The following is a 57671-nucleotide window of genomic DNA, read 5'->3' as shown; positions in this document are numbered from 1 at the left end:
TTACTCTTGTATAAGTGTTAATAAAGAAGCCGCTCACGGAATACCATCAGAGAAAAAAATATTGAAAGAAGGAGATTTAATTAATATTGATGTATCCGCAGAACTAAATGGTTTTTGGTCTGATAATGGAGGTTCTTTTGTACTTGGAAAAGACATTCATCATTACCAACCACTTGTAGATGCTTCTAAAAACATTTTACGCAAAGCAATAAACAATATCAAAGGCGGAGTAAAAATTTCTGAAATTGGATATTTAATAGAAACAGAAGCTAAAAAATCTGGATTTAAAGTCATAAAAAATTTGGCTGGTCACGGAGTTGGTGGAAGTTTACACGAAGAGCCTGAAAATATTTTGAACTATAGGGTAAGAAGTAACAGAGAACGATTTAAGAAAAATACAACTGTAGCAATAGAGACTTTTATTTCAACACACTCCACTGTTGCTGTAGAATTGAATGATGGTTGGACTTTAGTAGGAAACAAAGGTGGATATGTAACCCAACACGAACAGACCATACTAGTAACCGATAACTATCCGATCATTTTAACAGAATCCAATGAAATTTGGAATTAAATAACTGGCTACAACAATGCCTATAAGTAACCTTCCCGCCTGTATAACAAAGTTGGGCAGGTACCGTGCAGTACCCCTACCCTACGCTTAGTTAACCGTTATGGTAAATCAACATAAGGAGAAATAAATATATTTAGAATGAAGAATATTTTATTACTGGTAGCAATAGCTGCAATATCGTTAGTCGGTTGTCATCAGAAAGGCAACTCATTAAACAAGGTGGTACCTCAGGAAGAAATGGAAAAAATTTTCAATGAGATTAAAACTCCTTATAAATATGGTGTTGTTGTTAAACATCCTGATACCACAAAAATGGTTGACAGTCCAACCATCTTTCGGAAAAACGATATCTGGTATATGACTTATATTGTTTTTGATGGTCAAGGATATGAAACTTGGTTATCGGAAAGTGACGATTTGCTAAATTGGAAATCGAAAGGAAAAATATTGTCGTTTACAGAAAACACATGGGATGCCAACCAAAAAGCTGGCTACGTATCACTTGTTAAAACCGATTGGGGTGGTGATTATACCGTAGAGAAATATCAAGATAAATACTGGATGACCTACTTGGGTGGAAATACAGCCGGATACGAATCAGGCACATTAAAAATTGGCTTGGCAAATTCCACCACAATAACAGAAGCTGAGGAATGGAATACGAATAATTCTCCTCTTTTGTCGCCTGAAAATGAAGATGCTCGTTGGTTTGATGATAAAACTATCTACAAAAGTTTGGTCATTCGTGATAGTAACAAGCACACAGGGCATCCCTTTGTTATGTATTATAACGCCAAGGGAGATACTGCTAATTATGAAAGTATTGCCATGGCTGTATCTGATGACATGCATACCTGGAAACGATATGGAGAAAATCCTGTTATTACAAGAGGAAAAGGCATTTGTGGCGATGCACAGATTGCAAAAATCGGTGATATTTACGTAATGTTCTATTTTGGAGCATTCTGGAAACCTGGAGCTTTTGAAAGGTTTGCCTGCTCTTACGATTTAATAAATTGGACAGATTGGGGAGGAGAAGACTTGTTAGCTTCTTCAGAAGATTATGATAAAAAGTATGCCCATAAACCCTGGGTAATAAAATGGAATGGCGTTGTTTACCACTTTTACAATGCCGTAGGTACCAGTGGTAGAGTTATTGCATTAGCGACATCAAAGGATTTAGCAATATAACTTGCCATAATACAGTGCACAAAACATGGCTAATAAAGGCTAAACTTAAACTTGTGTAAACTATGTGCCATAGCGAACATATGTAGTAACGAATTTAATATTTATATGAAAATATGGGCAGGCTTTTTCTTTTCTTGTTTTTAGCAACTTTTACCACTTTGTCTCTACAGGCACAAAACAACATTTGGGATAGGCATGTGATTGATTCTACATTGAGCGGGGCTGACGGAGTACGATTAGCCGACGTAAATAATGATAACTTGATGGATATTACTACTGGCTGGGAAGAAGGTGGTTATACTAAGGTTTATGTTCATCCAGGATACAATTTGGTAAAGGAAAAATGGCCATCAGTTATTGTAGGTAAGACTCCTGATGTTGAAGATGCCGTTTTTGTTGACCTTGACAATGATGGAAGAACTGATGTGGTCAGTAGCACAGAAGGGGGAAATAGAAAAATTTATTTCAGCTGGGCTCCTACTAATCCTCATGACTATCTGGATTCCTCAAAATGGAATACCCAGACTCTCCCTGCGTCTGATGGTCTCATGCAATGGATGTTTGCAATCCCTGCTCAAATAGATGGAAAAAATGGAACTGATTTAGTGGTTGGTTCTAAAAACAAAGCAGCAAAAATCGGTTGGTTTCAAGCACCAAAAAATACTAGAAATCTTTCTGACTGGAAATGGTATCCGATTGGTTCCGCAACATGGACTATGTCCATTCTTATAAGAGATATGGATAATGACGGGGATATGGATGTAGTTACCTCCGATCGCAAACCTGGTGTAACCAATGGGGTTCGATGGTTGGAGAATCCTGGCAAAATCGAAAATCAAAAACAAGAGTGGCATGATCATTTTATTGGAGGTAAGGATTTAGAAGTTATGTTCATGGACATGGCCGATATTGACGGAGACGGACTTGAAGATGCCATTGTTACGGAATATACCAACCAAAAGATTGTTTATATGAAGCGGTTGAACAAAAATGGTTTAAAATGGAAGAGTTATCATATTGATATTCCAAAAATCACAGGAAGAGCAAAGGCAGTCAAAGTTGGAGATATTGATGGGGATGGAAAGCTTGATCTTGTGCACACCACAAATACATTGAAGAATCCTAATAAATCAGGAATATATTGGATATCGTATAGGGATAATCCAAGTGATCCTATGTGGGATTGGCATAAACTCAGTGGCCCAAAGGGTATTAAATTTGATAGGATCGAACTACTGGATTTAGATGGCGATGGTGACTTGGATGTTCTCACTTGTGAGGAAAACTATGGAGCGGAGAGTCAAGGTTTAGGAGTAATTTGGTACGAAAATCCATTTAATAAAGTAACTGTCAATAGGTAAGACGCATTTTATCAAGATCGATGGCCACAATTTGAAAAACCCTATAATATGAATAAAAAAATAGGTTTAATAGAAGCTATTTCAATCGGAATTGGAGGAATGGTCGGTGGTGGAATTTTTGCAGTCCTTGGGCTTGCTGTATCACTGGCCAAAGGCGGAACACCAATAGCCTTTTTATTCGCTGGTATTTTAGCATTGATTACTTCTTACAGTTATATAAAGCTATCAAAAAAGTATCCTGACAGAGGCGGAACCGTTAAATTCATCAATCAAGGTTTCGGAAAAACTATCTTTAGTGGCGGAATTAATAATCTGTTGTGGATAAGCTATATTATTATGCTTTCACTTTATGCTTCGGCATTTGGGTCTTATGCCCCAAACTTATTAGAATTAATGCACGACAAAATAATTGATTCACACATTTATGCAAGTGCAATTATTGTTTTAGCTACCGCTATTAATTATTATAGTATTGCTGTTGTTGGCAAAATAGAATCTTACGCAGTAATTATTAAATTGGTGATTCTAATTTCCTTTGTTTTTATTGGTGCCTATGGTCTAATTGGTAATCCAAATATAGCTCAACTTGCAGTCACAAATTGGGAAGCACCAATCAAGTTATTTGCTGGCGGAATGGTTATTTTCGTTGCCTACGAAGGATTTGAACTAATTGCAAACGCAGCACCTGATATAGTTAATCCTGAAAAGAATATTCCAAGAGCGTATTACTATTCTGTAATTTTCGTAATTGTGCTATATATCATTATTGCTTTGGTAACTGTAGGATCACTTCCTTTTGGGGAAATTGCCACTGCGCAAGACTATGTTTTGGCAGAAGCGGCAAAACCTATGTTAGGGAAAATTGGTTTTTCTATAATTACAATTGCTGCCTTAATTTCAACTTTTTCCGCAATTAACGCATCTCTTTATGGAGGCAGTAAAGTAAATTATGAAATTGCTGAGGACGATGAACTACCACATCACTTTTTAGCAAAACTTTGGAATAAACCCATAGGATTAATGGTTACAGCAGTAGCTACATTAATTTTAGTAAACATACTTCAATTAGAAAGCATATCAACCGCAGGAAGTGTTGGCTTTTTACTCATTTTTGGTGTAGTCAATCTTGTTGGATATCGATTATCCAAGGAAACAGATAGTAATAGGATAATTCCATTGTTAGGTTTTGTTTTATGTATCATTGCCTCAGTAATCTTAATTAATCAACAATACACTTCAAATGCTATTGGTGTTATTATTGCACTGGCAATTATTGTATTTTGCTTTACAGTAGAGTGGATTTATAAAAAGACGGAAAAGAAATAAATGGATAATATAATAACGTTTTCAATTACTGTTTTTACTGGCTTTTTTGCAATTATGAATCCTATTTCAAATATGCCAATATTCATAACATTGGTTGAAGGAGCAGATAAAAAAACAAAACAAAGAATAAACTTAAAAGCAGTAATAATTGCTTTCATTATTGTTTCCGTATTTGTCATTTTAGGGAAATTTATCTTTGAATTATTCGGAATAACAATACCTGCATTTAAAATAACTGGAGGTATTTTAATATTCTTTGTAGGTTTTGAAATGTTACAATCAAAAAAATCAAACGTTAAACACTTAGAGAAAGTCAACATTGATGAAAACATAGCAGTCTCGCCTTTAGCGATTCCGATATTAGCTGGCCCAGGAACTATTGTTACGGCAATGAATTTTGTTTCCCATGCCTCATATGTACACATAGCTTTAGTAATACTTGTTTTCGGAATTATGTGTTTGTTAACCTACATAACCTTTAGCTTAAGCGATTTAATTGCTAAAAAAATAGGAGAAAATGTAATTTCTGTAATTGGTAAATTAATGGGATTGATAATTGCAATTATCGGAACAAATATGATTATAGAAGGAATCAAAATATCATTTGACTTGGTAAAATAAAAAGGCAACAAACGCGATATAAAAATATGCCCAACAACCTGTATAAAACATAGTACTAGCCATTGCCAACACTAAGGTTCGATAATTTTTGAGAGGTCATCAAATTTTTTAAATTTGGCTAATTGAGAAAAAAAGATTCTTAGTGAAATCTAATAATTGGGCTTGTGTTTATCCAAAACGAAACTGCCTGTTTTCTGCACTACGTTTCACAACCGGGACCGTTGGCATGCATTTTATAAAAATGGGAAAGGCCTAAAGGTGATTACCTTTATAGCTTTAATTATCTGCAGCTAAAGATTTACCTACCTATTATCATGGCTTTTAATGACCAAAGGATTTCAAGTACATCTTTTTTAGTTTGGGCATTTTTTCCATGTTTATCAAGTACCATGAAAATATCATCCATCGTTTCCATATATTCTGCAGCACTTATGTTCATTCCCCTGTGGGTTGTTTCCATATCCCTACCGGTATAAACCTGCGGTCCACCACTTCCTGTTGTAAAGAAATTGACAGTATGCGTTTTAATCTTTGCCAAATTTTCTGGCTGCTCTAAATAGGGAGTAAACCGGGCGGAAATTACTGGATTGTTCATGTGTGCCTCAACCACATCATCTACAATTTTTACAATACCTTTTTCTGCACCTAATCGTTCAAATAATGACTCTGACATAATTTTGGATTTATTTAATAATTTCAATAACACCAAAAGTATCTTTTACCTTAAAGCCATACTAGTGCTATTAATCCAAAAGAATGTAAATTTTGACCAAAATAGCATTTTGCCAGTGCTGGTTTTTATGAGTGAAAGGCGGTCATGTATTCTTTGGGAGATATTCCATACATTTTGCGAAAACACTTTGAAAAATAGGAGGAGCTGGAAAAGCCACATAAAAAACCCGTTTCGGATACGGTGTTCATCCCACTATTCAGTTTATCCAATGATTTTTCCAACCTATACTTATTCAAGTATGCGTTTGGTGAAAGTCCTAACAAACCCAAACTATTTCTATAAGCTTGAGACCTACTGTATCCAAGGCTGGAGGCAAATGCATCAATTCTCAATTCAGAGCGTGAAAAATTGGACTCCAGAAAATCAAAGAGCTTATTAAAGAAAACCATCTCAACGGCACTAATCTTGACCATTTGTATTGAATTGAGATCGGTATCCGATTGCTCGTTCTTATACATTTCCTGAACCATAGGTGAAACAGAAAATCCTCTTCCCATTTCACATAACCTCCTTGAGGTCTGTATGGTATCTTCAAATATAGATTTGTTGCCCTCCACAGGTTGTCCAGCATCCAAACCTATACTCAAACTGAGTTGAGGATATACCTTTCCCAATTTCTCTTGAAGTGCTAAACCACAATGAACAGCATGTTGGACAGTTGTTAATGAGATTAGTAGGTTGCGGCTATCTTGCCGTACAAGTGTTCCTTGCATAGCCTTGACCACTTTGATGATCTTATGCGTATAGTCACTTATGGACGATGCTAAACCACTATCTAGATTATTGTTTAACCGCCCGATTTGTATTCGAACAGATAGTAAAAAACGAAATGCGGATTCGCCAATGACGTTCAGTTCTGCCCCAGGCTTAACATCAGGATCTTCCATTCTTCCAAGAAACGATTCAACAAGACTTGCATCTACCTCAATAATTGAATGAGATAACTCACCGTGTGCATGATTGTGCATTTTGTTTACAGATTCTGCATTGGGAGCTTCCACTAAACAGAATGCGGTTTTTCGTTTATTATCAAACCAATATGTTAATCCTCGGCAATTGTACTTATGTTGAACCTTTAGGTCTTCCAAATGTAACCGTGCAACACTTTCAGCAGTTACTTCTTTAGATACATCATGACGATCCATGTAAATGGGCATAGGTATTTATTTTAATGAACAATATAAGTATATTAGGTTTGTTTTTATTTGATTATCCTGTAAAATAGAATAAATTGAAAAAACGATATGAAAACACTGTGTATAACTAACCCGCCCCCACCCTAATCGTTACCTGCACAATTTTGTTATTAAGGCCGGTGGACGGGTTGCTTTTTTTTCGCCTTCTTGGAAAATCCTCCACTCCCAAAAGCGTAACAGGAAGGGTTTTCCGCAGATTCGTTTTCTTTTGCTAACTTAGTTATTGCCAAGGCAAATAGCCATAAACGAACATGTTGTTGGTAATTAAAACAGAATGGAAATAACAACTAAAACTGATATAACCTGGTTTCCTAATTCCTGGATTCGATTGCGGATCAACAAAAAAGTAATCTATTTTGACCCCGCCTATTTAAAGACGTATTTTTCAAAATATCCCGATAAAACAGAGTACTCAAAATGGCCTGACCCAATTGACGGAATGCCGAACGGACTTGAGAAAGCGGATTTTATATTTATAACTCATCACCACAAAGACCACTGCAAAAGAGTAACGGTAGACCGACTGATAAAACAGGATACGAAAATTTTTGCCCCTAAAAGTTGTTTTAAGGAACTTGGAGATAGAATCAACCTTGTGAAGCCAAATGGCACCCTCCAAATTAATGTCGGCATCTCCGTAACCGTTTTGAATGCCTATAATACCCAACATGGAACTTCAACAATAAAACAACATAAAAAGGGACAAGGTGTTGGCTATATTTTTAGAATTAACGGATTATCCTTTTATCATTTGGGCGACACGGACTTTTTAGTAGAAATGGAATTATTGAAAGACATTGACGTGGCATTTATTCCAATTGGCGGTAAATTCACTATGAACATTGACGAGGCAGTAAAGACAGCCATAACGATTAATCCGAAAATTGTTGTCCCTATCCATAATCTTGGTAAAAGTTTTAGCGAATTTGAAAATAAGCTGAAAGTCAAAGGGGTAAATATCAAGTGTATCATTCCGACAATTGGACAAGTAATCAAAATATGAAAGACAAACTTTGAATGGCAATAATTCATAACTGCCTCACCTTTCCCTGAACCCTCTTATGCCTAAGGTCTATTAGGGCAAGATTTAAGACGTTGGATTTTATAGACAAGCACAGCGGAATGGCTCTATGTAAAATACGGATTTACAAAACTACCTAAACCAGAAATCTATATGGAAAAATATAATCCCAATGTCTACCTAAATAAAGAGAAACCTTAAACCAACAATGAATAACCGCAATTTATTGCACTGTTCTCTTAACTCGGAACGGCCGATTAAACTTTCCTTCAACTACACTCAGGCAGTTAGGAACTCGGAATTGGTAACGTCAGTCCCAACCAATAATTATTGCATATTAACCGGCAAATAATGGTTATTCGAGACCGTTATCTTTTAACTGATCAAAAATTTAACCAATACAAACATCTTTTTTTAATCAAAAAGAATAATATTTATTTTACTGCGGTCTAAAAAACAGGGTATAAAGTGTACCTGTACCACCAGCTCCACCTCCAAAATTTATCGCAACTGAACCATCACCCTTTAAATCTCCAACACAAGAGATTGAACGTGAAAATCGTTCCTCTGAATCCAAAGTTAAATTAAAACCGCCCTCAGTATTATTAATTCTTGAGAATGATTTAACTGTCTTGTCCGCATTCAAATACAGTACATAAGCCCAACCTTCATTTTGTTGATTCGCTCCTGTGATCAAGTCCATAATGCCATCTCCATCGATATCTACTGAAGCACACATGGCGTGTCCAAAATTTGCGCCATAAGTTCCATTAGGGTTCAGTTCATCAGTAAGTTCATCGGTAAACCCATTCAAACCTTCGGCAATTTTAATTTTGGATTCTACATTAAAAGTTGATGCGTTTAATGAAAGTATCCAAATTGCTCCCTTACCCCCGTCGGACATAAAAGCACCTACAGCCAATTCTTTATTTCCATCATTATCGATATCACCAAGCATGGCCACTTCCCTACCTCCAAATTGGTCGCCATCTTCAAGTCCGACTCCGAAACCTCCTTGCGTTGAACTTATGGTAACCGTATTTGCATACATTACTTGTGATGCTGTATTTAAAAATAAGATATCAATTGCACCTCTTTGTGTTCCACCATCATCAGACCCAGGATTACAGGCTACTAAATCTATACGATTATCTCCATTAATATCTCCAATAGCTGTTAAACCATTTGCGATTATGTTCTGATTTTTTACATAATCTTTAACTGTGCCATCAGCATTAAGATGAATAATATATAGTGCATTATTTGGTGGTACAGGAGAGGAGACGGCAATATCAGGGATCCCGTCTGCATCGTAATCACCTATACCCGCAACACCATAACCAAAAAAGTTTCCTGCATTTAGGGTTTCATTAAAACCACCTTCAAGCATCGATATTTTTTGATTGTTTTGAACAGTTCCATCACTATTCATAAATAAAATATAAACGGCTCCTGCATCAACGCCTCCATCATCGTCTGAACGTGCACCAACTACAATATCGATTACACCATCTCCATTAACATCTCCAATTTTATCGTGGTCTCTACCAAATCTATCCCCACTTTCCAAACTTGCAATTAAACCGCCCGAACCATTTTCAATTTTCACCAAACCTTCCGCTTCATAGGGTAAAATTGGAGTGTTCATAATTTCGTCGTCTATGCCATCCGCTGACTTATTACTACAACTATAAAGTATTGATAATATTAAATGGATTCCTACAAGCAGTTTGAGGTTTTTTAAATGCATTTTCATTAATTAAATGGTGACTAATTTTAAATTGGACTTTTATTAATATGAAAGGTTTAGTTTGGGGCCATTATAAACTGAAAACTTATTACTTAATCAAAAAATCCACCCACACCCAAAGACATGGCAATTAGGGCCTCCAGGCCAAAATCATAGCCTTGACAATGACTACAATAGGAAAATGCGTAACTTGTTATATTATATTTGTAAAAGTAAAAGTACCTTGTCCAAAAAGGACAAGTATTAATTTCACGACAACTATCAACGCTATTGATTTAGGAACAATATGAAAAACAATAATAAATTAACCGGAAAAAATGTTCTCATCACTGCTGGAGCTCAAGGAATTGGCGAATCAATCTCCAGACACTTTATTGATAGTGGAGCCAATGTTGCCATCCACTATTTTTCCAGTGCCGATACCGCGGACCAATTAACGGAATATGCAATTGGTAAAGGACAAAAGGCGGTTGCTATAAGTGGTGACCTAACAAAGGAGGCCGATGCGAATGCATTGGTGGAAAAAACAGTAAAAGCGTTTGGTGGTCTGGACATACTGATCAATAATGCAGGTTCACTTGTTGCCCGTAAAATGCTGAGCGAAATGGAGGCCGAATTCTGGCACAAAGTAATGGACATAAACCTTACCTCTATGATGTTCGTGACACGAGCTGCGGCTCCTTTTCTAGCCAAAAATGACAATAGTAGTATTGTTAATTTGGCCTCACTTGCCGGGCGTAAAGGAGGTCACCCGGGATCATTGGCTTATTCTACCAGCAAAGGTGCTATCCTTACATTTACGCGGGCACTCTCAGCCGAATTGGGACCTCAAGGTACTCGGGCCAACGCGGTGGCTCCAGGTCTTATCCTTGGTACTTCATTTCACAACACTCATACGACAAAAGAATCAGCGGCTGCAACAACGGCAGGTATTCCAATCCAACGAGCCGGTAACGCAGATGACGTGGCGCGGGCAGTATTATTTCTGGCCTCCGAATACGACGGCTTTATTACCGGTGCTACCCTGGACATCAATGGCGGCGTCTACAATATGTAGTTCCTCCTTGATTTGACTAGACTAAACACTAAACCAAATGCACCTAATCGCTAAAAAACAGAAAATACTGGGAGCCAAATAACACCCAGTGTTTTAATATTAATTTTTTTTCAAGGATAAGTTTATGTTAAAGACTCCGGTAATACATCCTACAATCATGGAAGTGCTTGCGCGATCAGGGCATTTTGCACAAGTTGTTATTGCAGACGGAAATTTACCGGTCGGTGCCATGACAGGTCCAAACTCCACCACTGTACACCTCAACTTTCGCCCAGGACTATTGGATGCGCTCACGGTGCTTGAAGGTATTCTGGAAGTCTGCCCTGTTCAAGGTGCTATCGTCATGGAAAAGCCTGCAGAAGCAAGCGCCGAAATACACGATGCTTATAAAAAAATATTGGGTGATGTAAGTTGGGAAAGCATGGAACGCTGGGCTTTCTACGATAAAATCAGGGAACCTGCCACCACATTGATTATTCAAACAGGGGAACAACGCCGCTTTGCCAATTTGATCCTTATTGTTGGTGTCGTAAAAATGGCAGAGGAAAACAACTTTTAGTAAATTAAAGGTCATTATAATTGAGCATCTAGGTACTTCATTTAATGGAAAAGGAATTAAATCATTTAAATAAAGTACCGGGTAGCCAATTTGAATAAAATATTATGAAAATTGAATATCTAAATAGCGTAAGGAAGCAATTTGAATATTATAAATCCCTTGGAGAGCGAACCTTTGAACAACTAAACGAAAAAGACCTCTTTTGGAATTATAATGAAGAGTCCAATTCCATTGCAATTACGGTGAACCATCTTTGGGGAAATATGAAATCGCGCTGGACAAATTTTTTAACCACCGACGGAGAAAAAGAATGGCGAAATCGTGATTCGGAATTTGAATCCGAAATAAAATCAGAAGTTGAACTTATATCCAAGTGGAATGATGCTTGGAATTGCCTGTTTGAGGCACTAGCCTCTATTAATAAAGAAAATTTTGACACCAAGGTTTATATCAGGAACCAAGAGCATTCAATAATCGAGGCGATAAATAGACAATTGGCCCATTATTCCTATCATATAGGACAAATAGCTTATATAGGCAAAATGATCAAAGGAAGTGAATGGAAAAGTTTGACGATTCCAAAAGGTAGATCAACAGAATTTAACCAAGAGAAATTTTCAAAAGGCAAGCACAAAGGACATTTCTCGGACGACATAGGTTAAAATCAAAAAAGGCACTTCAATTGGAATATTAATTTCAAAAAAGCAAATACGATGAAAATTTGTATTGCACAGACAAAATCGGAAAAAGGAAATATAAAGGCCAATATTCAAAACCATTTGAGATGGATAGAACTTGCCGTTTCCGAAAAAACCGACTTGATTGTTTTTCCGGAATTATCCTTGTTAAGTTACGAACCGGAACTTGCAAAGGATTTTGCGACCGACCAAAATGATGTGAGATTGGACGTGTTTCAAGAAATTAGCGATACGGACAACATTGCCATTGGAGTTGGTGTACCTACCCTATCGGAATCCGGAATTTTAATAAGTTTGATTATTTTTCAACCTAACCTTCCACGGCAAACCTACTCCAAACAAATACTGCATCCGGACGAAAAGCCATATTTCGTTGAAGGAAGCGAACAGACTATTTTGACCATAAAAAACACGAAAATTGCCCTTGCCATTTGTTACGAATCCTTACAGCCTCAACACGCTAAAAATGCTCGGGAAATGGGGGCTGATGTATATTTGGCCAGTGTGGCGAAATCACAGGCCGGAATAGAAAAAGCATATGCGTACTATCCAAACATTGGGAACCAATATTCAATACCAGTATTAATGGCCAATTGTATAGGGTATTGTGATAATTACCTAAGTGTCGGACAAACATCAATATGGGACGCTAACGGAATTTCAATACGACAACTCGATAGCCAAAGCGAGGGCTTACTAATCTATGATACTGTTTCAAAAACAACCCATAGGGTGAAAGAAGGGAAAGGCAGCAATGTCTAATAGTGTCGGAGAAAGAACATGAAAATCCTAGAAGGTTAAGAGTAATTTATGGCAACGTATATACCAATAGAGGTTCTTTGAAAAGGGGAATAATTTTCTTAATCGTAAATAATACGGTCATCGCCAAAACAGGTTTACAACAGTAAATACTACATCGCACTTTTGCATTTTTGACCAATGCAGCATAACTGTATTGTAGAAAAACGTCTTATTTAATATATGCGGACAAAACCGTAACTTACTTCCAAATTAGTGTTAGGCATTAGGCGTTGGCAACCTGTAAAAAAGAAATAAACGAATGAAATGGGGAACCTGAAAGTGATCACCGACCCAAAAGTAGCTGCGGTCTTTGCAAATTATCCCGACTTTGTTAGGGATAAAATGCAATTGTTACGAGAATTGGTCATTGAAGCAGCGGAAGAAACCGATGGGCTTTATAAATTGGAAGAAACGTTGAAATGGGGAGAACCAAGTTTTGTAACCAAAGATGGTAGTACCCTGCGAATGGACTGGAAAGAAAAAGCACCGGACCAGTACGCCATGTATTTTCATTGCTCAACTAGATTGGTAGATACATTTAGGTTGGTTTTCAACCACAAGTTTCAATACGAAGGTAAACGGGCCATAGTATTTCAATTAAATCAGAAAATCCCAAAGGTGGAATTGAAGGAATGTATTAAAGCTGCATTGACCTACCATAAAGTAAAGGAATTGATTACGTTGGGAATTTGAGTAATGTGGTAGAAACTAGATTCAGTAATCTCCGTATATCAAACACCTCTATATTTAATAATGCTAATCTTATAAGGCAGTCCAGTCGTTTTGGACAATTATAGCTTAAAATAAATGAGATCTCGCTAGATAGCTGCCGGGAGCACCTGCTTTGTGGGCTGGCTCGGCCGAACAACATTAACCCTAACAGCTCTTAATTACTAAAAATTAACTGAACTCAGGTTATTTAGGTAACTTACACTTCGGCCAGTATCTTATAAACAAGAAAAACAATACATAGTAGAGCAGCAAACAATGGCAGTAAAAACTTCCGATTCCCCCAACATTTCTTCTTCCCGTAATCGTTAACAGCCAACTTGGTCTGCGATAGATTTACCATTACAAAAACACTTATAACTACGTAGCTGGTAGTATTGGCCAGTTCAACAATAGGAACAAAAATAGCTAGTACAACAATACCAATGCCTATGGCAATAGTGGCCAGTATAGGAGTACGGTACTTCTTATGTACCTTATGAAACAATTTGGGTGCGTTGTTCTGTCCGGCCATTCCGTAAAGGACCCTGGAGCCCATTATTAACTGCGCCAATACTCCATTTAGAACGGCAACCAAACTAATTAGACTTATAATATAGGCATAATGTGGGCCCTTATTCGCTACTATTTCCGCCATAGGTGCATTGGTAGTAGAAAGTTCGTTCAGTGGCAAGGCAATCACAGCGACTACAGCGACGGCAATATACAGGAACAAGGCAATGAACAAACTGCCCATTATAGCTATAGGCATGCTCTTTTTCGGGTCTTTGGCCTCCTCGGCAACATTTGCCAAATCTTCAAACCCAACAAAGGCATAGAAGGCCAAGAACGCGCCCTGAAACACAGCGAATATATCATAACCAGGTGCCGTAATGAACATTTGGGAAAACTGCGATGTGAATTTCTCCATATCTATGCCGGCCACAAAAATGACAAATAGTAGCCCCCCAACCTCGATAAGGGTTATTATACCGATCACATTTAAAGATTCCCCTATACCCCATATGGCAAGTAAACTTAGTAGTGTCATGCTAACAATGATGACAATAGCATCAGGGAATTCTATAAACACATCCAAGTAGCCTACAAATCCTTTGAGAATGGCAGCAGCGGAAATAAACCCTGTAAATATTACGCCCCACCCCACCAAAGAGGCCAATCGTTTTGAATTGAATGCCTTATTCACATAGATTATCTCCCCACCACTTTTCGGAAACCGCGGAGCAAGAAGGGAATAGGAATATGCGGTCAATCCTGCCAAAACCCCGGCAAGGAGGAAAGAAAGAGGGGCCAATGTTCCAGAATATCCTGCTACTTTGCCCACCAATACATAAATACCTGCTCCAAGCATGGTCCCAACACCGTAAAGCAGTATTTGCATTGTACCCAGTTGTTTCTTTAGCCCTACCTCTTCCTTTTCTTCGTTCATACCTTAAAGTTTTGCTATTAATTCAAGCTATTGTTAGGTTTGAACCATAGTGGAGTTGGTTTTACACCATAGCCCAGGTCAATAGCCCTTATTAATTGTAAATCAACATTCGCCTGACTATTGACAACCTTTCTGAGTTAAAAATTTGTATTCTCCTACCCTAAAGTTGTAAAACAATTCCTTAATTTTCTAACTGGGATTCACTTCACTTTTCCCAATCCCTAAGCGACGTGATTGGATTCCAATTAGGGGGCCAGCGAGAATTGAGGACAGAAGCGCTGAAAATACGATAGCCACAAATATTGCCTGTCCAATGAGTTCTAGTTCAATGGCGAGTGTAGCAACTACAATCTCCATAGCGCCTCCCGGAATAAAGATAAGGCCCATTAAAATAGATGTTTGTTGGGTTTGTTTGCCCAATCTTGCCCCTAACCAGGCACCTATAAATTTTCCCAAAATAGCAACTATACAGAATATAACCGTTGGCCATAGTTCCAGTCCGGCCAAGAAGTCGATTTTAATCCCAAGTGTTGCAAAAAAGAGGGGTACAAAAATAGCGTGCAAGGTATCGGAGACACTATTGCGAAGATCCTCTGTTACCCTTTTGGCACTTCCCGCCATGGTACCGGCAAGAAAGAATCCCAGAATGGCATGTATTCCCATCCACTGAGTGATGGCTCCACAAAGCAAACCAACACTTACAATCAGGGTCTGTGCTGCTGCGGGCTGTGGTAATGAAGTAGCTTGGACACGCTTTAACGCAAAGTTTAAAACTTTGGCCCCAATGGCAATACTTATAATGATAAAGGCAATTACAAGCAATGCCCTACCACCCAGATCCATGACACTCATTGTATGGGCCGTTACCAATGACATCACCACGGTAAACAATAACCATCCAAAAATGTCATTGATAGCACAGGCAGAAAGGGCTAGGGACGCTTGCGGCGTTTTACTAATTCCAAGATCGCCCAAGGCACGTGCCACAACGGAGATGGCCGTGATAGAACAGGCTACCGACAAAAACAGGGGAAATGTGATTCCCGTAGCTGCCTCACCCCAATAAATAGGGTCATATGCGCTAAAAATTGGATAGCCAATGGCGATGGGAAATAGCACTCCAACAATACCGATGAAAATGGATGCACGACCACTTCGGAGCGCATGCCCTACATTTACATGAAACCCAGAAGATAGTAAAAGAAAAAAGACCCCCAGCCAAGAAACCGTTTCCAGCATTATGTATTGGGGTTCGCTATCAGGAAAAAGCATGTTCTGCAAGTCTGGAGATACCCGTCCAAGAAGGGTTGGCCCCAAAATAACACCGGCTAGAATTTCACCTGCCAAGGCCGGTATCTTTAAGGATTCACAGATAACACCAAGGGTTCGTGCAACCCCAAGCAGCACAAGGATCTGCACAATAAAAAGTAGGATGTGGCTTTCGTTTAGGTAATGCATGTCAATATTTTATTCTATTGGACTCTAATTACGATAAAGTAAGCGTCATCGACCTTTGAAATTCGCGGATCCCCAACACCGTGTTTTTAGAAGTCGAATTATCCCATAATATGTAATTTTGATGCTTTTCTATACAATAGAGCTGGCCTTCTGAGGGTACTTAAACCAGCCTTGACCGGTTTCCGTACCATACTACCCCTTAACTATACCTTTCTATTCCCTGAACTAGCCAAAAACAGTAATACTATTTAGTACTGGAACAGATAGTATTCTTCTAGGGTTATGACTCCTTTTGAAAAGTAAAAAGGGGTATTCTAGTTTGAAATGCCGTGTTTTGGGTGACACTCTTTTGAAATACCTTTTCTATAAAGTTGGTATGGTGGGTAAACATGATTACCATATCCGCGTCAACGTCGGCAACAAATTTATTAATGCCCAATACAACGGAGTTGATTTTTAGTTCGGTCATTTTTATTTTTTGATAAGAAAAATCCTTTATCAAACTCTTTTCTTTTTGTTGCAGATCCCCTTCAAAACCTTCATCGTCCTTATCGATATGAAGAATTTGAATCCATGCATCCATTAATTTTGCAAATGGAATAATTAAATCAAGCTCTTTCTCAAGATTGTAAAAGTCACTGGAATATACAATATTATTGACACCCTTATAGCGTGCAAATTCAGGAATGGTGAGAACAGGGATGCTACTGTTTTCTATTATACCAGCCGCATTACTTCCGAAGAGAATCTTTTTTAGACCACTGGCACCTTTGGTTCCAATACATACAATATCGATATCATTTTTCAAGGCAGCCGTTTCAACATATTTTCCTATGGACGTGCCAGAGGTAATTTCATAGCTTATATCAATACTGTGGCTAATATCTTTTTTAATAGACGCCAAAAGTTCCTTCATCGCCCTTTCGGAACTAGTTTTTATAGCCTCTTGAAGTTTATTGGAACCCACTCTGGCCCTTGAAGGCGCACTAGTGTCTATTACGTGAAGTAAAAAAAGTTTTACCTCCAGGTCCTTGCCCATATCTACAGCATACTTGATAGCTACTTTGGATAATTCTGAAAAATCTGTTGGAATTAAAATTCTCATAAAAAACTGTTTTAGGTTTGAACTCTAAAAATATCCAACTATTGGCTAAAATAATATGATATTGGTCATCCCTAGTAATAACCTATCGAATACCTTCTTTGTAAACAGTCCTTTTACCTACGTGCATTAGTACTTCTTTATAAAATGTTGTAGTCTTTTTAATGAACTCCACGTATGCAGTTGAAGGCTTCCTGTTGGCTTCCATTGTAGTGCTTAAATCCTCATCTTTTAAAGTCGTGTAAAGCCAGAACCGGAATAGTAGTGTAATACCCAAGGTTTTTTACCATTGGCCGTGACAAAATCATACCAAAAAAACTGTGCCTCCTATTCATAAATGCAACCATATCACTATCACTACTATGTATATATGCATTGATCGCTGATTGCACATCCTTGTCATTTATAGTGTGGAATGAGTAGTCCAATCCTTCAAAATAATCTTTTAAGAGGTTTTGATTATTGATCTGATGATCATCTATTATTTCATCCTTAGGAAGGACAATTAACACTTTTATTGATGATTTGGAAATTTTTGCTATATCGACGAGGTATTGAAATTCCTGTCTTTTAAAGGTAGTCCTATAATCCGTTGGAAAAACAATTTCCTTTATTTTTGTATAGGTAGTTTTTGACGGTATGGCAAGTACCGGACAGTTTCTAATTTCTTCCATGGCAAGAACGGTTTGGCTCCCATAGATATCCATTCTAGAATCCGTAGCTCCCTTAGTGCCCATAACCACTAAATCTATACCCTCCTTGTCCACTATGGTTTTCATTATGTCTATGAGATAACCACATTCTGATACTGTGTGGAATTTATGGTCAGTAGGCTTATCAGCAGTTACCCATTCACGAACAATTTGCAAGCCGCCGAGTGATTTTTTTTTGGATTCCTCCAAACCATTGGTAAAGGTAAGTTCCATGGTATAGCCTTCAACATGATAAGTATTGAGAATATAAAAAACACAAGTTTCATTCTTGAAGAGTGCAATTGCATAATTAATTGCATTTTGGGCATTTCTGGAAAAATCTGTAGGACAAAGTATTCTTCGTGTCATAATTGAACTTGTATGCTCAAATATATTTTATTTAAAACGGCACAGCAATGATATTTATCAGATAAGTGTCCGGATCCAGTTCTCTGTACATGGACCCAGCGAAGTGCTGTTCACTTTTCTATAATACTTTAAGTAATGCGGAAAATTTGGACGGATTTTCCTGAATCGTAAACCGGGACCATGGCAACCAAGCCACTGCATAGGGTAAAACCTAAATGTTGCCAATGCCTCGATCAATTACCAAAGCCTTCGCTAATATCTTATGATTTAAGTTTAGCAAATAAACCTCCCTCCTACCACTTGGTTTGGCTTTGGACAGTTAGAAAATAGAGAGTATAATTTCACAGCATTGGAGATAAAAAAAACTTCAAGGCAGGCTAAACCTTTGCTATTTTTAATAGTCTAAAATTATAAATGAAAAACTTGACGATATTTATTTAAGATGAAGTTACAAAAGAGTATCCTTCTTTTAGCCGTTTCCTTTCTTCCCCTATGCTATGGATTTATTACAGAAAATTCAGAATTGGAATCGACCTATTTGTCTAGCAATGAAGATATCCCTATTTACAATTTTGAATCCTTAAAACCTCTTTTAAATACCAATTCCGATAAGGTCCATATAGTTAATTTTTGGGCCATGTGGTGCGCTCCTTGTGTAAAAGAATTACCTATACTTAAGGAGTATGAAGCCAATAATCCAAATGTGGAGATTCTATTGGTAAGTCTTGATTTTCCCGAAAATATCGAAACCAAACTAAAACCATTTTTAAAGAAAAAGGGGATTACATCTAAAGTTGTGTTGTTGGATGACCCCGATGCCAACAGTTGGATAGACAAGATAGACCCAAATTGGTCTGGAGCAATACCCTTTACCATTATATTCAATAACAAAAATCGCTCCTATCACGAACGCGCTTTTGCAAATCTTCAAGATTTAGAAAACGAAATAAATAAAACTATAAAAGACAATTAACTATGAAAACGAACAATGTATTTTTTACGGCAATACTTATGGCGAGCAGTTTCCTTATAACTGTTGGCTCCTACGCCCAAGACAGAAAAGGTCCACCTCGTGGCGGCGGGCATAATCCTGAACAAACCAAGACCTTGGAAGAAATTGGAGGTTATAAAATTGGAGATGTTGCCACTGATTTTAAACTTAAAAATGTAAATGGAAATATGTTTTCCTTATCCGACATAAAAAATGCCAAAGGATACATAGTAGTTTTTACTTGCAATGAGTGCCCTTTCGCTAAAATGTATGAGAATCGTTTAATTGCCCTGCACAATGAATATGCTCCCAAAGGATATTCTGTAATAGCCATCAACCCCAACGTAAGTGAATCCAACCAAAATGAAAGTTATGGGGCAATGCAAAAAAGGGCCAAGGAAAAAGGGTTTACATTTGTTTATTTGGCAGATGAAGGACAAAAAATAGCACCGCAATATGGTGCTGTAAGAACACCACACGTGTTTATATTGGACAAAGAACGCAAGGTACAATATATAGGCACTATTGATGATAATGCCCGATCTGCTGAAGATGTAAAGGTAAAATATGTTGAAAATGCCATTAAAGCTTTGGAAAAGGACGAAAAACCAAATCCCAGCTTTACCAAGGCTATTGGATGTCCGGTAAAGCTTGCCAACAATTAACCAGAACACTCTGCACTAAAGGTGCAGAGTGTTTTGGTTGGGCCACCTACCTTGTACATCAACAAGATTTAATACTATTATATTTTATAAAGCGTAGTCACTATTACCCCTTTACCATCATTTAAAACATGGGATAATAATGGTTTTTTTTCCTTTACTTTTAAATTAAATGGTGGGGCCAATAAGTTTAGACCGCTTTGCTTTTTTAACCTAATTCCCTGTCCAGAAATAATATCCTTATTGGGTACAAAATCCCCTTCAGGTAAATGTTCCGTTAAAACAACATATTTATAATTGTACAACTTGCCCACTACACCTTGTACTTCCTCATTGGATAAATGTTGAAGCACTTGTCTCAATATAGCACAATCCCCAGAAGGCAACTCATCAAGTGCGATATCCAAACAATGGAACTCCAAATTATCTGCCTTATATTTTTCCCTATTACGGGCTATAAGCCCTGTAACTATATCTATGGCTATGTACTTCCTGGTATGCCCTACCAATTCCTTTCCAACATTAAAATCCCCACAACCTAAATCGCATACGGTTAAGGGTTCTTTAAACGAGCTCAAGAACAATGTTAGTACAGCTATATAAGGGTTTACTATTTCTGGGTGATGTGACCCTGCGCCGGAATAAAAATCAGATTCGTTTCCGCCCCACAGGTTCATTTCATAAACCTGTTCCATAGCCGCTTTGGTGGGCCAAGGCTTCTTTGTTCTTTTTATTCTATTTTCTTTCATTCTCCATAAACACTCTAGTTGGCACTGCAAACTACAAAATCAGCTTAATATCCATTCCAATGTATTTTTACTTTTCCATGCATTTTGCTAATCAAGTAATGGTAAAAGTAATTAATTGGTATTTGCTATCTTAGATTCAAAATATTTGTCCGGTCACCACGTTGTAACCAGCGCTTTGAAGGTTTAAACAATCTAAGAGTAAACTTGGATGGTAAAAACCCTGAACAAATTGAATAAAATAAATGATTAATCTTTATACATACCAATGAAAGCTGGATACCCAACTACAATTTTAAATTTAGCTACTCTAGTGAAAATAATAGCCATAAACTGTGTTATTTTCCTAATTATAATGTCTTGTCAAATTTCGAAAGCCCAAACAGGCAGTGAAAACGAACCTATACGCTACATTGGCGGCACACATATTGACCCCTTTACCCACGAAGCGGGCTTAAGATATGCCATTGGTGTCGAAAATATTCAAACCTTTCGAGCAAACCGTACACATCCAGAGTTAAGTGATGGATATGGATGGACATATAGTCATGCGTCCAACCTAGCCTATTGGAATGGTCAATTCTACCAACAATATATTAGTGGTGAAGCCGATGAGCATAGATCACCCGTGCAAACAATGTTGATTACTTCCAAGAATGGAAAAGACTGGAGTTTTCCCAAAGTGATTTTTCCTCCTTACAAAGCTCAGGAAGGAGTTAAAATCCCGGAGGGATCAACGGGTTATATGATGCATCAGCGAATGGGCTTTTATGTTGCACCCAATGGCCGATTGCTGACCTTGGCTTTTTATGGTCACACGGAAGATCCGTTCCGGGAAAATGGTATAGGGCGTGTAGTACGCGAAATTTATAAAGATGGGAGCTTGGGTCCCATCTATTTTATAAGGTATGATAGCCAAACAAATTGGAATGAATCCAACACCTCATATCCATTCTTTAAAAAATCAACAGATAAAGGATTTTTAGAAGCTTGCGATTCTCTTTTGAAAGATAAATTAATGACCCTACAATGGTTTGAAGAGGATAATGGCGTTGATGGTTTTTACACCTTCAACAATTCTGAACAGGCTTTTAATTGGCATGTAAGGAAAGATGGAAAGATAGTGGGACTTTTTAAACACTCCTTTGCATCACTTTCCAACGATGGGGGTATTACCTTTTCAGACCCTGTGAAAGTAAATTCTTTAGTCATGTCCGGAGGTAAAATGTGGGGGCAAAGAACAGAAGATGACAGATATGCAATTTCATATAACCCTGTAGATCAATCGGAGTATCGTTTTCCCATGGCAATTATAAGTAGTGATGACGGTATTCTCTATGATGATCTGCTGCTCGTTCAAGGAGAAGTTCCTGCCAGGCGATTCTATGGCATATGGAAAGATTTCGGCCCCTGTTATATGCGAGGCATTACGCCAGGTAATGGAAACCCTCCAGGTACGGACATGTGGATGACCTACAGCATGAATAAAGAGGATATGTGGGTATCCCGTATTCCTACACCTATTAAATACAAAGTGGACGAAGACATTACCAATGACTTTGAAAATATGGACATCATTGGACATATTACAGATTGGAACATTTATTCGCCAATCTGGGCAAAAGCAAGTTTGATCAAAGAAGACAACGGCAATCAATGTTTGCAAATGAAGGACATGGACCCATATGATTATTGCAGGGCGATACGTGTTTTTGAAGAAAGCAAAGTAGTTACAGCAAGTTTTAAGTTGAAAGTTAAAGCAATGGATACTACCCAGTTCGATATTGACATTACTGACCGTTATGGCAACAGACCTGTACAAATATCATTTGACACGGATGGTTATATTAAGGCTGCAAATGGGGCTAAAATGATGTCTTTACTGAAGTTCGAGGTCAATAAATGGTATTCCTGCAAAATAAATTATGACAGCCGTGGCTTGGGTTCCTATTCCCTTACTATCAATGATAAGCCAGTAGCAGATAATTTAGCTGCAGTAGTGGCTGTAAAATCTGCTGAAAGAATTTCATTTAGAACGGGGGCTTATCGCGATATACCAAGCAGGAAGACTCCCAACGAACTGGAAATGCCACCCTTAAAGGGTGCCGATGAAAAACAAAAGCTTTCGAGTTATTTAATTGATGATGTATTTATTAAACAAATTTTTTAACGTACTATTTTCAATTAAACATCTGTCTTTAAGACCTCAAGATTGATACTTAAATACCGCTACTTCTATTAAATGGAACCCTTATTTGGAAGACACAATAGCCTCATAAACAATTGAAAATGAAAAGAATATCCAAGATTGGGAGATATTATAGGGTATATATCCTGATTATGTTGACAACCATCTTGTTTGCGAATGCACAAGAGTCAACATCAAACAAAACCTTTGATGTCATTATTGATACAGATCTGGGAGGTGATCCCGATGATATACAATCATTGTTCAGAGCTGTGCATTATTCTGATATAATCAAGATAAAAGGTATTGTAGCAACGCCCAATTCAGATATTGATCACCACCCTTGGGATACCATAGAACATACAAGGCTCATTGAAAATTGGATCAAGAGGATAGATGTTGAACATTTGCGTAAAAACGGTTACCGACAATTAATGCGGGAGGAAGATTTGCTCTCCATCATAAAATCGGGAGCGAAAAAACCAGGAGGTCCTTCGGATAACCAAAGTACAGAAGGTTCTGAATGGATAATTAAAACAGCCCAAAATTATACGAAGGAAAGTCCAATATGGATATTGGTGTGGGGAAGTTTAACAACAACTGCCCAGGCACTTTACGATGCTCCTGACATTGCCGATAAAATAAGGATCTACTATATCAGTTCTTCCAACACCCTACATGACCCCGTAAGCAGGAATTTTGTATATACCTTCATGGAAAATGAATACCCTGAATTATGGTGGATTGAAAACGGAATCCTTCCAAGGGGCAAACATGAAACTTTTCGTGGTGTTTATCAGTCCGGAATTCAAGATGGAGAATGGTCCTATACCAGTTTCACCGATTTCAATATTCGTAACCACGGCTCTACCCACGATGGCTTGTTTCAAGAAAAATGCGGTGATGTCTTTCCATTGGCCAATTATCCCAAAAACAGTTTAAAGGAAGGAGATAGCCCTTCACTGTTATATTTAATGTCTCCTATAATTGGTGGTGTGGGAAACGTTGATGACCCCACCCAAGAAAGTTGGGGCGGACAGTTTAGGCATTCAGACAAAAATACTCATCCCAATTACTATATTGATCTTGACAAATCTCCTGCCGAATGCCAAATGACTATAGGAAAATGGCGATATAATGTAATGAATGATTGGAAGAATCGGTGGGACAGATATGATAGGTAGTCATTGTAACAAAAAACTTCCAAACTATAATACGGACTACTTAAAAGGCACTGGTAAAACCACCTGTACATTTAGATGAAATCCCCACAAAATTGTTCACGTCCCCTGCTCTATTGGATTGGAATTGGGACCCAACCACAATTTTGATATTGCTTTCACCTATTATTTTCATCCAAGTATGAAACAGTTCTCAGGAGCAGCTGCTTTTGGAATTTCGTTTCCAATATATACTAATAAAAAATATCGTAGTATATTAATTCTACTAACCTGCCCTGTTATAGCTGGAGTTAAATTGAATGAGATTTATCCTCCTAATTCAGCCATTTTTTTTCCAACATGGGTAATTACCTCGTTGAATTCTTTTGTTGGATTAAAATCAATCATTTTAACATCTTTCTGAATTATAGCCGTATGTCCTGATGGCATATAAAAAACATCTCCCTTCTCGAGTAATTCTTCTTTTCCATCATCATAGATAACTAACAAAGCACCTTCCAATATATATCCCCAATGAGGACAATGACAACTGTCATTATTCAAACCTTGTAAGAGTGGTGTGAAATCGGTGCCCTTTGGTAATTCATTGAAACAAACGGTCATTCCTCCAAAATCAGGTTGAGCCCGCATTGTAGTACCTGGTGCTTGCATGGTGGTCGGAATGCTTTCCTTTTTAATTTTCATGATCGTATATGTTTAGTGTACAATAAGTTACGGAAAAATATTTTAATAGGTGCGGTGATTAAATCTAACCCAAAGAAATTAAGGGTCATATTAATAACTTCTGCTATGCAAAAAGCGCAAGTCTAATGCTCAAGAAGTATTATTGGCTTAAATGTCTTTCTCATAGATATACAGTAGTTCACTTAAAAAATAATACTTTTAGGTCAGTTTTTACAATAGGCTGCACGCCTTTTATAAATGATTATTGAGCCAAAGGGCAATCCTTTTATTCAGATTCAACTTGTAACCCAATGAAATTAAAACTCCTTTTTATTGCCGTTTTCACTTTAAGTCAATCTTTTTATGCCCAAATTACTAAGGGTCTAATTGTACCCAAAGAAGCTAACGTCTCTAATTTTTGTTGTGCTTATGTTCCGGAGTCTGGCATCCAGATTTATAACAAACCCAATGGTGAAGTTCAAGGAAGAATTGTTCAAGACTCCGGAAAAGATCGTCAAAATAAATCAAAGGGAATATTCATTAAAGCGCAAGGGGGATTAGAACCAATAGAACATCCAAATATAAAAATAATAGGCGATGACATTACAGCTCTGCTATACATTGATGAACATCCAAATTTTGTTAAATTACAAAATGGCTATTGGATTAAAGTAGCAGAGTTGGAAGATAAGGGATTGCAAATTGTTAATTGGATGCAATACCTCATTGAGCAAAGTCCGGAAGTAATTGGGTACTATGCAAAAGAACCTGGTCTCCATTTAAGGGAAAATCCTTCAGAAAATTCTGAACTAATTTTAGATTTGAAAGGAGATTTATTGGAAATAAAACTTACCCAAGAAGTCAAAGGATTATGGTGCAAAGTTATTGTAACCAAATATAGTGATCACCCATGTTCCAGTAAAGGTAATTTTGAGGAAATAAAACTCAAGACCTACACGGGTTGGATTCAACTATTATCTGCTGATTTAACTCCGAATGTAACTTATTACAAAACTTGCTAAGGGAACGAAAGTAAATCTCTAATTTTCTATTTATCCTTATTATTGACCAAAATTGGATACTCTACGTCATAGCCTTTTATGGAATGCCAAATTATCCTATTAAAAATGCTTTCATCTGCCTCATCAATATCATCTAGTGGCATTTCCATTGATTTTTGTGCATAATACAATTGTTTCTCATTAGAAATCGAAGACAACTCTGGGTTCATCTCATCCAATTTAATATTATTAGGTATCACTGTATAGGGAGAAAAATCTGGCTCACTGGTAAAACAATCGACCAATGGCTCCGCTAATAGATCAAATTGTGTCATAGGCGATAATCCCAAAATCAATTCCATAGTTCGGAGAAAGCTATTTTGATTATAGTGAGTGCTTATTACCTCTCCCCTTTTGGTGTACGGACTTATACACAAGGCACCTGTTCTGCGGCCATCTACATGATCTAAACCTGCCTGAGTATCGTCCTGAATAACAAAAATGGCCGTTTCTGCCCAGAATTTACTATGACTTACCGCTTCTACTATTTGCCCTAACGCCAAATCATTATCTGCAACAGTTGCTCTAGGTGTAGGATATCCAGCTCTGGTACCCACTGTATGATCATTAGGTAGAAGCATTACTGTAAAATTCGGAAAGTTATCGTTCTTTTCAAATTCCTTTAATTCTTTTATAAACTCAGCTGCGCGGTAAACATCCTGTACTTTTCCCGGAAATCCAACATAGGTTGGGCAAAGATAAGGCTCCAGAGACTTGACCTCTGTAGTTGCCCTGATCTTTATTTCATTGGTACCTGCTTTAAATTGGTTATAAAGCTGGGTCCAGGTGGCATCTTTTGGTTCTATATCCGCAGCAACAAATTCGCCATAATTGCGAAAAGAAAGTCCTGCATCTAAAACTTTATCCCATATAAAACCGCCCGAAGAATATGCCAAGACATCATCTCCATCATAGGGGTAACTTCTAACAAAACCTCCGAAACTTTTTTCGAGATAATCGGTAACAAATCCTTCCATAGCCCACATATGTCCATCGGCACTAAGCACTCCATTGCAATAAGTGTTATCCAGCAAAACATATTTCTCTGCAAGAGCATGTTGGTTGGGGGTTACTTCCCTCCCAAACTGACATAAACCGGCATCTCCATTGCCTTGAGGAAGATCTCCATATACCTGGTCATATGTGCGGTTTTCTTTAATAATATAAAGCACATGTTTAAATACAGACTTTTCTCCCGGACGGGTTGGCAAAGGCACCACTTTTTCTTCAGCAGCTTCAATATTCAATTCGTTAATTATTTTTGGAAGTCTCATATTAGAGGCCGCCTGCAATGAATAGCTATTTAACTCCACCTCTCCAGGAACCGGTATAAAGGAGACAGACCCCATATGATCATGTGAGTTATAACCTCCCTTAGGAATTTTAGAACGTTCTTCCCATCTACCTCCAGTGCCTTTTACATTAGCCACGATTAACCCTGACCCGGCTTTATTCATAACAACGGCCCCTGGATACCATCCTGTAGGGATTAATCCAGTTACTTTATCTGTTTCAAGGTCTATTACGGCAAGTAAATTATTAGCGCCATTGGCTACATATAATAATTTCCCTGATGGATCCAAAACAAGAGCATTGGGAGCACTCCCAAAAGGTAGTTCTGCACTAGGTTTTGTTTCTATGGATTTTAATACTACATCCTGTTTGGTATCAATAACAGATATGACATCACTGTTGGCATTGGCAACATATAACCTTGACGCGTCATTTGACAATACCATATTACATGGAAGCAAACCAACTTCGATTTCCTTCAACACCGTTCTACTTATTAAATCAACTACCGTAATCGTTCCTGAAGAACCAATACCCGTTTTGGGATCAATAACAGCATCTGACCCAGAGGTTAACCCTGTTATATCTTCCGAGTTTGGAGTGCGCCCTCCCCAATTGGTTACATAAGCCTTTGAATCTTTTATAATTACAGTAAATGGAGCAATTCCAACAGGAATCTGCGTTTCCAACTCCATTGTTTTTGTGTTCACAATTCCAAGACTATTATTGCGACTAAGGGTTACATAAATCAAATCTTGGGCTTCATCAATAACAAAACCACCAGGATAAGACCTGTTGTTATCTTCCTTTTCAGGACCTTTTAATTTAATTTCTTTATGCCAATTAAACCCATTCTCACCCAATATGGCCGACCTTAAAACACCCTCGGTGTCGGTAGTCCAAACAATAGAATCATTTGACGTCCATTCAATACCTGCAAATGTATTACCGCCTTTGGGCAATTCCAATGTTTGTATATTGGATTGACTGTTTACATCCAAGAATGTCAAATCACTCTTATTTTTTACAGCTACAATAGTTTCTGCATTATTTAAAGCAAGATCAGTAGGCCTTCCAGGAAAAACTACCGTATTACCAGCAGGATTTATTATTTGTGAAGTAGCAACTACATGGCTACCATCCTCCTGAGGTCCGACCATTGCTCTACGATTAAATAAATCCGGAGCAACAGTAAACTGCTTTTTGGAATTTTCCTTAATTTTTACTGAATTACAACTGAATAGAAAACTTAAACCAACTAGGGAAATAAGGACAATTGATTTTATTGATTTTTTGAAGTGGTTCATACTCATTAACTATTTTATTAAAGTGTTTTGATATTCACCAAATATGTCATGCGATATACAAACCATTAAATATAAGGAAATATCTTCTGAGAAATTTAATTCACTGTAGATCCTTTTTCATTTCTCTTTTTGTTTGCACCTAATTATTTACTGAATTTCAATTGCAAGAAAAGACAATAAATAAATTTGGACTTTGGTGACCTGATCCACATAATCAATGACTGTTTAAAAAATTCGCCTTTTGTCTTCCATCTTTTTTCAATTGTTTTTCTAAGAATAGGTTTCAACCCTAGCCTTGTATTTATGAAGCCTTTCTTGGGCTTTACACCAATAGTATCCGAACTACAGAAATAATTTGGATTTACTATACTAAGGCTATAAAAGACATATTTACCATGATCCTTTATCTTTGTGTTACACTTGCTGACAAATGAAATACCTACTTACAGGACAGGAAACCGAAAGGCTAAAATTTAGACTACTTAAATCAGAGGATTTCGATTCTTGGGTGCATTTATTTAAGGCAGATAATGTTGCGGAATATTTAGACCTTGATCCAAAACTAACGGAACTGGAATTATGCCAGATTTGGTTCGACAAAGCTTTTCATAGATACGAAAATGATCTGGGCGGAATGAATGTGCTGATCGATAAAAAAACAAACCGACTTGTTGGTCAATGCGGGCTCCTAGTGCAAAACATTGAAAATAGGGAGAGATTGGAAATAGGTTACTCTATCCTTCCAGAGTTTTGGAAAAATGGTTTTGCCATTGAAGCTGCTAAAAAATGTAAAAATTATGCTTTTGAGAATAATTTTGCTGATTCATTGATCTCTATGATTCACATAGATAACCTAAGCTCTGAAAAAGTCGCTTTGAGAAATGGAATGACATTCGAAAAAAAGATAAAATCCTTCAATATATTTCGGATAGACAAGGAGAATTGGAACCGATAAATCCCAATTTACTGGGGAGGGCAACTTTACTAAAGCGATACAACAATATCAAAAGCTGACTATTTAAAAATTGTGGAACTATAGCTTGGATTAGTTGAATAAAAATGGATAAAGAACAAAAAAAAAATTTCCCGTCTATACTTAAAACTTAAATTCCCACATACACCATAAGAAATAACAATGGGTACATATAAACCGAAAAAGATCAACAGCATTATGGTCGTTTACCTTAATTAACTATTTTTATTCCAATCAACCGTCACGGTTATTTAGATCATGACAATACCGCCTTGATTATAGAAATTAACTGATAATATTTTTATTCGACGTTTAACTTTATAAATTTAAGTGTAATCCAATCTGTGAATAATGAATGACCTCCTCATTGGAAATATTAAGGAATTAGTACCTCTTACCGAAGATGAATCCAAGCTGATCCAGAAATCGTTTGAACCGGTCCATCTTAAAAAGAAACAATTTTTACTTCAAAGCGGGGAATATTCCAACCATATGCGCTTCATTTCCCAAGGATGCGTAAAACTGTATAACCTAGATGAATTGGGTGCTGAACATATTCTACAATTTGGGATAAGTGGATGGTGGATCAACGACTTGTATGCCTATCTCACCCAAAAACCTGCAACATTCTTCATTCAGGCCATTACACAGAGTACCGTACTTCAAATACATAGGGATAGATTAAATGAACTCTTTGATAAAATCCATATGATGGATAGATTTTTCCGTATCAAAACACAGAATGGCTATGTTGCCCTACAGGAAAGAACGATCAATAATATGAGTCAGTCTGCCGAGCAACGTTACCTTGAGTTTATTGAGCGATACAGAGACATAGAACAACAGATTCCTCAATATATGCTTGCCTCCTACTTGGGGGTGACCCCTGAGCACCTAAGCTCCATCCGGAAAAACATAAGGGATTATTAGCGTTCTTAAGATACCTTAATGAAATAGTTCCACATGGTTTTAATATTTGCACAAACAAATTATTTAAACCATGAAAAGAACGAACATTTTAATTACAGTCCTGCTCTTTTTTCAGTTAATGTTGAGAGGGCAACAACAAGAAACAGTGGGTAAAAGCCCATGGGGACCACAGGATCAAATTGGCACCCTAAATATGATGACCGAAGCTTCAAAGCTTCAGGTACTCTCCAAAATATCCTCTGGAAAGACCTACGACCTCAGTGTAGAATACTTTGTTGGGATGCCCAGTTTTCATTCGCTGGGAGATCCGGGATACCAGTATTGGCTTACACATACACCACACGGCACTATAGTGGACAATCCCAATGGCCTAGGAGAGGAAATGAACAGAAAGGTAAGCTATACCGGGGACGCCATCTCCTTGTATACCCATATGGGCACACACATAGATGCCCTGAACCACTTTGGCCTGGATGGGAAAATATGGAACGGATTTACCCCAGAGGAATACCTAGGAAACAAAGGCTGGAAGAAGACCGGAGCAGAAACTATTCCTCCAATTATTGCCAGAGGAGTACTCTTGGATGTGGCGGATGCAAAAGGACCCCTTCCAAAAAACTATCACATCACCTCCCAAGACTTACAGCTCACTCTTAAAAAACAGGGTATAAAGCTAAAGAGCGGGGATGTTGTTTTGATCAGAACCGGCCAAGCCGAATTCTACGAAGATGCCTCACACTACCTAGATAACTATCCAGGTATTGGCCTTGAGGCCGTTAAGTGGTTGGTAGAAGAGCAAGGAATTATGCTCTTGGGTGCCGATAACCTTAGTTTTGAGGCATTTCCGCCAGAACGGGAAGACAATTGGGTACCTGTGCACACCTATCTACTCGCCGAAAAAGGGGTAATGTTCATAGAGCAGCTATCCTTGGAAGAGCTATCCAAAGATGAGGTCTATGAATTTGCATTTATTGCGGCATCCCTAAAATTAAGGGGTGCAAGCGGATCTCCAATGCGGCCCCTTGCCATCCCTTTTAACACAAAAAAGTAAGCCATGAACAATTCATCACTATTACTTCTCTCGTTTTCGGTAGGTATTTTGGTCGTAATCCAGGGTGGAATTAACGCTAGGCTCGGGATACTGCTAAACAACACCTTGCTAGCTACCACCGCTGCCTTGGTAATGAGTGCAAGTTTTACACTAATTGCAGTTTTCATGACCGTCCGCGAACTTCCAAGTATAGACCAAATACAATCTATACCCACCTATATGTGGTTTACAGGAGGGGCTTTAAGTTTCTTGGCAGTTACGCTCTTTTACTACATCATTCCACGTATTGGGATATCTACAGCGGTAATTTTTGGACTAAGTGGTCAAATAATTTTTGCAGCGATAGCGAGCCATTTTGGTTGGTTCGGAATGCCCATGGAACCCATGACCATTAAAAAAGTTATGGGAATGATAGTGATGACCTTAGGAGTAATACTGATAAAATATTAATGATTATGGATTTGATTACAGCAAACATTAAAAATCTTACAAGCTTATGGAGCTTCGCAGGCCTTAAGGACGGTACATTTATCAGCGATGCCAATTACGCCATCAGCACCGTGGTAGAATCAGATTGGCCTAATAAATTATGGTTTCATAGGCCTCCAACCCAAGAGCTATTGGAGGAAATCCTTACTAGGTGTGAAAGTGACGGCATCACTATTCCCATATGGCAAAACATTGTGCCGGAAGGACTATTAAAGTCCCGTGGTTTCTCCTTAAAAAATGAATTGACCGGAATGTCCTTACAGCTGAATGGCACCCACAATAGAACGCATAGATTATCCTTCCAAAAGGTAAGCGATGCCAGCTCCGCTGTACTGTGGTCCAATCTTTTCCTTAAAGCCTTTGGATACTTTATCAGCCCGAAAACAGTAGAACTCACCATGGGTCGGGTGGACTATCTCATTGGGAACCATGGATCCCGATCTATTGGGACAGCTGTTCTTTATAGAGATAATCCCAATACGGCAGGCATTCATTCCATTGGTGTTGTCCCGGACCATAGACGAAAGGGATATGCCGCAGACCTACTTAATTATGTGTTGTACCTGGCCCAGAAGCAAGGTGCAATCTATGCCACCCTACAAGCGTCTTCCATGGCAAAAGGACTATATCTAAAAACCGGATTTCAAGAAGATTTCCTTATTCAAAATTTTGTAAAACATTAAAACAGTATAAAATGAATTTAATTGATCACCTTAATTGGCGATATGCCACCAAAATGTTCGACCCAAAAAGAAAGGTAGGCAAGCAAGACTTGGAATTTCTAAAAGAAGCCATAAGGCTTTCCGTATCATCCTATGGCCTACAACTTTATAAAGTATTGATCATTGAAAACGATGAAATCAGGGCAGCACTGCGAAAAGCTTCTTGGGATCAATCGCAAATTACCGACGCATCCCAGTTGTTTGTTTTTTGTAATTACACCCTAGATTATGATAGGCATGTAGACGATTATGTAGAACGAATTATCACTACACAGGGCAATTCTTCCGATGGGATAAAACAATATGGAGAATCCATTAAGTCAATCATCGCCAAGATGTCGGCAGAGGAACGAAAAAGTTGGTCGGAAAAGCAAACCTATCTGGCCTTGAACAATCTTCTTATTGCCTGTGCCGAGCTAAAAATAGACGCATGTCCCATGGAAGGCTTTGACAACCAGGCCTATAATCAAATATTGGGATTGGATGAACTGGGCCTTAATGCAGCCGTGATAGCCCCTGTAGGGTATAGATCCGCTTCCGATAAATCCCAGAATAGATTAAAAATAAGAAAGACCAAGGAAGAATTATTCCAAACTGCCTGACCAAATAGAATTGAAAAAAAGTATGGCAAGTTCAACCTCCTTATAAAGCAGGTTGGACTTGCCTAAAATAATCTAAAGAATAATAGTATGCCACACTTTGTAATTGATTGCTCGCAAAACATTTTAAACAAAAAAGCTCCTAACGAAATCATTCAGAGGGTTTATGATACCGCTGAAGCATCCGGTCTTTTTGAAGCCGGGGACATCAAGGTAAGGATCAATCCCTTTGAATACTATACGATAGGCAATACCAGGGACGACTTTATGCACGTTTTCGCCAATATTATGGAAGGAAGAAGCATTCCCGAAAAAAAAGATTTATCAAAAAAAATAGTTTCTGAATTGAAATCAATGTTTCCCGAAGTTCCCATTATTTCCATAAACATCAGGGATTTTGAGAAAGCCACCTACTGTAATAAATCAATGGTAGGGTAAATTTGTACAGTATATCAGGGATAATACTAATTAACCGCTTTCACGCAACTTTACCTATTATTTTCATCTACGGGAATAAAAAGGTTATGGTTATTGGATGATTTATTGGTAAAAGCAAATTAAGGGGTACTTTCAATCTCCAAACATTTAATTGAAAGGACCAAGCAATTAGTAAAAGAGACATCTGCCAGCGGGATGTTTTTGGAAACGAAAATATTCAATTAAAGGGCAATAATCTATATTCAAAAACCGGATTTGCGTTGAACAAGGAATCAAATTTTTATTATTGGGATGATAATCTGTAACAATTATCTCGTATCGATCACCAATGTAGGAATATACCATTATACCAAGTGGGATTAAAAATTAACGACAAAAATGAGAAAGCTATTATCCAGTTATTTTAACACCTTTAATGGACTATCCAGAGAAGTTTGGTGGCTGGCACTTATTACACTTATTAACAGGGCCGGTACCATGGTTATACCATTTCTTTCCCTATACCTTACCCAAAGTTTAAACTTTAGCCTTTCGGATGTGGGTTGGATCATGGCACTTTTCGGCTTGGGGTCTGTGATCGGCTCTTGGTTGGGAGGAAAATTAACGGATAGAATAGGCTATTACAAGGTGATGGTAATAAGCTTATTGGCCTCAGGAGTTTCATTTATCCTCTTACAGTACATTACAACATTTGTTGGTTTTTGTGTTGGAGTCTTAGTTCTAATGGCCATCGCAGATATGTTCCGTCCGGCCATGTTTGTAGCATTAAGCTCCTATAGTAAACCAGAAAATAGAACGCGCTCCATAACGCTGATCAGGTTGGCCATAAATTTAGGTTTTTCTGCGGGACCTGCCTTGGGTGGCCTCATTATTTTTGCCCTAAGTTACGGGGGACTGTTTTGGATAGACGGCATTACCTGTTTTATTGCGGGTATTTTATTATTAAAAATTCTTAATCCTAGAAAAGCAAAGGTTATTGAGCAAATAAAGGTGGCAAATCCAGAAGAGGCTTACACGGATAAGGCCTTTATGATCCTTTTGGTGGCAATGGCATTGTTTGGGCTGTCATTCTTTCAATTGTTATCTACCCTTCCCTTGTTTTACAAAGATGTGCACCATTTAACGGAGGCAGAGATCGGCCTGCTCCTAGGCTTGAACGGCTTTCTTATTTTTATTTTTGAAATGCCATTGATTAAATGGTTGGAAGGCGGTAAAAATAGTATGTCCAAACTCATCCTTATTGGGGTGTTATTAACGGCAATGAGCTTCATTGTAATTAATCTCATCGGATGGATAGGTGCCTTAATTATTGGTATGATTCTTATGTCATTTGGAGAAATGATCGTATTTCCGTTTTCCAATTCCTTGGCCCTAAATAGATCCATAAAGGGAAACCAAGGACAATACATGGCCTATTACTCCATTTCGTTCTCCATAGCCCATATTTTTGGGCACAGTATCGGAATGAATTTAGTGGCGAATTTGGGATATAGGTATACCTGGTATATAATTGCCCTATTGGCATTGTGCAGTGCGGCATTCATGTTGCTGTTCATTCATTTTTTAAAGAAGGAAAAAGCAGGTGCAACCAGTTCTTTGAGAAGTGTTGGGTAAACCAAAAAAGTGGATGTGTGAATAATACCTAATTGTTGGGTCTGCGAAAAAATTGCAATTAAGATTGTCCCTTGATTATAGAAACAATAGGGTCGAAAATGTATGATAAAACTGTGATTTAGTTTGAAAGTAGAGATAACAGATTTTGAGGAAAATGATAGGGAACAGCTTCAACAAATCTATTTTGAAGTTCGGAATACTACCTTTACATGGCTGACCAAGGAATCCATCAACAAATCATCGTTTAACAATGACACTGAAGGAGAATACATTTTGGTAGCGAAAGTGGAAAAAGAAATTGTTGGTTTTGCCTCGGTATGGCTACAGAACAGCTTCCTTCACCATCTGTATATCTCCAACCAATATCAACGTAAAGGCATTGGCACCATGCTATTGAACAAAGTCATTGAAAAGGCCGATTTCGACATTACTTTAAAGTGTTTAAAACAAAATAGATTAGGCGTCAATTTTTATTTGAAGTCGGGATGGGAGGCAGTAACCGAAGGAATTTCAAATGAAGGGGAGTATATTTTATTTAAGTGCCATATTTCCAATTTGTGATTTAAAAAGGAGCCAATACATAGGTACTTATCCTTAATGCTTGAAGTCAGGAATAGTTGCAGAAAACTATGGGCCACCACATGGAACACTTGAATTACATAAATTGGAAAAATCCACCGAAAAACAATGGCATGTAGGATTTTATAAATTTATGATAATTTGTATATTTATCATGTAATCAATCATTTAATCCAGACCTTTCGTCTAAAAACAACCAAAGCTTCACATGTGGAAAAGCAATTATTTTATGCGGATTTTGTTCCTAAGTTTTCTATTTGTTATTATTTCTTCCTATAACCATTCAATTCCGCACCCTTCAGAAAAAGAGAGCTCACCTCCACAATCGTTGGTATTTAATACCGACGGCTTGTACAACGCCGAGTTTTTCGATTATATTTTTAGAGGTCATTTTGAAAATATTGATTTAAAACGCGAGGACATGAGATTCCTTATGATTTTTGAACAATACCTCAGGGCCTTTGGAAGAGAATGTCCCAGCTACCTTCCAGATGACAAGGTAGAAATTCTGGAACAGGAATGCGCCGTGGAAGAGGTTTCAAAAAATATATATGGTGATGTGCTTAGCAGGGTATGTATAGAATATAAATGGGTTGGCACGGGCTTATTTGCCCGCCGAGACTTGTATAATGCCAAAATTGAGGTTGAAAATATCCAAAGATCCGATGCCGTACGCACTACAATGGAAATGATCTTGGATCCAAATTCCATGGGTAATTCTGTTGATTTAATGCATCAGGCCAAAGGTCTAAAAAATGATATGCTTCAGATTTTCAAGATAAACAGCTGTAATAGTCCTGGTGTTCGAAGATTTGAGGAGAACCTAAAATTGTTTGCCCTGAACAAACCCTCAATCCGCATGGACGGTAGCAGTAAATATGCCGCCATGAAAAAATCCGGGGGACCTACGGGATCCCAGGATTATACTAAGTTGATCGATGACCTTGTATCCAACCAATCCAAAACCTGGTCGTTCAATCGTTATACTCCTGGAAGTATTTCAGCTGTTTCCGTACTTTCCAAAGACAATGAAGGGAGGCCTAAATCTTTGAAAGCCAATTATAGTTATGCAGGTTTTGGTAGTAGTAGTCAAGGTTGGGTACAAATCGACTTTGACAATGCTTTGCCGAAATGTATTTATTTTTTCGACTTTCCCACTAACTGCAAAACTCCGAACAGTAGTATTGTAGCTTCCTATGCACAGGGTGATTATGGGAGATAGGCTATACCCAAAAGCTGCCAAACACCTTCCTTGAATGATGAAAATAGCTTAATTTCATCCTACATAGAAAGGAGTTAACCCTCCCCTATTGCATAAGGCCATAAAAAATGCTACCAATCATGATAAAAAAGAAATTAACCACAAAAGAACAGACCACTATTCTGGAAGTTTTAAAAGACCGTTTTCATAAAAACATGCATCGGCATAAAAGCCTTGAATGGAAGGCTATGGAAAATAAATTGATTGAGAACCCAGGTAAACTTTGGTCCCTTTATGAAATGGAAAAAACAGGTGGTGAACCGGATGTAGTGGATTTTGATGAAGAAAGTGGTGATTACGTTTTTTTTGATTGCTCAGCTGAAAGCCCTGTAGGAAGAAGAAGCGCCTGTTATGATCAAGAGGCACAAGAATCGAGAAAAAAATTCAAACCCGAACAAAATGCCTGTGACATGGCCATAGCTATGGGCGTGAACATTATGACCGAAGAGGACTATAGAAAACTACAAAAACTGGGGGAATTTGATACAAAAACTTCTAGTTGGATACGGACTCCGTCTAATATTAGACAACTTGGAGGAGCACTCTTTGCTGATTATAGGTATGGCCATGTATTTGTTTATCACAATGGTGCCGATTCCTATTATGCGGCTAGAGGATTCCGAGGAACATTAAGGGTCTGATTGCGAATAGTTCCATAAGCACTTAATGAACAAAACAGATTCGAAAAACTTTGGATTCTACCATTATAAATGATCTCCCTTAGAATATAAAGTGGGCATTAGAATTCCCTTTTAACTGGATTAACTAAAGTTTATTGCTATATTACTTGACACCTAAACCAAAAACAAATGCCATCCAACAGACGTAAATTTATTGGTCAATCCTTTGCTTCACTAGCAGGAATAGCCGCTACTTCCATGATTCCGAACCAAATATTTGGCCACAACTTACATAACCCCGCGAGACCGGAAGAAATCATATTGCCACCCAATAAACCTTACAGTATTAAAGAATCCATTAAATTTTCTGTAATAGGTTTGAACCATGGCCATATTTATGGCATGGTAGACTCGCTCATCAACGGTGGAGGTACTATGCTGGCCGTTTACGCCAAGGAACCCGAATTGTTGGAGCAATTCACTAAACGCTACCCCAAGGTTAAAATCGCAAAAAGCGAAAATGAAATTATTGAGGACAATTCAATTCAGCTGGTGGCCAGCGCCGCCATTCCTGTAGAAAGGGCGCCAATTGGAATTCGTGTTATGAAGTCCGGAAAAGATTTTATGGCGGACAAGCCTGGCATACTTACTTTGGAACAATTGGATGAAGTAAAAAAAGTACAAAGGGAAACGCAGCGCATTTATTCCATAATGTATAGCGAACGTTTAGGCAATCCGGCCTCCATAAAAGCTGGGGAATTGGTCAGTGCCGGGGCCATAGGGCAAGTGGTGCAAACTATAGGACTGGGACCGCACCGAATGCGTCCTGAATCCCGTCCCGACTGGTTTTTCGACCCCAACAAGGCTGGAGGCATTCTATGTGACATTGGCTCGCACCAGTGTGACCAATTTCTATTTTATACCAACTCCAAACAAGCAGATGTAAATTTTTCCCAAATAGGAAATTTTAAAAATTCGCATAATCCAACTTATCAAGATTTTGGGGATATGAGTGTTAGAAGTGCACACGCTACCGGCTACATTAGAATCGACTGGTTTACACCGGAAGGTCTAGGTACATGGGGAGATGGCCGCACCTTTATTTTGGGAACGGAAGGCTATATAGAAATGCGAAAATACATCGACATTGCAGGGAGAGAGGGTGGTAACCACCTATTTTTAGTGAACCAAAAAGAAACAAAATATTACGATTGTTCCAATATCTATATGCCCTATGGTGAGCAACTGGTAAACGATGTGGTGCACCGTACCGAAACGGCCATGACACAGGAACATTGTTTCCTTGCTACGGAATTGGCTTTAATTGGGCAACAACAGGCCCATAAAATCAATGTAGGTTCCTAATAATTCCTCTGTGACTCATTGGGGATTTTAGAGCTTATTTTTCTTAGTAAGAGCTATGTTCTTTTTGGATAGCGATACTTAACACCTTGGATTAGACTAAGCCAAAATTCTCCCAAAATCATATATTTTTATTTTAGTATTTGCTTAAATAAGAAATTAATGTAATTTTGTTTTATGGAAAATAATTCATGTATTAGACAACAGGCCGATGTTGAACAAATAAGTCGTTGTAAGGACTTAGTCCTTGAATTAAATGATTCGTTCGACTATTTGGCCAACGGACTTGCCATGGTTGGAAACAGCGTAAGACTCAAAATACTTTATCTACTCTCTGAAGAAAAAAGACTCTGTGTCTGTGATTTGAGTGATATTCTTGGTATGAATGTCTCGGCTATATCCCAACATTTAAGAAAAATGAAAGACAGGAATCTGATTGAGACCGAACGAGAAGCACAGACAATTTTTTATTCCTTGACACCAGAATACGAAAAATTACTAATTCCATTTTTTAAGATCCTCGATAAAAACAAAATTTTGAATATGGTATGAAAAGTGTCAATAAATTATTCGGTGCAGGTCTACTCACTGCCTTTACAGCTTCATTATGTTGTATAACCCCCGTTTTAGCCCTAGTTGCAGGAACTAGCGGAATAGCCTCTGCATTCTCATGGTTAGAACCTTTTAGACCTTTTTTGATCGGAATCACCATTTTAGTACTTGCTTTTGCATGGTATCAAAAACTAATCCCAACGGCTATCCGGACTCGAAAGGAAATAGATTGTGAATGTGAAACTGAACTGAAACCAAAATTCGCACAGTCAAAAACATTTTTGGGAATTATAACTGTTTTTGCGATTGTAATGTTAGCTTTCCCTTATTATTCAAGCATTTTTTACCCAAATACTGCAAAGCAAATTATGGTAGTTGATAAAGCTGATATTAAAACAAAGGAATTTAAAATCAGCGGAATGACCTGTACAAGTTGTGAAGCGAACGTAGACCACGAAGTAAATAAACTAGACGGAATAATAAACTCAAAAGCATCTTACGAAAATGGTAATGCAGTCATTGAATTTGACAGCACCAAGACCAATGAAACAGAAATTGAAAGTGCAATTAATGCTACTGGTTACACAGTAACCGCAAAAAAAGATCACTAATGACTATTCAATTAAAATCAGAAATTACATGTCCAAATTGCGGACATAAAAAAATAGAAAATATGCCAACGGACGCTTGTCAATTCTTTTACGAATGTGACAATTGTAAAACGGTCCTGAAACCTAAGGAAGGAGATTGTTGTGTTTATTGCTCTTACGGAACGGTTTCTTGCCCATCTATACAAGAAAACAAAAGTTCTGACAATTTGGGTTGTTGCTAACCCCTAAAACTTTAACCTTCGCACTTATAAAGTATTAATCCAAACGGACATATTACAGATTACTCAAAACAAGGAAAATCAATACTAATTCAGCAATTCTACGTAAATATTGAAGACTTATTCTTTCAGTTTGTGTAAATTGAGTCGCTAAACGGAATGCTAATTACAGCTCCCACTCTTTGTAAATCTGAATTGACCTTAAAAATTGAAACTAATGGGTGGAGAAACCAACATATCCAGACTAATAAATGAAATGTCCCCTGTTCTGAACCAAGGGGAATACGTATTTTCTACGGTACAAAACTTGGATCGTATAGATAGAAAGGATACCATCTGTGAATTCAAGGAAAAGGAAGGGACAACCATTGTAATTTCCAGAAATAAGGCAGACGAATTAAAGTTACCCTATGAATATGTAGCCTCTTGGATTACCTTAAAAATTCATTCCTCACTGGAAGCAGTAGGTCTAACCGCCGTGTTTTCAACAGCATTGGCAAAAAACAACATAAGTTGTAATGTTATAGCCGGTTATTATCACGACCATATTTTTGTGGATACAAAAGATTCTGAAAAGGCAATGTCTGTTTTAACCGCCCTATCCAATAAGTGCAAATAACAGGCTTCCATGATTAAATGGTTGCGGCCTCACCCCCTATTGCCACTATTATGTAAGTAATATATTTTTCACTGAAATTGCATCATTGTCATAACAACCCCATAATATCCATTTAATTAAAAAGATTTTAACCGAATATTTATTATTATTGACAACTAATATCATTAACAATGGATTTTCCTTATTATTTAAAACCTTTGGAAATAACAAATTGAAGGCTATTAATGCTGTACAACACCAATGATCCACTATAATAATTTAACCAATCAATGAGAAGAGCAACCATTTTTACGTCGTTTTTAGTATTTGCGTTTACCACCATTACACAAGCCCAGGATATAAAGCCGACCGAAGTTACAAAGGTCATGAAGAAAGTGGCCGACTGGCAGATAGACAATTACCAGGGGTTATACAGTGGACATGATAAACCGCACCACCCATTGGACTGGACCAATGGCGCCTTGTATGTAGGTATGGTAAAATGGGCCGCCATGGCCGATAGTGACAAGTATTATGAGTGGCTTAAAGACATTGGGCAAAAACATGAATGGCAATTACACCGTAGAAAATACCATGCCGATGATCATACTGTTGGACAAATGTATATTGATCTGTATAGAAAATATCAGGACAAGGATATGATAGAACCTACCAAGGAACAGTTTAATTTTATCATGTACCATCCTTCACTAAGCTCCCTACATTGGAAGACTCCCTATCATCAGGATCGTTGGAATTGGTGCGATGCCCTTTTCATGTCTCCTCCGGTCTGGGCAAAATTGTACAATGTTACGGGTGAAAAAAAATACCTGGACTTTATGATGACCGAATTCAAGGCAACCACCGATTTCCTGTTCGATAAAAAAGAAAGCCTATACTACAGGGACGAAAGTTATATGGGCAAATTGGACAACGGTACAAAAATATTTTGGGCAAGGGGCAACGGTTGGGTGTTTGCCGGACTCGTTAATATCATGAACGAATTGGATCCACAAAGCAAGGAGTACAAATATTTCCTGAATATTTACAAAAAAATGGCTGCCAAACTGCTGGAGATCCAAACTCCAGAAGGCCACTGGGCCATGAGTTTATTGGGACAAAAATTTTACCCTACTCCAGAAACCAGTGGAACTTCATTTAATGTATACGGTTTGGCTTGGGGCATAAACCAAGGCATTTTGGATAAGTCCACCTACACCCCTGCCGTAAAAAAGGGATGGAACGCCTTGGTGGGCCATGTTACCAATGAAGGAATGTTGGGCTATGTTCAGCCTATTGGTGCCGCACCTGGGAAGGCCTGGGCAGACAAAACTGAAGTTTATGGCACGGGAGCCTTTCTAAGTGCCGGCTCGGAAGTTTATAAGTTGTACGGCGGAAAATAAGATACCCGTAATTATATCTTAAAAATTATTTTACGGTAATCCATAATGTAAAAGAAGTAAAAACTTGTTGATACGGGTCATAGCAATGGCTTTCAATGCTATAATTTTATGTACTTAACAATGAGATGAAAGGAAGCTTGGTACAGTTTAGGAATAACGGATTACTGAGATTTATAAGAAAGCATGAAAAATATGCTCCAATCCTATTTTTCATTGGCGGATTTATATTTGACACCCTTACCTTAGGACGCATAGACCGGCTATATGACCTTAGCGTACTCTGCCTTCATATGACCTCCTTGACCATTACGCTCTACCTCTACAATCTAGCTGATGATGGTAAATGGAACAATACCATACTTGAAAGGTTTAAGGAATATTATCCCTTGGCCATACAATTTTTCTTCGGTGGTCTCTCCAGTGCTTATGTCATTTATTACTCGCGTAGTGTATCCATGTCCAAAACCGTTTTCTTCCTGATCATACTCCTTGTATTACTATTTGCCAATGAAATTTTAAAAAAAAGAATATCCAATAAGTACTTACAGTTCAGCGTATATTTCTTTATCAGTTTCACCTTCTTCACCTTTATGGTACCCGTGTTGATCAAGGAAATGAATCCCAATATATTTATACTTTCGGGTCTAATAAGTTTAATTACTACCCTGGCACTTATCGCTATTATTTATCGTGCAAGTCCTAGCACAAGGGCCGAAATACATCTGGGAAAACTCATTGGAATAGTGTTTTCCATATACCTAATAATCAATATATTCTATTTTTTTAGGCTTATCCCTCCAGTACCCTTTGCCTTGAGCAATGGTATTGTTGCGCATCAAGTTAAGGTAGAAAACAATAACTACCTTGTTACCTATGAAACTGATGAATGGTACGTATTTTGGAGAAAACACAGACTAAAATTCATACAGAAGCCCAATGAAGATGTCTATGTTTTTTCGTCCATATTTGCCCCGACCAGTTTGGAGAAATCGGTATTTCATCGTTGGAAATGGTTTAATAATACAACCCAGGAATGGGAAATTATAGAGGATATCGGTTATGACATCACTGGTGGTAGGGATGGCGGTTATCGCGGTTACACCTATAAAAACAATTTAGTTGAAGGCTTATGGAAAGTGGAGGTGCTTACCCAGGAAGAATTGGTTTTGGGCATAATAGATTTTGAAGTGATCACTAGTGACACCATACAACCAAAGGGATTAACACAGAAAATATTCTGAGTTTTGGTATTACTGTTTATGGCTATATTCCCAAAGAAAGTGGGCTTAGCAGTTGAATAAATTTTTAGAGAGCATTCCTGTAAAAAATATATTTTTTGGGCTCCATAAACCAGTAACTTGTTCCACATGCTGAAATAATGTAGAAAAAAACACACCTTTTTTTGTATCCTTTTAGGCAAGTTTTGGTCTACTTAATAAACTTAAAATCTTTTAGGAATGAATAATTGTAAATGTACCCAGTGCGAATGCACCAAATGTAATTGTGTCAACTGTTTGGAAAAAAACTGTCCGTGCAGCAAATGCGATTGCAATAAATGTGAATGTTGTTAAAAAAAGGTTGGTCTTTCAAGGCCAACCTTGTATATTATGGGTATGAAGATTGAAACGGCAGCCATTTGGAAAAAGCACCATAGTGAAATCTACTTTTTTATTCTGAAAAAAGTGAAGGATGAAGAAGCTACCAGGGAAATAATTCAGAATGCCTTCCTTAAAATCCATCAAAAAATTGACACCTTAAAGGACTCGGAAAAGGTTAGGGCTTGGGTATTTACTATTGTTAGAAATGAAATTGCCAATTATTACAACCTTGCCATCAAAACCTTGCAAAGCCCTTTGAATGAAATTTCATCCACATACGATAGCTACCAGGATTTCTGTTGCTTTGATCGATTTGTAACCAATTTACCCAAACCGTACAAAGAAGTGGTTCATTTGGTTTACCTACAGGGCAAGACCCAGGGACAGGCAGCAGAAATGATGGGAATTAGCTTGGCCAACGTAAAAGCAAGAATTAGGCGCGCTAAATCACTTCTTATCCATAATTTTAATGCTTGCTGTAAATTTGAAATAAACAATGAGGGCAAGCTCGTTGGGGATTCCAACTGCAGTATTTGTAATTAAGGCTCCCGTACTTTCCCTAGCCTATATTGCGGGATGAATGTTCAAGATTTGCTATCTTAGAGGAAGCAGAGGTTTGATCTATGATCAGATTATTTTGCCGGCTAATACATAACCTAAGAATGAAGATCCTGGAACTGACACTATATACTTCCAATATTGAGGGGCAAGCCGAGTTTTACTCCCAAGTTTTGGGATTGGAAATAGTGAAGAAATCTCCGAAAAATGTTACTTTTCCAATTGGCAATACCCTACTCCATTTTGAATTAAAAAAAGAGGCTACCCCATACCATTTTGCGATCAATATCCCTGCCAATAAAGAGGTTGAAGCATTGAAATGGCTTAAGTCCAAACTTTCTATATTGAAGGACGACCAAGATGAGATTATCGATTTTAGGGCCTGGAATGCCAAAGCCATCTACTTCTATGACCAGGACCAAAATATTGTGGAACTCATTGCTCGTAAGAACCTAAGGAATGATTCTGATCAAAATTTTGGAACTGAGCATTTTCTGGAAATATCTGAAATCGGGGTCCCTACAACAGATATTGAAAGGGAATTCAACACCTTAAGAAATGTTTTGGACATCGCAATTTATGATGGCGGATTTGGAAATTTTTGTGCCATCGGCGATGAAAACGGTTTGTTCATCTGCATTGACAGGGACCATAAAAAATGGTACCCTACCAATGATAAAGCCTTTGTATCCGACTTTGAACTAGTTTTACAGGAAAAAGGAAAACAATACCATGTGGAGTTCAACAATGAAAGCTTAAAGGCCGTTAGCCTTAATAACCCATATACCCAGAAAAAACGATAGACCAATGCGCAAAATAAACTATCCCCTCCTTTTAATAATTGCAAGTACCCTTTGGATCATTGTAAGTTTCATTAACTCTTGGAACAAAATGGACTTTGGATTTTGGGCAAGAATCATCACGCTAACGCTATTGATCCTTGCCATGTTGATTACAATTCGCGATACTAAAAAGAATCGAAAAAAAAATGGGGCCAAGAAGTCGAACAAATAAAAAAAGTCCAAGTATATCAGCTTTGTTCAATACTAAAAAAAACAACCTGTTGCCCGTAGCACCCATTGAAAAAAATATTGCATATTACCACAAAACATATAACTAAAAATTTATGATCATAGACGTCCACACACATATCAACAATTACCATGAAGACCGGGTAGTTTCCTTGGAAGAATGCCTAAACCTTCTAACTGAGACCATGCAGGAAAATAAGGTAGATTATTCTTTGGTACTATCTTCCTATAAGGTAAACGAACATAGACCCAGTACCAAGAAGGTGGTGGAAGCCATTAGTGGACGAGATAATCTTGGCGTGGTTGCGGGCATCAGTTATTTGAATTACACCCATAGGGACTTAAAGGAAATAAGTGAATTTCTGGATGAAGGACTTATAAAAGGACTAAAACTTTACCCAGGCTATGAACCCTTTTACCCCAATGACAAAAGGCTACAGGTAGTTTATGACATGGCGGTTGAATACGATATACCAGTAATGTTTCATTCCGGGGACACCTATTCCCCAACGGGAAGGATAAAATACTCCCATCCCATTCATATAGACGACGTAGCCGTGGATTTTCCTGATCTTAAAATAGTCATCTGCCATGTGGGCAATCCTTGGATCAAAGACTGCATGGAAGTAGTGTACAAGAACAAAAATGTCTATAGCGACGTCTCTGGCCTCGTATTGGGCAATTTCTCGTATAAATTTGAAAGATTCATGAAAAATGAATTGGAGGAAATGATTACCTATGCCGGGAATCCCCAGTACCTATTATACGGTACGGACTGGCCCATTTCCAATATGCATTCCTATCTCAACTTTATGAAGCAATTGGATCTTCCTGAAGAAAAAAAGGAACTTATCCTATGGAAGAATGCTGCCGATCTTTTTAAGATCGATGTATCCAAACTTTAGACCATGCCCGCTATTTTATGGTTATCTCAAATTCCGATTTTGAAATTTGTAGATGGTGAACCTGTGGTACAAAAATTCCATGGAAAACTACGGCACATCAAAAATGTTAAAACCAAAGAGCAGAATTTGCGCTTATTCAAAAATAAATGAATATCTTATAGGTAGGTAATAGCGTTAAGAGATTGCGCAATCATAGACTGCCAGTAAATTTATCCATTTCTCTTTTGTGCAAATGGCATGTTCTAAGTTGCTCTTACCTTAAGGCTTTAAGCCAATTACTTTCAGCCCTTTTAACAGAAAACCGATATGACCAAGAAAACTTTTGGGACCTTTGCAGGGGTCTTTACACCTACCACCCTAACTATATTGGGGGTCATTATGTATATACGTCAACCGTGGGTCGTTGGCAATGCAGGGGTTGTGGGAGCCTTGGGCATAGTTTTATTGTCTGTCGCCATCACCTTGACGACGGCCCTTAGCCTATCCTCCATCACCACCAACATTAGAATAGGCAGTGGTGGTGCCTTTAGTTTAATTTCGCAATCCTTGGGCTTGGAAATTGGAGGGGCCATTGGGATTCCCTTTTATTTTGCCCAATCCATAGCCGTTGCCATGTATATTTTCGGTTTCAGGGAAGGGTTACAAACATTGACCCCGGACATTAATCCAGTAATTCTGGATTTGGTCATTTTTGCTGTTGTTATGGGCATTGCCTTTATCAGTACCAGTTTTGCCTTTAAAATTCAATTCGTCATTTTGGGTATCATTGTTTTATCTCTTGTTTCAATCTACGGCTCCCTCTTTGTAAATGAGTTGAATTTTAATATCCAATGGATCGGGCAATATCCTGGTTCGGTGGAAAACGATTTTGGCGGATCTTCCTTTTGGACGGTTTTTGCCGTCTTTTTCCCAGCGGTTACTGGAGTTATGGCAGGAGCAAACATGTCCGGCGATCTCACCAATCCAAGAAAGAGTATTCCTGTTGGTACTATATCTTCCGTAATAATTACCACTATAATTTATATCAGCTTAATTTTTGTTGCAGCCGTTATTGCATCTCCTGACGAACTGGCTAAAAATTATAACATTTTTATAGACAAGGCCCTTTTTGGACCCATTGTCCTAGCGGGTCTTTTGGGTGCTACCCTATCCTCCGCCCTAGGGTCCTTTGTAGGAGCCCCAAGAATATTATTGGCTTTGGGAGAAAAAAACATACTTCCCAAAAGCAAGGAACTCGCCAAAAAATCCAAAAAAGGAGAGCCCGTCAATGCCATGTTAATTACAGCGGGATTGGTGCTATTTGGTATTTCGCTTCGAAATTTAAATACCATTGCCCCTTTGCTTACCATGTTTTTTATGATAACCTATGCCATGGTAAATATAGTAGCACTGGTAGAACAGACCTTGGGATTGCCGAGTTATAGGCCTACCCTAAAAATTCCCATAATTATTCCCGCAATCGGGGCCTTTGGTTCCATTGCGATTATGTTTGTACTGAATGTAATCGTAGCCTTATTTTCCTTGATCTTCATAGTGCTTTTCTACCTCTATCTGGTTAAAATGAACATTAAATCAGCTGCAGGGGATTCTAGAAGTGGTCTATTCACAGCCTTGGCAGAATGGGCCACCAAAAAGACAAATAGTCTAAGACAAGAAAGGGAAGTGAGATCATGGCGCCCGGATTTGTTGATTCCGGTTACCATGCCGAAAGAGCTTAGAAGTTCCTTTAAGCTTATCCATTCCATTATTTACCCCAAAGGTTCCGTAAAGATATTGGCCCTTAGAAATGAAAATGAGATGGAGCAGAGAAACATGGAAAATTTCCTTAAAAACGCTGTTAAGAAATTTAAAGAGAGTGATCTGTCCGTTTCCTATTCCGTAATAGATAACACAGATTTCAATACTACCGTAAATGTAAGTATGCAATCCTTAAACGCTGCTTTCTTTAAACCCAACATCATTTTCATCAGTATAGATACCGCCACCTCCAATTTGTCCTATTACAACAAACTAATAGCCGATACAAAGAAGAATAACTTTGGGATGATTATTTACATACCCTTTGCCACCGCGAGTCTGGCCATTGAAAAAAGCATCAATTTGTGGATGACCAATATTCCGGTAGACTGGAAGGAAACCTTTAGTGTAAATAACAACAACCTATCTGCATTGACCTCCCTTCTTATTTGCCGTAATTGGAAAGGGAACATAGATGTGCATATACTTAATAATAATCCCGATTTGATATTTGGAGAGAATGACATAGAAGATTTAAAGACCATGGTGCGTTTCCCAAAGCGAACCATCATTAAAACACATGAGGGAAATCTGCTCGAAAATGTTTCTAAAGAGAAAAATGCGGATGTCAATATTTTTAATATTGAGGAAGGGGTCACTATTGACGATATGGTCAAAATTGTAAATGATTCCAGAATATCGGCCGTTTTTTGTTCCGACTCAGATTTTGAAAATGTATTGGTATAGAAAAACCTGCCGTGCTTTTTTTATAGAACAACATGCTGCCTTCAATTGCTCTTACATTGGACCAATATGAATTACCCGGGCGTTATTGATAGTGACCATATTGATTAAATAGGAACCCCTAAACCTTTCATATTTCGTTAAAAATGAGTACCTTAGAATAGGTAACATATAATACTACAATTATGGCAACAATTAAATCTTTAAACAAATGGGCCAATGCACATACTTATTATCCCTTGGATTTGTTAAGAGTTGCATTGGGAGTTTTTCTTTTCATGAAAGGCGTGGATTTTATGTCGAATCATCAACAAATGGCAGAAATTATTAAACCCTTCCAAGACATTCCGGGAGGTATGTTGATTATGCATTATGTTGCTCCGGCACATTTTGTAGGTGGGTTTTTATTGGTAATAGGCTTATTGACCCGATGGGCCGTAGTGGCTCAATTACCAATTCTAATTGGTGCAGTATTGGTAAATTTTTTAGGCGAGATGAATGCTAGAAATCTGGTTTTGGCTTCCATAACCTTATTGCTATGTGTATTCTTTATGTTTTATGGTTCGGGAAAACATTCCACTGATTATTATTTAAAAATGCAGAAATAAGGTGATAAACCCCGTAATTAAATTATATTTAATATCTAATTCTTTACGGTTCCACTTTATCATGCCTTATAAAAATACCAGTTTTAATTTCAAGAAGTCCAATTTTACACATTGGATTTTTATGGGAGCGGCATTATTGCTTTTTTCTTGCAAGGATGACCAACAGCCCAAATCCATGGACAATGATGAGTTGACTGAGGAGTCAACCGCTATTTCCTTTACAGCTATTGGGGATGTTCCCTATGACGAGGAACAAAGGGATGGCCTGATCGATATGATATCCAGGCATAATGCCATTGATCCTTCGGAATTTGTTATTCATGTTGGAGACATAAAACCTGGTGCCGTGGAATGTAACGAAACGGTCTACCAGGATGTTTCGGACATATTAAAGACCTTTGAGGCGCCCACCTTTATCGTTTTGGGAGACAATGAATATAACGACTGTACGGACCCACAGCAAGGATTAGAATACTGGAACCAGTACTTCCTGCATTTTAATGAAAATTGGGCTTTTGAACCAGCTGTAACCTACCAGCCCGAGCGTACAGAAAATTTTAGTTGGATAGAGAACAAAGTTTTATTTATAGGAGTTAATCTCGTAGGAAGTCAAGTTCATGACTCCTTGGAATGGCAGACCCGATTAACCCAAAATGGCCAATGGGTTAAAAAACTCCTGGAAGAACATCTGAACAAGGTAGAGGCCATGGTAGTTTTTGGACACGCCAACATAGTGGAAGCCGGCCCTGATAAGTTTAAGCCCTTTACGGATTTGTTTAGATCTGCTGCCCAATCTTTCGGGAAACCGGTTCTAATGGTTCAGGGAGATGGGCACTTTTGGATCAAAAACAAACCCTGGCCAGAACAAAACATTACCCGTCTACAAATAGATGGACGCGACACAGCCGTAAAAATAACCGTAGATACGACACTGGACTACCCTTTTACATTTGATAGGCAGTTTTTGGATTGAACCTCCCAAAATAAGAATCATCCCCAATAGGGATTGTTATGGTATTTTATTGCCAAAACATTGTCCATATTGGGGATGATCTGTAACCTAATAATCCATTTATGGACTATTGGTTTTTATAAAAAATTCAATTGCTTTGGATTAAATTTCCTCCGCCAACCAAGCCTTCATCATCCAAACGGTTTTTTCCTGTTCGGTGATAAACTCGCTCATCATAGAATTGGTACCTTCATCGGAGGCCTCGTCAGAAGCATCCAAAATTGCCCTTTCAATTACCAATAACCCGCTAAGCGACTCCACTATTAAACGAATAGCATCCTCATCTTTGGTTATATTTTTACCTACCGGCACTTTAGAATTCTCTATATAATCCTCAAAAGTATGTAAGGGTACACCCCCCAGGGTAAGTATACGCTCTGCTATTTCATCCACTTTAAGATTGGCATCGGTATACAATTCTTCAAATTTCACATGAAGATCAAAAAACCTTTTCCCTTTTATATTCCAATGAATTCCCCTGAGATTTTGATAGTAGCGTTGGAAATTTGCCAATAATTGATTTAAATCCTTACTTAACGATTTTGATTTGGCAACATCCAAACCTATACTGTTTAATTGCATAATTTGTCTTTTTAATTATACCCCTAAATTACAGAAATCCCTTTCCTAAAGATGCTTAGATTTATTGATAGATTTTATGATGGTATAGTAATATAAGATAGGAAGAAAGTAAGGTTTAGCAATGGTATGATTCTTGATACAAATACTAATAATTTAACATAAAAATTTAAAGAAACTCAAGAATTAATCCCTTGGCATCAATTTTGCTGATTAATTAAGAAAATAATAACAAAATATTCTCTTGATTATAGAGGTACTAGTTTAAATTTGATTACTCCCCCCTTCAACTAAACCACCTAAAAATGAATAAAAAAAAACTACTCCTATTTGGTATCCCCATTGTTCTTATTCTTGTAGGTTACACCTTGTTCGGAAACACCGCCGATGAAGATGTAGCCATTACCACCAAAGTGGTAAAGGGCGAGTTTGTAAATGAAGTAATTATTTCCGGAGAGGCCCAATCCACCAGTTTGAAAAAAATCAATGGCCCGGATGACATCAGAAAATTCAAACTGCGTGACGTAAAAATCCAAGATCTTATTCCTGAAGGTTCACTGGTGAAGGAAGGCGACTATGTAGGGCGATTGGATCCCTCAGAAGTGAACGAGCAGATTTTGGACGCTCAATTAAACTTGGAAACTGCCCAGTCCAAATACACTCAAGAACAGCTGGACACTACCCTTACCTTGAAACAGGAGCGGACAGCTATAAAAGATCTGCTATTTGATATCCAAGAAAACAAGTTGGAGCTCAAACAATCTATCTACGAGCCGCCGGCCACAATTAAAAAGTTGGAAATAAATATTGAACGCCTGGAACGCGATCTAAAGGAGAAAACCGAGGATTACAAAATTAAGGAACAGAAAGCCATGGCCAAGATGGTGGAGGTCGGAACTGAAGTATCCAAAATAAGCAAAATGCTGGAGGAACTAAGAAATCTTCAAAAATCCTTCACCATTCATTCCGATGCCAATGGAATGGTAACTTACGCCAAAAACTGGGATGGCTCCAAAAGAAAGGTGGGTTCGTCCATAAGTATGTGGGACCCTGCAATTGCCACCTTACCGGACCTCACCAAAATGGAATCCAAGACCTATGCCAATGAGGTGGACATCAGAAAGATAAAAAAAGACCTTCCTGTTATTATTGGTTTTGATGCATTTCCTGATGTAACCGTAAAAGGAACCATTACCAACGTGGCCAATGTAGGGGAAGAGAAACGCGGTTCGGATATTAAACTTTTTCAGGTACTGGTAAACTTTGACGAGAATAATGAAAATGTAAGGCCAGGAATGACCACCTCCAATAGAATCCTTATCCATAAGGAAGAGGAGGTTCTAATGATACCGCTGGAAGCGGTATTTTCCCAAGATTCCATAAGTTTTGTGTACGCCAAGTCCGGCTTATCCATTGATAAAAAGGAAATTGAGATGGGCGAATCCAATTTGGATGTAGTAATTATCAAAAATGGTCTAAATGAGAATGAAGTTGTATATCTGAGCAAACCCGAAGGACTGGAAGAAAAGGGCATACTGTCTTTAAATTAGACTCATGATAGACAAGATACTTCTAGAACAGATTGTCTCTAATTTCAGGGAAGCCATTCGCGTGGTAACAATCAACAAGGTTAGAACTTTTTTAACGGCATTGGGAATCATATTTGGCGTTGCAGCCGTAATTACAATGCTGTCTATAGGGAATGGGGCCGAAAAGGAAATTTTGGCACAACTGGAACTGGTAGGCGTTAACAACATTGTGGTAACACCCATTCCTGACGAAGAAGATGAAAACACCAGTGAGGAAGAGGAAGGTGCCCAGGAAACTACCCGATTTTCAAAGGGACTGGATCTCTTGGATGTAGCCAGTATTGCAAATAATATTCCTACTATAAAAGCCATTAGTCCAGAGATAATCCTAGAAACCTACGTGATCAATAAGGGTAGGCAAAATTCGGTGAAATTAATTGGGGTCAACAATTCCTTTTTTGAAACTTCCAATATTCATATAGGAAAAGGAAGCAACTTCTCCCAAGAACATTTGGTAAATGCTTCTTCAGTCTGTATCATTGGTGAAAAGGTAGAAAAGAAATTGTTTCCTGGTGAGAGTGCCATTGGCAAGCAAATTAAGGTAAAGGACGTTTGGCTTAAGGTCATTGGAATAATAGAGGAAAAACTCATTTCGGAAAAAGCACAGGAAAACCTGGGCATTAGAGATCTGAACCAGGACATATATGTTCCAGTTAAGACCTTTTTGGTTAGATATAAGGATAGAAAGATCATATCGGACCAACCCTTGGATTTTAGTGGTGGAGGCATGATCATCATTAGTGGTGCCAATAATGGACCCAAGAAAAGGATCCCTAGGGGCAATTACCATCAATTGGACAAATTAACGGTCCAGGTAAATAATTCCAATGAGCTTAAAGCGACTGCGGAAGTATTGAGCAAACTTCTCAAAAGAAAACATAACGAGGTGTTGGATTTTGAAATTACCATTCCTATACAACTGCTAAAACAGCAGCAGAAAACCAAACAGATATTTAATATTGTACTCAGCGTTATTGCCGGGATATCCCTTCTTATAGGTGGTATCGGCATTATGAATATTATGTTGGCCTCTGTATTGGAACGCACAAAGGAAATAGGCATCATGAGGGCCATTGGAGCCACCAAACAAGATGTAATCCTACAGTTTTTATCAGAGTCCGTCCTCATAAGTTTGGGCGGAGGTATAATAGGTATATTATTGGGAATTGTAGCGTCGTATGGATTGGAATTGGCAACGGGAATAGAAACCATCCTTTCATTGAACTCCATTGTTTTATCCTTTTTTGTAGCCACTTTTATAGGGCTTGCGTTTGGAGTTCTACCTGCTAAATCGGCGGCCAACAAGAATCCAATTGAAGCCATAAGACGTGAATAGAAATATTTTCCAGATAACACCAAGAACAATTGCCCTCCCCCATTTTATCAATCAAAATAGTCCAATATGAAAAAATGTATTGTGTTGTTATTCCTATGTACAAACCTAATTGTCCTGGGACAGTCCAAAAAGCTAACACTAACGGAAGCCATAGAAATGGCGAAGAAGAACTCCCCCGAATACCAAGCCGTCCTAAACCAATCCCAAGCCAGCTATTGGAAGTACAGGACCTACATGGCCGAATTTCTGCCCCAATTTAGATTAATTGCTACGGTACCGGATTACTCCAATTCTATTCAAAGGATTACCAATGATGAAGGACAGGATATTTTCGTAAGTCAAAACCAATCGAGAATTGATGGGCGACTTGCCATTACCCAGCAAGTACCTTTTACGGGAGGAGACTTTTCCCTAATTTCCCAAATACAACGGGTGGATCGCTATGGTGATATTGAATCCAGTAATTACTCCCTAACCCCGTTTTCCCTGAATTACTATCAGAACTCCCTATTCTTTAATCCATATAAGTGGGACCGGCAAATAGAACCCTTAAAATATGAAGAATCCAAACGCGAATTCATAGAACGTATGGAAGATATTTCCCTAAGCAGTTGCCAGCGTTATTTTGGCCTTCTGACCGCGCAAATGAGATTAAAGAATTCCCAGAATAATTTAGCAACCCAAGACACCTTGTTGCAGATTGCCAAAGGAAGGTTTGAGATTGGAAAAATAGCCGAGAACGAATTATTGCAAATGGAACTTGGGCATCTAAATTCAAAAAATGAAGTAACTACCAATACCATCTCCCTTAAAAGGACTTCACAAAATTTAGCCCGCTATCTGGAACTGGAAACCGAAGATATAGAACTGTTCATTCCTGAGAAATTGGTAGATTTTGATGTAAGCGTGGAGACCGCCCTGGATGAAGCTACACATAACAGAAAATCCGTGATAGAATTTAGAAGGAGACGTTTGGAGGCGGAAAGAAACCTTGCAGAAATAAAAGGCACCAATAGATTGGAAATTAATGTCAATGCCAATTTTGGATTAAACAAACGCGCCGAGGATTATGACGCCCTTTTCCAAGACTACGATAGACAACAAAACGTTTCTGTATCCCTGGGCATTCCCATTTTCGATTGGGGGGTATCCAAGTCCAGAAGAAAAATGGGAGAAGCCGATCTAGGTCTGGTAGAAACAAATATTGAACAGGAACAACAAGCCTTTGAACAGGAAATTTACCTACACATCTTAAATTGGTCAAGCAAAAGGGATTTTCTGGCTACCTCGGAAAAGGCCAAAGAGATTGCCATTAAGCGCTATCAAATTACCAAAGAGCGATATATTCTAGGAAAAATTACCATTACGGATCTTAATTTGGCGCAACAGGAAAAAGACAAGGCAGAACTGGAATACCTAAATTCTTTGCAAAATTTCTGGACAGACTACTATACCTTGAGAAAGCTGACACTTTACGATTTTATCAATGACAAAAAAATTGAAGCGGAGAATATTATTATTGATTAAAAGCCCTTGATAAAAAGAAACAGATCCAACAACCGCCCTCAAAAATTATAGGTTGGTAAAAAAGATTTTATAAGTAAGGGTCGAACAGCATAGGTTTTGTTTATAGTTTTCCTAATTTTATCACTTTAAATAACACTTCATGACCATTACACAATTGCAATATGTACTAGCCGTTGCCGAGTACCAGAATTTTACCTTAGCGGCCGAAAAAAGCTTTGTTACCCAACCTACATTAAGTATGCAGGTCCAAAAACTGGAGGACGAGTTGGACATATTAATTTTCGATAGGAGCAAAAAACCTATTACCATAACAGAAGTAGGCGCCAAAATAGTTGCCCAGGCCAAGAATATTGTCAATGAAGCCAACCGTATTAAGGACATAGTAGATCAGGAAAAAGGTTTTATAGGCGGTGAGTTTACCCTTGGGATCATCCCTACCATTATGCCAACCTTATTGCCCATGTTCCTGAGGACTTTTATAAAAAAATATCCTAAGGTGAACCTGATCATTAAAGAGCAAAACACGGAGAATTTAATCCGTAACCTTCAAGATGGCCATATAGATGCAGCTATAGCGGCTACGCCTTTGGAAATCGAATTTATTAAGGAACGCCCATTATATTACGAACCTTTTGTGGGCTATGTACCACCTAATCATAGGCTGGGAAAAATAACGGAATTAGTACCCGAAGATTTGGAAATTTCGGATGTGCTGCTTTTAAGGGACGGACATTGTTTTAGGGATGGCGTCATAAATTTGTGCAATGCCTCAAAAAATTATCAGGAAGAGCACTTTCAATTACAGAGCGGTAGTTTTGAAACCCTGATCAACCTTTCCAATGAAGGATTGGGGATGACCCTCCTACCTTTCCTCAATACAATTGAACTGGATGATAAAAAGAAGCAGAACCTTAAATTCTTTAAAAATCCTTCTCCCGCTCGGGAAGTAAGTCTAATTTATCATAAAAGCGAACTTAAAATACAAATTACAGAAGCATTATATGATGTTATTGCCAGTGTAGTAAGAGGTGCCATTGCTTTTCAGGATGTGAAAATTATTAGTCCGTTAAACAAATAATTATTCTATTTTCCGATATTTATACGAACATTCCTCAATACAGCCTACATTGGATAGGATAAGTCTTCCTTCGGCGAAATTCATATTAAAATTGGTCTCTATTGCATTGTTTTCACAGTGATATCTCAATGTTAGTACTTGGTCATTTGTACTGTAAACTCCAATAACAATACCACCGCAAGCCTTTTCATTGTGTGTATATGCACCATTGGCCTTAAATTCAAATATTGGTCCGTTCATCACTGTCGTCCAATTTTCGACTATATCGCCGGGGCTAATTTTAGTGGCTTCCAATTGCCATTTTCCAAGAAGTTCATTGGTAATTAGGGGCAAGGTATCTTCATCCTTACCACAACTTAGAAGGAATAGAATACATAGGTAGGTCAATTGTTTCATTATATATAATATTGGGGGTCCGCCATTATATACGGTTCAATTAGCCTAAATAGTTGTCTTTAAAGTCTAAGAAGTCTTAAAAACTAAATCTGCCACAAAGGATTGAGTCGTCCTAAAATAGGTTGACGGTTTTTAAAGAATATATATTAGACCTGTGAAGTTAACTTCACAGGTTTTTTGTTATGTATAAAATT

General features: G+C 38.0%; 56 protein-coding genes (1 of these 56 running past the window's edge). 44 read left to right on the top strand and 12 right to left on the bottom strand.

The window, feature by feature from the left end; genetic code table 11:
* From map to MWU82_RS17570, 5 genes are all read left to right on the top strand, one after another.
* Positions 1 to 574, top strand: partial view of a type I methionyl aminopeptidase gene (gene map, locus MWU82_RS17590; RefSeq protein WP_247097424.1) — the 3' portion only. Its footprint begins 191 nt before the window's first position; the window shows 574 of its 765 coding nt (coding positions 192-765); its start codon lies off the left edge, out of view; the stop codon is at positions 572 to 574.
* A gap of 138 nt (positions 575 to 712) precedes the next feature.
* Positions 713 to 1765 (top strand): glycosylase, encoded by a 1053-nt coding sequence (locus tag MWU82_RS17585; RefSeq protein ID WP_247097423.1) that lies wholly within the window; start codon positions 713 to 715, stop codon positions 1763 to 1765.
* 113 nt (positions 1766 to 1878) lie between these two features.
* Positions 1879 to 3126, top strand: coding sequence for a VCBS repeat-containing protein (locus MWU82_RS17580; protein WP_247097422.1), 1248 nt, complete (start codon positions 1879 to 1881; stop codon positions 3124 to 3126).
* A gap of 48 nt (positions 3127 to 3174) precedes the next feature.
* Entirely contained in the window at positions 3175 to 4452 is a 1278-nt protein-coding gene (locus tag MWU82_RS17575) for an APC family permease (protein WP_247097421.1), read from the top strand.
* Positions 4453 to 5073, top strand: coding sequence for a MarC family protein (locus MWU82_RS17570; RefSeq protein WP_215948929.1), 621 nt, complete (start codon positions 4453 to 4455; stop codon positions 5071 to 5073).
* Between the two features lie 298 nt (positions 5074 to 5371).
* Here MWU82_RS17570 and MWU82_RS17565 read toward each other — a convergent pair whose 3' ends face one another.
* Together MWU82_RS17565 and MWU82_RS17560 are read right to left on the bottom strand one after the other, a co-directional pair.
* A complete protein-coding gene (locus MWU82_RS17565; RefSeq protein WP_215948928.1) occupies positions 5372 to 5746 on the bottom strand; it encodes a group 1 truncated hemoglobin in 375 nt (124 codons plus the stop codon).
* Positions 5747 to 5871: 125 nt separating this feature from the next.
* Complete coding sequence (locus tag MWU82_RS17560; protein ID WP_247097420.1) at positions 5872 to 6963, bottom strand: nickel-binding protein; 1092 nt, start codon at positions 6961 to 6963, stop codon at positions 5872 to 5874.
* A 313-nt stretch (positions 6964 to 7276) separates the two neighbouring features.
* Here MWU82_RS17560 and MWU82_RS17555 point away from each other — a divergent pair, with 313 nt between their 5' ends.
* Positions 7277 to 8005 (top strand): MBL fold metallo-hydrolase, encoded by a 729-nt coding sequence (locus tag MWU82_RS17555; protein WP_247097419.1) that lies wholly within the window; start codon positions 7277 to 7279, stop codon positions 8003 to 8005.
* Positions 8006 to 8462: 457 nt separating this feature from the next.
* On the opposite strand, the gene MWU82_RS17550 is transcribed toward MWU82_RS17555, so the two are convergent.
* Complete coding sequence (locus MWU82_RS17550) at positions 8463 to 9773, bottom strand: integrin alpha (protein ID WP_247097418.1); 1311 nt, start codon at positions 9771 to 9773, stop codon at positions 8463 to 8465.
* A 286-nt stretch (positions 9774 to 10059) separates the two neighbouring features.
* Here MWU82_RS17550 and MWU82_RS17545 point away from each other — a divergent pair, with 286 nt between their 5' ends.
* From MWU82_RS17545 to MWU82_RS17525, 5 genes are all read left to right on the top strand, one after another.
* Positions 10060 to 10830 (top strand): glucose 1-dehydrogenase, encoded by a 771-nt coding sequence (locus MWU82_RS17545; RefSeq protein ID WP_247097417.1) that lies wholly within the window; start codon positions 10060 to 10062, stop codon positions 10828 to 10830.
* Between the two features lie 124 nt (positions 10831 to 10954).
* Positions 10955 to 11389 (top strand): RbsD/FucU family protein, encoded by a 435-nt coding sequence (locus MWU82_RS17540; RefSeq protein WP_215948923.1) that lies wholly within the window; start codon positions 10955 to 10957, stop codon positions 11387 to 11389.
* 104 nt (positions 11390 to 11493) lie between these two features.
* Positions 11494 to 12051, top strand: a complete 558-nt coding sequence (locus tag MWU82_RS17535) for a DUF1572 family protein (protein ID WP_247097414.1) — start codon at positions 11494 to 11496, stop codon at positions 12049 to 12051.
* 51 nt (positions 12052 to 12102) lie between these two features.
* Positions 12103 to 12849 (top strand): carbon-nitrogen hydrolase family protein, encoded by a 747-nt coding sequence (locus MWU82_RS17530; RefSeq protein WP_247097413.1) that lies wholly within the window; start codon positions 12103 to 12105, stop codon positions 12847 to 12849.
* A gap of 303 nt (positions 12850 to 13152) precedes the next feature.
* Positions 13153 to 13581, top strand: coding sequence for a DUF1801 domain-containing protein (locus MWU82_RS17525; RefSeq protein ID WP_215948920.1), 429 nt, complete (start codon positions 13153 to 13155; stop codon positions 13579 to 13581).
* 235 nt (positions 13582 to 13816) lie between these two features.
* Here the strand turns inward: MWU82_RS17525 and MWU82_RS17520 are convergent, their stop codons facing one another.
* The 4 genes from MWU82_RS17520 to MWU82_RS17505 all read right to left on the bottom strand — a co-directional run bounded on the left by MWU82_RS17520 (position 13817) and on the right by MWU82_RS17505 (position 18667).
* Entirely contained in the window at positions 13817 to 15046 is a 1230-nt protein-coding gene (locus tag MWU82_RS17520; protein WP_247097411.1) for an amino acid permease, read from the bottom strand.
* 189 nt (positions 15047 to 15235) lie between these two features.
* Complete coding sequence (locus MWU82_RS17515; protein WP_247097409.1) at positions 15236 to 16504, bottom strand: cation:proton antiporter; 1269 nt, start codon at positions 16502 to 16504, stop codon at positions 15236 to 15238.
* Positions 16505 to 16784: 280 nt separating this feature from the next.
* Complete coding sequence (locus MWU82_RS17510; RefSeq protein ID WP_215948917.1) at positions 16785 to 17609, bottom strand: universal stress protein; 825 nt, start codon at positions 17607 to 17609, stop codon at positions 16785 to 16787.
* Between the two features lie 221 nt (positions 17610 to 17830).
* A complete protein-coding gene (locus MWU82_RS17505) occupies positions 17831 to 18667 on the bottom strand; it encodes a universal stress protein (protein ID WP_247097407.1) in 837 nt (278 codons plus the stop codon).
* A 442-nt stretch (positions 18668 to 19109) separates the two neighbouring features.
* On the opposite strand from MWU82_RS17505, the gene MWU82_RS17500 reads away from it, so the two are divergent.
* Both MWU82_RS17500 and MWU82_RS17495 read left to right on the top strand, forming a co-directional pair.
* The gene (locus MWU82_RS17500; RefSeq protein ID WP_215948915.1) at positions 19110 to 19640 is read left to right on the top strand and encodes a TlpA disulfide reductase family protein; all 531 of its coding nucleotides are present in this window, start codon (positions 19110 to 19112) and stop codon (positions 19638 to 19640) included.
* A gap of 2 nt (positions 19641 to 19642) precedes the next feature.
* Positions 19643 to 20323 carry a thioredoxin family protein gene (locus tag MWU82_RS17495; RefSeq protein WP_247097406.1) on the top strand — a complete coding sequence of 227 codons (681 nt, stop codon included), beginning with the start codon at positions 19643 to 19645 and terminating at the stop codon, positions 20321 to 20323.
* Positions 20324 to 20400: 77 nt separating this feature from the next.
* Here MWU82_RS17495 and MWU82_RS17490 read toward each other — a convergent pair whose 3' ends face one another.
* Positions 20401 to 21069, bottom strand: coding sequence for a class I SAM-dependent methyltransferase (locus MWU82_RS17490; protein WP_247097405.1), 669 nt, complete (start codon positions 21067 to 21069; stop codon positions 20401 to 20403).
* 352 nt (positions 21070 to 21421) lie between these two features.
* Here MWU82_RS17490 and MWU82_RS17485 point away from each other — a divergent pair, with 352 nt between their 5' ends.
* On the top strand, positions 21422 to 23236 hold the full coding sequence (locus tag MWU82_RS17485; protein WP_247097404.1) for an exo-alpha-sialidase: 1815 nt from the start codon (positions 21422 to 21424) through the stop codon (positions 23234 to 23236).
* 119 nt (positions 23237 to 23355) lie between these two features.
* Positions 23356 to 24438 (top strand): nucleoside hydrolase-like domain-containing protein, encoded by a 1083-nt coding sequence (locus MWU82_RS17480; protein ID WP_247097402.1) that lies wholly within the window; start codon positions 23356 to 23358, stop codon positions 24436 to 24438.
* Positions 24439 to 24741: 303 nt separating this feature from the next.
* On the opposite strand, the gene MWU82_RS17475 is transcribed toward MWU82_RS17480, so the two are convergent.
* Positions 24742 to 25119, bottom strand: a complete 378-nt coding sequence (locus tag MWU82_RS17475) for a hypothetical protein (protein ID WP_215948911.1) — start codon at positions 25117 to 25119, stop codon at positions 24742 to 24744.
* Positions 25120 to 25409: 290 nt separating this feature from the next.
* On the opposite strand from MWU82_RS17475, the gene MWU82_RS17470 reads away from it, so the two are divergent.
* Positions 25410 to 26120 (top strand): hypothetical protein, encoded by a 711-nt coding sequence (locus tag MWU82_RS17470; protein ID WP_247097401.1) that lies wholly within the window; start codon positions 25410 to 25412, stop codon positions 26118 to 26120.
* A gap of 26 nt (positions 26121 to 26146) precedes the next feature.
* Here MWU82_RS17470 and MWU82_RS17465 read toward each other — a convergent pair whose 3' ends face one another.
* Positions 26147 to 28765: an alkaline phosphatase family protein gene (locus MWU82_RS17465; protein ID WP_247097399.1), complete on the bottom strand. Its 2619-nt coding sequence runs from the start codon at positions 28763 to 28765 to the stop codon at positions 26147 to 26149.
* Positions 28766 to 29189: 424 nt separating this feature from the next.
* On the opposite strand from MWU82_RS17465, the gene MWU82_RS17460 reads away from it, so the two are divergent.
* The 24 genes from MWU82_RS17460 to MWU82_RS17345 all read left to right on the top strand — a co-directional run bounded on the left by MWU82_RS17460 (position 29190) and on the right by MWU82_RS17345 (position 50933).
* The gene (locus MWU82_RS17460) at positions 29190 to 29714 is read left to right on the top strand and encodes a GNAT family N-acetyltransferase (protein WP_247097398.1); all 525 of its coding nucleotides are present in this window, start codon (positions 29190 to 29192) and stop codon (positions 29712 to 29714) included.
* Positions 29715 to 30083: 369 nt separating this feature from the next.
* Positions 30084 to 30662 carry a Crp/Fnr family transcriptional regulator gene (locus MWU82_RS17455; protein ID WP_247097397.1) on the top strand — a complete coding sequence of 193 codons (579 nt, stop codon included), beginning with the start codon at positions 30084 to 30086 and terminating at the stop codon, positions 30660 to 30662.
* A gap of 70 nt (positions 30663 to 30732) precedes the next feature.
* The gene (locus MWU82_RS17450; protein ID WP_247097396.1) at positions 30733 to 31713 is read left to right on the top strand and encodes a cyclase family protein; all 981 of its coding nucleotides are present in this window, start codon (positions 30733 to 30735) and stop codon (positions 31711 to 31713) included.
* 3 nt (positions 31714 to 31716) lie between these two features.
* A complete protein-coding gene (locus MWU82_RS17445) occupies positions 31717 to 32163 on the top strand; it encodes a DMT family transporter (protein WP_111624591.1) in 447 nt (148 codons plus the stop codon).
* Positions 32164 to 32168: 5 nt separating this feature from the next.
* Entirely contained in the window at positions 32169 to 32885 is a 717-nt protein-coding gene (locus tag MWU82_RS17440; RefSeq protein WP_247097395.1) for a GNAT family N-acetyltransferase, read from the top strand.
* An 11-nt stretch (positions 32886 to 32896) separates the two neighbouring features.
* Positions 32897 to 33526 carry an NAD(P)H-dependent oxidoreductase gene (locus MWU82_RS17435; protein ID WP_247097394.1) on the top strand — a complete coding sequence of 210 codons (630 nt, stop codon included), beginning with the start codon at positions 32897 to 32899 and terminating at the stop codon, positions 33524 to 33526.
* 87 nt (positions 33527 to 33613) lie between these two features.
* A complete protein-coding gene (locus MWU82_RS17430; RefSeq protein ID WP_215948903.1) occupies positions 33614 to 33961 on the top strand; it encodes a 5-carboxymethyl-2-hydroxymuconate Delta-isomerase in 348 nt (115 codons plus the stop codon).
* 378 nt (positions 33962 to 34339) lie between these two features.
* Complete coding sequence (locus MWU82_RS17425) at positions 34340 to 35575, top strand: MFS transporter (RefSeq protein WP_247097392.1); 1236 nt, start codon at positions 34340 to 34342, stop codon at positions 35573 to 35575.
* A gap of 123 nt (positions 35576 to 35698) precedes the next feature.
* Positions 35699 to 36136 carry a GNAT family N-acetyltransferase gene (locus MWU82_RS17420; protein WP_247097390.1) on the top strand — a complete coding sequence of 146 codons (438 nt, stop codon included), beginning with the start codon at positions 35699 to 35701 and terminating at the stop codon, positions 36134 to 36136.
* A 247-nt stretch (positions 36137 to 36383) separates the two neighbouring features.
* Positions 36384 to 37376, top strand: coding sequence for a hypothetical protein (locus MWU82_RS17415; protein ID WP_247097389.1), 993 nt, complete (start codon positions 36384 to 36386; stop codon positions 37374 to 37376).
* Between the two features lie 119 nt (positions 37377 to 37495).
* On the top strand, positions 37496 to 38056 hold the full coding sequence (locus tag MWU82_RS17410) for a DUF4256 domain-containing protein (protein ID WP_247097388.1): 561 nt from the start codon (positions 37496 to 37498) through the stop codon (positions 38054 to 38056).
* A gap of 168 nt (positions 38057 to 38224) precedes the next feature.
* Entirely contained in the window at positions 38225 to 39400 is a 1176-nt protein-coding gene (locus MWU82_RS17405) for a Gfo/Idh/MocA family oxidoreductase (protein WP_247097386.1), read from the top strand.
* A 174-nt stretch (positions 39401 to 39574) separates the two neighbouring features.
* Entirely contained in the window at positions 39575 to 39949 is a 375-nt protein-coding gene (locus MWU82_RS17400; protein WP_247097385.1) for a metalloregulator ArsR/SmtB family transcription factor, read from the top strand.
* Positions 39946 to 40560 carry a mercuric transport protein MerTP gene (gene merTP / locus MWU82_RS17395; RefSeq protein ID WP_247097384.1) on the top strand — a complete coding sequence of 205 codons (615 nt, stop codon included), beginning with the start codon at positions 39946 to 39948 and terminating at the stop codon, positions 40558 to 40560. Before MWU82_RS17400 ends, merTP begins: the two co-directional genes overlap by 4 nt.
* The gene (locus MWU82_RS17390; protein WP_247097382.1) at positions 40560 to 40781 is read left to right on the top strand and encodes a DpnI domain-containing protein; all 222 of its coding nucleotides are present in this window, start codon (positions 40560 to 40562) and stop codon (positions 40779 to 40781) included. Before merTP ends, MWU82_RS17390 begins: the two co-directional genes overlap by 1 nt.
* Positions 40782 to 40995: 214 nt before the next feature.
* Positions 40996 to 41397 (top strand): ACT domain-containing protein, encoded by a 402-nt coding sequence (locus MWU82_RS17385; protein ID WP_247097380.1) that lies wholly within the window; start codon positions 40996 to 40998, stop codon positions 41395 to 41397.
* Positions 41398 to 41666: 269 nt separating this feature from the next.
* Complete coding sequence (locus MWU82_RS17380) at positions 41667 to 42779, top strand: glycoside hydrolase family 88 protein (protein ID WP_247097379.1); 1113 nt, start codon at positions 41667 to 41669, stop codon at positions 42777 to 42779.
* Between the two features lie 125 nt (positions 42780 to 42904).
* A complete protein-coding gene (locus MWU82_RS17375) occupies positions 42905 to 44020 on the top strand; it encodes a DUF2914 domain-containing protein (protein ID WP_247097377.1) in 1116 nt (371 codons plus the stop codon).
* A gap of 366 nt (positions 44021 to 44386) precedes the next feature.
* Positions 44387 to 44920, top strand: coding sequence for a sigma-70 family RNA polymerase sigma factor (locus MWU82_RS17370; RefSeq protein ID WP_247097376.1), 534 nt, complete (start codon positions 44387 to 44389; stop codon positions 44918 to 44920).
* A gap of 119 nt (positions 44921 to 45039) precedes the next feature.
* The gene (locus MWU82_RS17365; RefSeq protein ID WP_247097375.1) at positions 45040 to 45738 is read left to right on the top strand and encodes a VOC family protein; all 699 of its coding nucleotides are present in this window, start codon (positions 45040 to 45042) and stop codon (positions 45736 to 45738) included.
* Positions 45739 to 46061: 323 nt separating this feature from the next.
* Positions 46062 to 46871 carry an amidohydrolase family protein gene (locus tag MWU82_RS17360; RefSeq protein ID WP_247097374.1) on the top strand — a complete coding sequence of 270 codons (810 nt, stop codon included), beginning with the start codon at positions 46062 to 46064 and terminating at the stop codon, positions 46869 to 46871.
* 306 nt (positions 46872 to 47177) lie between these two features.
* Positions 47178 to 49355 carry an amino acid permease gene (locus MWU82_RS17355; protein ID WP_247097373.1) on the top strand — a complete coding sequence of 726 codons (2178 nt, stop codon included), beginning with the start codon at positions 47178 to 47180 and terminating at the stop codon, positions 49353 to 49355.
* Positions 49356 to 49537: 182 nt separating this feature from the next.
* Entirely contained in the window at positions 49538 to 49960 is a 423-nt protein-coding gene (locus MWU82_RS17350) for a DoxX family protein (RefSeq protein WP_247097372.1), read from the top strand.
* 61 nt (positions 49961 to 50021) lie between these two features.
* The gene (locus MWU82_RS17345; RefSeq protein ID WP_215948889.1) at positions 50022 to 50933 is read left to right on the top strand and encodes a metallophosphoesterase; all 912 of its coding nucleotides are present in this window, start codon (positions 50022 to 50024) and stop codon (positions 50931 to 50933) included.
* A 141-nt stretch (positions 50934 to 51074) separates the two neighbouring features.
* On the opposite strand, the gene MWU82_RS17340 is transcribed toward MWU82_RS17345, so the two are convergent.
* Positions 51075 to 51554: a Dps family protein gene (locus MWU82_RS17340; RefSeq protein WP_215948888.1), complete on the bottom strand. Its 480-nt coding sequence runs from the start codon at positions 51552 to 51554 to the stop codon at positions 51075 to 51077.
* Positions 51555 to 51856: 302 nt separating this feature from the next.
* On the opposite strand from MWU82_RS17340, the gene MWU82_RS17335 reads away from it, so the two are divergent.
* From MWU82_RS17335 to MWU82_RS17320, 4 genes are all read left to right on the top strand, one after another.
* Positions 51857 to 53101, top strand: a complete 1245-nt coding sequence (locus MWU82_RS17335; RefSeq protein ID WP_247097371.1) for an RND transporter — start codon at positions 51857 to 51859, stop codon at positions 53099 to 53101.
* 4 nt (positions 53102 to 53105) lie between these two features.
* Positions 53106 to 54476: an ABC transporter permease gene (locus MWU82_RS17330; protein ID WP_247097370.1), complete on the top strand. Its 1371-nt coding sequence runs from the start codon at positions 53106 to 53108 to the stop codon at positions 54474 to 54476.
* A 66-nt stretch (positions 54477 to 54542) separates the two neighbouring features.
* Positions 54543 to 56003 (top strand): TolC family protein, encoded by a 1461-nt coding sequence (locus MWU82_RS17325; protein WP_215948885.1) that lies wholly within the window; start codon positions 54543 to 54545, stop codon positions 56001 to 56003.
* Between the two features lie 139 nt (positions 56004 to 56142).
* Positions 56143 to 57081: a LysR substrate-binding domain-containing protein gene (locus MWU82_RS17320; protein WP_247097369.1), complete on the top strand. Its 939-nt coding sequence runs from the start codon at positions 56143 to 56145 to the stop codon at positions 57079 to 57081.
* On the opposite strand, the gene MWU82_RS17315 is transcribed toward MWU82_RS17320, so the two are convergent.
* Positions 57082 to 57477: a hypothetical protein gene (locus MWU82_RS17315; RefSeq protein WP_215948883.1), complete on the bottom strand. Its 396-nt coding sequence runs from the start codon at positions 57475 to 57477 to the stop codon at positions 57082 to 57084. It abuts the gene before it with no gap.
* Between the last annotated feature and the right edge of the window lie 194 nt (positions 57478 to 57671).

The organism is Arenibacter sp. S6351L (assembly GCF_023016025.1).
In the GTDB taxonomy this organism is placed as follows: Bacteria; Bacteroidota; Bacteroidia; order Flavobacteriales; family Flavobacteriaceae; genus Arenibacter; species Arenibacter algicola_B.
The sequence above is the reverse complement of the archived record's forward strand: the minus strand, read 5'-3'. Positions and strand labels throughout refer to the sequence as shown.

What these genes read in the sequence shown, in the direction of transcription:
- MWU82_RS17585 (WP_247097423.1), top strand. Translation starts at nt 713, where the DNA reads ATGAAGAATATTTTATTACTGGTAGCAATAGCTGCAATATCGTTAGTC.
- MWU82_RS17580 (WP_247097422.1), top strand. Translation starts at nt 1,879, where the DNA reads ATGGGCAGGCTTTTTCTTTTCTTGTTTTTAGCAACTTTTACCACTTTG.
- MWU82_RS17575 (WP_247097421.1), top strand. Translation starts at nt 3,175, where the DNA reads ATGAATAAAAAAATAGGTTTAATAGAAGCTATTTCAATCGGAATTGGA.
- MWU82_RS17570 (WP_215948929.1), top strand. Translation starts at nt 4,453, where the DNA reads ATGGATAATATAATAACGTTTTCAATTACTGTTTTTACTGGCTTTTTT.
- MWU82_RS17565 (WP_215948928.1), bottom strand. Translation starts at nt 5,746, where the DNA reads ATGTCAGAGTCATTATTTGAACGATTAGGTGCAGAAAAAGGTATTGTA.
- MWU82_RS17560 (WP_247097420.1), bottom strand. Translation starts at nt 6,963, where the DNA reads ATGCCCATTTACATGGATCGTCATGATGTATCTAAAGAAGTAACTGCT.
- MWU82_RS17555 (WP_247097419.1), top strand. Translation starts at nt 7,277, where the DNA reads ATGGAAATAACAACTAAAACTGATATAACCTGGTTTCCTAATTCCTGG.
- MWU82_RS17550 (WP_247097418.1), bottom strand. Translation starts at nt 9,773, where the DNA reads ATGCATTTAAAAAACCTCAAACTGCTTGTAGGAATCCATTTAATATTA.
- MWU82_RS17545 (WP_247097417.1), top strand. Translation starts at nt 10,060, where the DNA reads ATGAAAAACAATAATAAATTAACCGGAAAAAATGTTCTCATCACTGCT.
- MWU82_RS17540 (WP_215948923.1), top strand. Translation starts at nt 10,955, where the DNA reads ATGTTAAAGACTCCGGTAATACATCCTACAATCATGGAAGTGCTTGCG.
- MWU82_RS17535 (WP_247097414.1), top strand. Translation starts at nt 11,494, where the DNA reads ATGAAAATTGAATATCTAAATAGCGTAAGGAAGCAATTTGAATATTAT.
- MWU82_RS17530 (WP_247097413.1), top strand. Translation starts at nt 12,103, where the DNA reads ATGAAAATTTGTATTGCACAGACAAAATCGGAAAAAGGAAATATAAAG.
- MWU82_RS17525 (WP_215948920.1), top strand. Translation starts at nt 13,153, where the DNA reads ATGGGGAACCTGAAAGTGATCACCGACCCAAAAGTAGCTGCGGTCTTT.
- MWU82_RS17520 (WP_247097411.1), bottom strand. Translation starts at nt 15,046, where the DNA reads ATGAACGAAGAAAAGGAAGAGGTAGGGCTAAAGAAACAACTGGGTACA.
- MWU82_RS17515 (WP_247097409.1), bottom strand. Translation starts at nt 16,504, where the DNA reads ATGCATTACCTAAACGAAAGCCACATCCTACTTTTTATTGTGCAGATC.
- MWU82_RS17510 (WP_215948917.1), bottom strand. Translation starts at nt 17,609, where the DNA reads ATGAGAATTTTAATTCCAACAGATTTTTCAGAATTATCCAAAGTAGCT.
- MWU82_RS17505 (WP_247097407.1), bottom strand. Translation starts at nt 18,667, where the DNA reads ATGACACGAAGAATACTTTGTCCTACAGATTTTTCCAGAAATGCCCAA.
- MWU82_RS17500 (WP_215948915.1), top strand. Translation starts at nt 19,110, where the DNA reads ATGAAGTTACAAAAGAGTATCCTTCTTTTAGCCGTTTCCTTTCTTCCC.
- MWU82_RS17495 (WP_247097406.1), top strand. Translation starts at nt 19,643, where the DNA reads ATGAAAACGAACAATGTATTTTTTACGGCAATACTTATGGCGAGCAGT.
- MWU82_RS17490 (WP_247097405.1), bottom strand. Translation starts at nt 21,069, where the DNA reads ATGAAAGAAAATAGAATAAAAAGAACAAAGAAGCCTTGGCCCACCAAA.
- MWU82_RS17485 (WP_247097404.1), top strand. Translation starts at nt 21,422, where the DNA reads ATGTCTTGTCAAATTTCGAAAGCCCAAACAGGCAGTGAAAACGAACCT.
- MWU82_RS17480 (WP_247097402.1), top strand. Translation starts at nt 23,356, where the DNA reads ATGAAAAGAATATCCAAGATTGGGAGATATTATAGGGTATATATCCTG.
- MWU82_RS17475 (WP_215948911.1), bottom strand. Translation starts at nt 25,119, where the DNA reads ATGAAAATTAAAAAGGAAAGCATTCCGACCACCATGCAAGCACCAGGT.
- MWU82_RS17470 (WP_247097401.1), top strand. Translation starts at nt 25,410, where the DNA reads ATGAAATTAAAACTCCTTTTTATTGCCGTTTTCACTTTAAGTCAATCT.
- MWU82_RS17465 (WP_247097399.1), bottom strand. Translation starts at nt 28,765, where the DNA reads ATGAGTATGAACCACTTCAAAAAATCAATAAAATCAATTGTCCTTATT.
- MWU82_RS17460 (WP_247097398.1), top strand. Translation starts at nt 29,190, where the DNA reads ATGAAATACCTACTTACAGGACAGGAAACCGAAAGGCTAAAATTTAGA.
- MWU82_RS17455 (WP_247097397.1), top strand. Translation starts at nt 30,084, where the DNA reads ATGAATGACCTCCTCATTGGAAATATTAAGGAATTAGTACCTCTTACC.
- MWU82_RS17450 (WP_247097396.1), top strand. Translation starts at nt 30,733, where the DNA reads ATGAAAAGAACGAACATTTTAATTACAGTCCTGCTCTTTTTTCAGTTA.
- MWU82_RS17445 (WP_111624591.1), top strand. Translation starts at nt 31,717, where the DNA reads ATGAACAATTCATCACTATTACTTCTCTCGTTTTCGGTAGGTATTTTG.
- MWU82_RS17440 (WP_247097395.1), top strand. Translation starts at nt 32,169, where the DNA reads ATGGATTTGATTACAGCAAACATTAAAAATCTTACAAGCTTATGGAGC.
- MWU82_RS17435 (WP_247097394.1), top strand. Translation starts at nt 32,897, where the DNA reads ATGAATTTAATTGATCACCTTAATTGGCGATATGCCACCAAAATGTTC.
- MWU82_RS17430 (WP_215948903.1), top strand. Translation starts at nt 33,614, where the DNA reads ATGCCACACTTTGTAATTGATTGCTCGCAAAACATTTTAAACAAAAAA.
- MWU82_RS17425 (WP_247097392.1), top strand. Translation starts at nt 34,340, where the DNA reads ATGAGAAAGCTATTATCCAGTTATTTTAACACCTTTAATGGACTATCC.
- MWU82_RS17415 (WP_247097389.1), top strand. Translation starts at nt 36,384, where the DNA reads ATGCGGATTTTGTTCCTAAGTTTTCTATTTGTTATTATTTCTTCCTAT.
- MWU82_RS17410 (WP_247097388.1), top strand. Translation starts at nt 37,496, where the DNA reads ATGATAAAAAAGAAATTAACCACAAAAGAACAGACCACTATTCTGGAA.
- MWU82_RS17405 (WP_247097386.1), top strand. Translation starts at nt 38,225, where the DNA reads ATGCCATCCAACAGACGTAAATTTATTGGTCAATCCTTTGCTTCACTA.
- MWU82_RS17400 (WP_247097385.1), top strand. Translation starts at nt 39,575, where the DNA reads ATGGAAAATAATTCATGTATTAGACAACAGGCCGATGTTGAACAAATA.
- merTP (WP_247097384.1), top strand. Translation starts at nt 39,946, where the DNA reads ATGAAAAGTGTCAATAAATTATTCGGTGCAGGTCTACTCACTGCCTTT.
- MWU82_RS17390 (WP_247097382.1), top strand. Translation starts at nt 40,560, where the DNA reads ATGACTATTCAATTAAAATCAGAAATTACATGTCCAAATTGCGGACAT.
- MWU82_RS17385 (WP_247097380.1), top strand. Translation starts at nt 40,996, where the DNA reads ATGGGTGGAGAAACCAACATATCCAGACTAATAAATGAAATGTCCCCT.
- MWU82_RS17380 (WP_247097379.1), top strand. Translation starts at nt 41,667, where the DNA reads ATGAGAAGAGCAACCATTTTTACGTCGTTTTTAGTATTTGCGTTTACC.
- MWU82_RS17375 (WP_247097377.1), top strand. Translation starts at nt 42,905, where the DNA reads ATGAAAGGAAGCTTGGTACAGTTTAGGAATAACGGATTACTGAGATTT.
- MWU82_RS17370 (WP_247097376.1), top strand. Translation starts at nt 44,387, where the DNA reads ATGGGTATGAAGATTGAAACGGCAGCCATTTGGAAAAAGCACCATAGT.
- MWU82_RS17365 (WP_247097375.1), top strand. Translation starts at nt 45,040, where the DNA reads ATGAAGATCCTGGAACTGACACTATATACTTCCAATATTGAGGGGCAA.
- MWU82_RS17360 (WP_247097374.1), top strand. Translation starts at nt 46,062, where the DNA reads ATGATCATAGACGTCCACACACATATCAACAATTACCATGAAGACCGG.
- MWU82_RS17355 (WP_247097373.1), top strand. Translation starts at nt 47,178, where the DNA reads ATGACCAAGAAAACTTTTGGGACCTTTGCAGGGGTCTTTACACCTACC.
- MWU82_RS17350 (WP_247097372.1), top strand. Translation starts at nt 49,538, where the DNA reads ATGGCAACAATTAAATCTTTAAACAAATGGGCCAATGCACATACTTAT.
- MWU82_RS17345 (WP_215948889.1), top strand. Translation starts at nt 50,022, where the DNA reads ATGCCTTATAAAAATACCAGTTTTAATTTCAAGAAGTCCAATTTTACA.
- MWU82_RS17340 (WP_215948888.1), bottom strand. Translation starts at nt 51,554, where the DNA reads ATGCAATTAAACAGTATAGGTTTGGATGTTGCCAAATCAAAATCGTTA.
- MWU82_RS17335 (WP_247097371.1), top strand. Translation starts at nt 51,857, where the DNA reads ATGAATAAAAAAAAACTACTCCTATTTGGTATCCCCATTGTTCTTATT.
- MWU82_RS17330 (WP_247097370.1), top strand. Translation starts at nt 53,106, where the DNA reads ATGATAGACAAGATACTTCTAGAACAGATTGTCTCTAATTTCAGGGAA.
- MWU82_RS17325 (WP_215948885.1), top strand. Translation starts at nt 54,543, where the DNA reads ATGAAAAAATGTATTGTGTTGTTATTCCTATGTACAAACCTAATTGTC.
- MWU82_RS17320 (WP_247097369.1), top strand. Translation starts at nt 56,143, where the DNA reads ATGACCATTACACAATTGCAATATGTACTAGCCGTTGCCGAGTACCAG.
- MWU82_RS17315 (WP_215948883.1), bottom strand. Translation starts at nt 57,477, where the DNA reads ATGAAACAATTGACCTACCTATGTATTCTATTCCTTCTAAGTTGTGGT.